Source organism: Xanthomonas arboricola (assembly GCF_002940665.1).
GTDB lineage: Bacteria > Pseudomonadota > Gammaproteobacteria > Xanthomonadales > Xanthomonadaceae > Xanthomonas > Xanthomonas arboricola_B.
Window position 1 is genome coordinate 456,222 of record NZ_MIGY01000002.1, and the last position, 55,239, is coordinate 511,460.

Here is a 55,239-nt window from a genome sequence, read left to right on the forward strand (position 1 = left end):
CAACAAAGGCGACCTCTACACCGCACGCCTGACGCTCGACGTGACGCCTGCGCTGCGCGCGCGCATCAAGATCGGCGCCTTCGGCCAGGGCGTGACCGTGGCCGAACTGCTGCGCGGCTTGCTGGAGCGGGAGTTTCCCGACAAGCGCCCGGAAAACCTGCCATGAATGCATTCGCCTTGCCTGCTGCTCATGCGGCGACGGCTGCACCGGCTGCTGCGCCGCCGCCTTCGCTTTCGACGCTCGCCGGCCAGGCTGGCAGCACGCCGCTGACTCGCGTATCGCTCGCCTACATCGAACCGCGATTCAAGCTCTACCTGCGCTTCGGCGAGCCGGCGCGCACGCTGCGGCTCGACCGCTGGCGGCGCTGCGCGGTGTTCCTGCCGCGTGCAATGTTCTGCCGCGTGCGCTGGGAAGCAAACAACTACGGCACTATCCGCTGGCAACTCATGGTGATGCAAGCCGCGACGCCGCTGGACGACATGCAGCGCATCCCCGGCGTGCGGCCGGGCGCACGCCTGCTGCTGCACGCCGAAGGCGAAAACGCGGTGCGTGCCGTGCTGGAACGCATCGACGGCATCGAAGGGCAAGGCATCGCCGCCATCGACGTGTCGCCCGCATACTGGCGCACGCTGGGCAACCGTCTGGCGGCCCGCCTGGCGCTGCCCGAATACACCGCCGAGCGGCACGCCGCCTGGCTGGCCGGAAGGGCGCTGCCATGACGACCCAATTCAACACCCCATGCACGCACGAAGTCGCGCCGCATCCTCGCTCGCGCCTGCGCGTTCGCATCGTGCTGGCGGGCTTCGCTGCCGTCGGCCTCGCTGCGCTGGCCTGGGCGGCTTTCGTGTCGCCGCTGCCGCGTCTGACCTACAACCCGTCCGACAGCGTGGCGGTCGGCTGGTATCGCATCGAACCGTTCGACCCGCGCACCGCCTCGCTGCCACGTCCGTTGTCCGTGGACAGCATCGTGCTGGTGCCGCTGCCCGACAGGGCCGCCATGCTGGCTGCGCAGCGCGGCTACCTGCCGACCCGCGTTCCGCTGCTCAAACGTGTGGGCGCAGTCGCGCCGCAACACGTTTGCATCGTCGCCGGGCAGGTACGCATCGACGGCGTGCCTGCGGCCGCCGCGTTGCCTGCCGACCGGCTGGGCCGGCCGCTGCCATCCTTGCAGCTTTGCCGCCGCCTCGAACCGGGCGAGCTGTTCCTGTTGAGCGTGACCAATCCGGCGTCGTTCGACAGCCGCTATTTCGGCCCGGTCAGCGCATCCGCCGTGATCGGCGTCGCGCACCCGGTCTGGCTGGAGACTGGCCCATGATGGCCACCGATTCGCTGCACGTTGCCGTGCATCTCATCGTGCCATCGGGCATGCCGTTCCGGCTGCTGCGACCGTGTCGTCGCGCGTGCAGCGCGGGCGCATTCGCACCGCGCCTCGCGCAACATCCGGCGCAGCCGTCCAACGTGCAGGCGTCTTGCCTCGAACGCGCCTGGCCTGCGGCCATTGGCGCGTTCGCCGGTGGGCTGGCTACGGGTGCAGCAGCGCTACCGGGACGCCGATGCCCGGAGCGGGAGCGAAGGGCAAAGGCGGAAGGCAAGACAAAAGGACGCGGCACCGTGCCGTGTCGAAAGCCTGTCTGCACATGGGGGTGGCGCAGCACGGAGCGGCTTCGCCGCCGTGCCGCGTGGGGCGCGTGGCCCGCGCCAAGGCTGGCATGTCCGCGTGCTTCGCACGACAGGACACGCTATAGCTTGCAGGGAGCGCAACCATGACCGACCGCGGCGACGACGATTTCCGCGTGCGCCCCAGCGCTCCGAAGAACCGGGGCAAGGGTCAGGGCCAGAGCTTCGTTTCCAAGGTGCTCAGGCAGGCTGGCAAGGCCAGCGGCGGCAAGTCCTCGATGCACCATTCCGCCGCGTCCGGCGGCCAAGGCCAGCGCGTCGGACAGCGGCCCGGCTCACGGCTTGGGCGCGGCCATACGGCGGCGCGTTTCGCCGGGGCGAAGCTGACCTCCATGTCGCGGCGCGTGACCATCAAGACGCTGCTGGTCAATCAGCTCAACGCCAGCCCGCAGTCGCTCGCCAAGCACCTGCGCTATATCGAGCGCGATGGCGCCGGCCGCGATGGCGAACCGGGCCGGGCCTACGGGCCGCAGACCGACGAAGCCGACCTTGATGCCTTCAAGGAGCGGGCCGCCGACGACCGCCACCATTTCCGCTTCATCGTCTCCCCGGAGGACGGCGCCGAGCTGGACGACCTGCGCACCTACACCCGGCATCTGGTGAACAGGATGGAAGCCGACCTGGGCACGCGGCTGGATTGGGTGGCTGTCGATCACTGGAACACCGACAATCCGCACACTCACCTGATCGTGCGCGGGCGCGACGACACCGGCAAAGACCTCATCATCGCGGGCGACTACATCGCCCAGGGCCTCCGCCACCGGGCGGCCGAACTGGCGACGGAATGGCTGGGGCCGCGCACCGAACTGGAGATCCAGCAGACCTTGCAGCGCGAGGTGGAGCAAGAGCGGTGGACGAGCCTGGATCGCACCCTGCAACGCGAGGCCGGCGAGGATGGCCGGGTGCAGATCGAGCACTTCAATGAACCCCGGTTGCAACGCCAGCGCCTGCTGCTGATCGGCCGCCTGCAACGCTTGCAGCGCCTGGGGCTGGCCGACGAGACGCAGCCCGGCAACTGGGCCGTCCATGTGGACGCGGAGAAGACCTTGCGCGCCCTGGGCGAGCGTGGCGACATTATCCGAACGATGCAGCGTGCCATGAGCGGCCAGCCGCGCGAGTTGGCGGTGTTCGAGCCGGGCGAGGTCGGCCGCACCATCGTCGGCCGCGTCGCTGCCAAGGGGCTGGCCGACGAACTGCATGACCGCGGCTATCTGGTCATCGACGGCGTGGACGGCAAGGCACACTACGTCGCGTTGAACGCCCGCGACGAGCTGGCGAACTATCCCACCGGAGCCGTGGTGGAAGTACGCGGTTCCGCCGAGGTGCGCGCGGCCGACAAGAACATCGCCGCGCTGGCGAGCGATGGCCTGTACCGCACCGATCACCACCTGGCGATCGAGCAGGGCCGGGCCAAGGCTGGCCGCGACCCGCAGGAAGTTGTCGCGGCCCATATTCGCCGGCTGGAAGCCCTGCGCCGGGCCGGCATCGTGGAGCGCGTGGCCGAAGGGCTATGGAAGGTGCCGGACGACCTGGCCGAACGCGGCCGCCAGTACGACGCGCAGCACCTTGGTGGCGTGGCCGTGGAACTGAAATCGCACCTGCCCATTGAGCGGCAGGCCCGCGTCATCGGCGCGACTTGGCTGGATCAGCAGTTGATCGGCGGCGGCAAGGGGCTGGGCGACCTGGGCTTTGGCGGCGAGGTCAAGAACACCCTGCAACAGCGCGCCAACTTCCTGGCCGAACAGGGGCTGGCCGAGCGGCGCGGGCAGCGCGTGATCCTCGCCCGCAACCTGCTGGCGACGCTGCGCGGGCGCGATCTGGCGAAGGCCGCACAGGACATTGCCGCCGAAACTGGCGTGGAGCATCGACCAGTGGCCGACGGGCAGCGTGTGGCCGGCATCTACCGGCGCAGCGTCATGCTTGCCAGCGGTCGCTACGCGATGCTCGATGACGGCATGGGATTCAGCCTGGTGCCGTGGCGGCCGGTGATCGAACAGCGGCTGGGGCAGCAGCTCGCCGCGACAGTGCGCGGCAGCGGGGTGTCGTGGGAGATTGGGCGACAGCGCAGGCTTGGTATTTAACGTCCCAGACACTTGTATAGCTGGCATTCGTTATGTCTGAACCGCAAAGTACACCACCATTTTCAAGTGCCGGTGCTCATCGACAACCAGCGTCTCATGACGAAAGTTCCGTTGCTCGCCCCTGGTGTCCACAACTGAACCGATACCACGCATCGCAATCCCGCTGTCCGGCACTTCCCACCCGCGACGAAAGCTGGGAGACAACACGTTCAAATCTTCGATCAAGGCCAGCATTGCCGGGTCTTCCGGTGCAATGGCAACGTCATAGCGGAACTGCGCCAGCAGCTTGGGCGCGTCCTTGTGCCAGTCGGTCAGCCGTCGCCGCATATCGGGGTCGGCAAATGTCATCCGCAGCAGGTTGCGGTCTTCTCGCTGCCTGTGAGCGAAGCCGAACACCCCATCCGCTGCTGCATTCCAGGCCACTACGTCCCAACGCAGGTTCTGTACGTAGGCTGGCCTGGGCAAGTCATCCAGCAATTGCTGGATGTCCGCTGTCACCGAATCCCATTGATGTGCTTCCGGCGGCGGAGGGCGTCTGTGCGCCAGCAAGAACAAATGGCTGCATTCGGCATCGTCGAGTTTGAGGGCATAAGCCACGCTCAACAGGAATTTCTCAGACACCTGGATATCGCGCCCCTGCTCGAACCACGTGTACCAAGTCAGGCCTACGCCGGCCAGGGCCGCCACTTCTTCCCTGCGCAGGCCAGGCGTGCGGCGCCGTTCGGTGGCAGGCAAGCCGACATCGCCCGGCGTCAGCTTCTTCCGATGGCGGGTCAGGAACTCCGACAGTTCGCTTCGAGTACGGCTAAGGCTTCGATCCTGCATGGCTGTTGCTACTAGTAATAGGATAATTACTTAAATTGTCATGTGATGATATTGCCTGGAAGATGTGGTTTTCGCAATCCAGATGGCGCGAGGCCACATTCATGACACATCGGGAGTCTGTCCCCATCGCAGTGCCCGGCGAGCACACACCCGAGCGTGCTGGCGCCCGTGCCTGGGCGGGGCTTGCCCTCTTGTCCCTACCCACCGTTCTGTTGGGGATGGATTTGACGCTGCTGCACCTGACCTTGCCAGCGCTCGCGCTCGATTTGCAGCCGACCAGCACGCAGGCGCTCTGGATCATGGATGCCTATGGCTTCCTGATCGCGGGCTTCCTTATCACGATGGGCACGCTGGGCGACCGCATCGGCCGTCGCAAGTTGCTGCTGATCGGCGCGGTCGCTTTTGCCGCTGCCTCGATGGTCGTGGCCTTTTCGACGAGCGCCAACATGCTGATCGCGGCGCGGGCTGCCCTCGGCGTGGCAGGTGCCACGCTGATGCCCTCGACGTTGGCGCTTATCAGCAATTTGTTTGCCGTTCCGCGTCAGCGCGCACTTGCCATAGGTCTTTATGTGGCGATGTGGGGGATTGGTTATGCATTAGGGCCAGTCGTGGGTGGCCTGATGATGGAGTGGTTTTGGTGGGGGGCCGGGTTCCTTATCGCGGTGCCTGTCGTAATCGTCTTGCTGATACTCGCCCCGTTTCTGTTGCCCGAATACCGCGCGCCAAACGGCGGAAGGCTGGACCTGTTCAGCGTCGCGCTCTCGCTCGCCGCCATGCTGCCCTTCGTCTATGGCATCAAGCAGATCGCGGGATCAGGTATCGCTCTTGATGCCGTTATCGCCATCTTGGCTGGAATGCTGTTTGGCTGGATGTTTGTCAGGCGGCAACGTCGGTTGGCCGATCCGCTTCTCGATTTGAGCTTGTTTGCTGATCGGGCCTTCTCGGTAGCACTGATCGTGCTGCTGTTTGGCTTGGTGGCGGTCGGCGGCACCATGTTGCTGGTTACTCAGTATCTACAGTTGGTGGCAGGTTACACACCTTTGGTCGCAGGCCTGTGGATGGGCTTGGCGGCGCTGGCGATGATTGTCGGCGGCACCGGCGCGTCGCTAGTCGCTCGGGTGATACGACCCGGCTACGTGGTCGCCGGTTCGCTGGCGCTGTCGGTAGTGGGCTACCTGATGCTGACGCAACTGGGGCATGGCACCGCCGGCGTGGCGTTGGCGGTCGCTGCTCTGGCGCTAGCCTTCTTAGGCAATGGCACCATCACCGCCGTGGGAACCGACTTGGTGATCGCGGCCGCTCCAGCAGAGAAGGCAGGCTCTGCTTCTGCGATGACGGAGGTGATGCAGGACTTGGGGGTTTCGCTGGGCATCGTTCTGCTAGGGAGCATCGCCAGTGCGATCTATCACCGCGCTATAGCCGGTCATTTACCGGATGACCTTGACGCCACGGCGCGCGAGGCCGTCAGCGACAGCTTGTGGGCGGCGTCTTCCATCACATCGGAGTTGTCGGTGGGATTGATAGAACAAGCGCAGACCGCGTTCATCACAGGACTTCAAGGTGCAGCAGTCTTCAGCGCGGTGATCGTTAGCGGGCTCGCTGTGCTTTCCGCTGTGACGTTGCGCCATGTGGGCACAAATGCCCGCAAGGTCTGACATGGGTCGTCAAGAATGAAAAGCGTTGCTGCTCTTTTATTTTCGCTGTCGTTCAATCTATCGGGCGGCACCTTTGCCAGCCATCAAGAGGCAAACATGCGCGTCTACATTGTTCACGGATACAGCGCCTCACCATACCGTCACTGGTTCCCGTGGCTCAAGCAGGAACTGGAGAAGCAGGGAGTGGTGGTTTCCATAGTCACGCTGCCTTCACCCGATTCGCCTCGACCAGACGACTGGCAACGTGCGCTGGAAGTTCAGATTGAGTCGATGGATGAGAACACGTACTTCGTCGCCCATAGTCTCGGCGGCATTGCATTGTTGAAGTATCTGGAGACAGCAGGGGGTGCTTCGGTAATCGGCGGATATGTACTGGTGTCCGGCTTCAACGATGGTCTTCCCATCCTTCCGCAATTGGACGACTTCGCCAAACCTGACATCGACTACGAGAAAATCTCCAGAATCTCAGGCCATCGCCTCGTTATTGCGGCGGCAGACGACACGATCGTTCCGCACGCCTTGAGCGAGAGGATGGCGCGGTCGTTGGATGCCAAATTCATTTCAGTGCAGCACGGGGGGCATTTCCTGGATAGCGATGGATTCACCGAGTTTCCGCTGGTTCTCGATGAACTCCGGCAGATTTTTGGGTCCGGCCGATGAGATGGGGCGAATTGAATTACCGTTCCTCCGATGGCCGATACGTTCTCATGTAAGGAGAGGTAGCACCGTGGAACTGCGCCATCTCCGCTGCTTCCTGGCCGTCGCCGAAGAACTTCACTTCGCCCGCGCAGCAGAGAAACTGCACATCGAGCAGTCGCCGCTGTCACGCGCCATCAAGGAACTTGAGGATGAACTTGGCGTGGTGCTGTTCGCCCGCACCACACGCAGCACCCGCCTGACGCGAGCAGGCAAGCTGTTTCTGGATCATGTGCCGCGCGTCTTCGCCGCCTTGCAGCAGGCGCGCGACAGCGTGAAGGCGGCGGCCAACGGCTTCCACGGCCAGTTGCGTATCGCCTTGTCTGACGGCATCACGCCATCACGCCTACCAGCGCTGCTCGCGCTCTGCCGACAGGAGGAGCCGGAAGTCGAAATCCGCCTGACCGAAGTGCCGCTTGCGCAGCAGATCAAGGGCCTGCACGACGATCTATACGACGTGGGCTTTGCCCGCGCCGATGACGCCGGCGATGGCATCGTCGCCTTGCCCGTCTGGAACGATCCGCTGATGGTGGCCGTGCCCGCACGGCATCCCTTGCTGGCACACAAGCGCATCCCGCTCGAAGAACTGCTGCGCTATCCGCTGGTGCTGTGCGATCAGCAGGCGTGCGAAGGTCATGCGCGGCAGGTCGAGCGCGTGCTGCGCCGCGTGGACATGGAGCCTCTGGTGGCCGAGCGGGTGGCGTCCTGCGATTTGATGATGGCGCTGGTTTCGGCCGGCTTCGCCCTGGGCCTGACCGGCGCTGCGCACATCTCGGCCAGCCGAGAACAAGGCGTCGTCGCGCGGCCGTTGGTCGGCCGCTCGCCGATGCTCACGACCTACTTGCTGCGCCTGGATGGCGAACCCTCGGAAACGCTGGCCCGTTTCATCGGGCGCGTACAGGCCATCGAATCCCCCGAAGATGCCCGGCCAGTGCCAGGACATTTACCTGCCCTCCCAGAGGAGCCCACGCCATGAAGAAGGCGATCCCATTTTTGCTGGTCGTGGTGCTGACCGCCTGCGGCCCAGCCGAAACGCCAAAGACGAAAAGCGTGCCAACCGTGGAAGAATTGGCATCCGACCCTGTGCGCCTGAAAGAACTGCGCCAGCAATGCAATACCGATCGCGCCACGCTGGGCGACATGCTGTGCAACCGCGTGGCCGAGGCTACACGCAAACGGTTCTATGGCGATGGCAATACTCCCTACACGCCGCCGGAGAATCAGCCCAAGTTCTGACCGTGGGCGAATGGCCTTCCTGCTGATGGTTCAAGCCAAATCCTGCGCGACCCGTTCGGCCAGGAAATCGAGCAGCACCCTGACCCTTGCCGGCACATGGCGGCCGGGGCCGACGAACACCGCATGGATGTCTTCCACGGCGCCGCAGTTGTGGCTTTCCAGCAAGGGCACCAGCCGGCTGGCGGCAAGATCGGCTCCGACGTGGTAACGCGCCAGCCGGGCGACACCGACCCCGGCCAGCGCCATCTGGCGCATGCTCTCGCCATCGCCCAGGCGCAGGTCGCCCGACGGTGCGATGGCGATGTGCGCGCCATCACCGTTGATGAAAGGCCAAGCATCCACATGCCGGGCGTAGTTGAAGCCAAGGCGCCGGTGCTGGTGCAGGTCTTCGGGCCGTTCGGGAGTGCCGGCGCGCCGCAGATAGTCCGGCGAGGCGACCACCACCAGGCCGCTGGCGCCGAGCCGGCGCTGGGTCAGGCGCGAATCGGGCAGCGGCCCGGTGCGGATCGCCACGTCGCTGCGATCGTCCAGCAGATCGACCACGATGTCGCTCAGCGTCACGTCCAGTTGAACGTCCGGGTAGCGTTCCAGAAATTCCGACAGGCGCGGCAGCAGGTAATGGACGCCGAAGGCCACATGGCTGTTGATCCGCACGCGCCCGCGCGGCGATCCCACCTGTGCGGCCTCGTGCTCGGCGCAGTCGATGTCGTCGAGGATGCGCAGGCAGCGTTCCTGGAAGGCGCTGCCTTCGGGCGTGAGTTGCAGCTTGCGTGTGGTGCGATGCAGCAGCTTTGTCCCCAGGCGCGTTTCCAGCCGATTGATGAGCTTGCTGACGGCCGAGGCCGTCATACCCAACGGCTCGGCGGCGGCGGTGAAGCCTTCGGCGGCGACCACCGCGATGAACACTTCCATCTCGAAAGCTCGATTGATGTTCTGGCGGGACATTCAATGAATCCATTTCAATGGTGAATTGAATTAACGCATCTATTTCATCATAGTCATTCCATCTACGCTCGGAAAGGTCGATCAATCAGACCTACTCGGAGCGTTTTCATGCAGGCTGTTTCCAAGCAACGCAGCACCTTGCCGGCCTTGCTGTCCATGATGGTCGGTGGCTTCGCCATCGGCACCACCGAGTACGCGAGCGTCGGCGTGTTGCCGCAGATCGCCGACGATTTCGGCGTCAACCTGGCGCGGGCCGGGCTGGTCGTCAGCGGCTATGCGCTGGGCGTCAGCTTCGGATCGCCGATCCTCGCGGCGCTGACGGGAAACCTGTCGCGCAAGACACTGATGCTGTCGGTCATGGCCTTGTTCGTCCTGGCCAATGCCGCCGCCGCGTTGAGCGCCAGCTACGAATTCCTCATCGTCGCGCGTATCGTCTCCGCCTTGCCGCATGGCATCTTCTTCGGCGTCGGCGCGGCAATCGCCGCGAGCCTCGTGGGGGAAGACCGGCGTGCCTCGGCGGTGGCGATCGTGTTCGGCGGCCTGACGATCGCGGTCGCGGCCGGCGTGCCGATCGCAACCGTCATCGGCCAGCGCCTGGGCTGGCCGATGGCCTACTGGTTCGTCGCGGCCATCGGCCTGGTGTCGCTGCTGGCGATGGCGGCCACCTTGCCGCGCAAGATCGACATCGCGCCGGCCGGCAGCCTCATCGAACAGGTCAAGGTGCTGGGCAGCGGACGCCTGCTGATCGCGTTCGGCATGAACTTCTGCGCCTGGGGCGGCACCTTCATCGCCTTCGCCTATCTGCCCAGCATCCTGGCCGACATCACCGGCTTCGGCCCGAACGGCGTGGCGTGGATGCTGGCCCTCTATGGTGTCTCGGTGATCGTTGGCAATTTCCTTGGCGGGCGCGTCTCCGACAAGAAGGTTGTGCCGGCGCTGGCGCTGATGCTCGGCGCGCAGGCGGCGGTACTGCTGATCTTCACCTTCACCGCGTCGTCCATGTTGGGCTCGATCCTGACACTCGGCGTGCTCGGTGCACTCATGTTCTGCAATGTGCCGGGGCTGGCCCTGTACGTCGTGCAGCTCGCCCAGCGCCATCGGCCCGGCAACGTGGACATCGCTTCCACCATCAATGTGTCGGCCGCCAACGCCGGCATCGCGCTTGGCGCCTTCATCGGCGGGCTGGTGGCGGAGTCCCGCCTGGGCTTGGGTGCGACGCCGTGGGTCGGCGCCCTCATGGTGGGCATCGGCCTGCTGCTGACCTTGTGGAGCGGCTGGCTCGACAGGCGGCCGGTGCCGGTCGCAGCGGTGTTGGCCGACGGCGCCCAAGGACATTGAAAAATGTCAGGCCGCATCCCACGGCGCATCCCGCCAGCGTTCCAGCAGGAAATCGCTGAACGCCGTCAGCCGGCGCGGCACGGGTTCGCGCCGCGCGCGCACGATGCTGATCTTCGAGGGCGTGGCTTCCCATTCGGGCAGTACGCGCACCAGCCGTCCATCGCGCAGTTCCTCGTGAATGTCCCAGGTCTCGCGCAGCGAGACGCCCAGCCCGGCCAGGCACCAGGCATGCAGCACGTCGCCGCTGTCGCTGCACAGCGTGCCGCCGACCGCGACAGGCTTCTCCCGCCGCTCCTTGCGCAGCGGCCAGGTGCTTTGCAGCAGCCCTGGATAGCTGTGGGCCTGGGGATCGCCTGGATGCTGTGGCAGATGCGGCATCCCGCATTCCTCGGCGCAAGGCTTCATGGGTAGGTGAACGATGGAGCTTCGGCATCTGCGCTGCTTCCTGGCCGTAGCCGAAGAGCTTCACTTCGCCCGTGCCGCGGAACGACTGCACATCGAGCAGTCGCCGCTGTCGCGTGCCATCAAGGAACTGGAAGAAGAACTGGGCGTGGTGCTATTCGCCCGTACTACGCGCAGTACACGGCTGACTCGCGCAGGCGCACTTTTTCTGGAGCATGTTCCGCGCGTCTTCGCCGCCTTGCAGCAAGCTCGCGAAAGCGTGAAGGCGGCTGCCAATGGCTTCCACGGCCAGTTGCGCGTCGCGCTGTCAGACGGCATCACGCCGTCTCGTCTGCCGTCGCTGCTGGCGCTGTGCCGCCAGGAGGAACCCGAGGTCGAGATCCGCCTGTTCGAGGTGCCGCTTTCGCAGCAAATCAAAGGGCTGCTTGACGACCTGTACGACGTAGGCTTCGCACAGTCCGATGAGGTTGGCGACGGCATCGTGGCAGCGGCGGTTTGGAGCGATCCGCTGATGGTGGCCGTGCCGGCACGGCATGACTTGCTCAAGCACAAGCGGATTCCTCTGGAAGAAGTGCTGCGCTTCCCGCTGGTGTTGGGCGACCCGCAGGCATGCGAAGGCCACGTACGGCAAATCGAGCGCGTGCTGCGTCGCGTGGACATGGAGCCGCTGGTGGTCGAACGGGTGGCTTCATTCGATCTCATGATGACGCTGGTATCCGCTGGTTTCGCCCTGGGGCTGGCGGGTGCAGCACACATCGCAGCCAGCCGCGAGCCTGGAGTCGTGGCACGGCCTTTGGCAGGCCGCTCGCCCGTGCTGACGACTTATCTGCTGCGCCCGGCGGGAGAGCCTTTGGAAACGGTCACTCGCTTCATAGACCGCGTCCAGGCCATCGAATCTCCAAAAACTACTAGGCCATCGCCAAGCTATCCCCTCGATCCCCCGGAGGAACCCAAACCATGAAAAGGAGCCTCCTGTTTCTGCTAGCGGCGGTGCTGACGGCCTGTGGCCAGTCCGAAACACCTCAACAGGCGAACCTGCCGACTGTCGAAGAACTGGCATCCAACCCCAAGCGGCTTAAAGAGCTGCGCCAGCAATGCAGAGTCGAGCGCGCGAAGCTGGGTGACGAGCTATGCAACCGAGTAGCCGAGGCCACACGCAAGCGGTTCTATAACGATGGCACGGTGCCCTATACGCCGCCGGAGAATCCGCCCAAGTTCTGATCGTAGGCGCTTCGCCACGAAACTTCCGACTTCTTGCTCGACACGCCGCAACGCGCCATCGCTTGCGGCGTTTTTTCTGCCTGCGCCCCTGCGCGAAATCTTGCTTTTTACTCGACCTTTCTTCCGATAACGGTCTTTGACCGGCACCGACCCGGCACTGATCCTCGCGCTATGCGGCACGTCCTTGTGCCGCGTGTGAGCGAGGAATCAGCGCAGGAGAAATCGGAGGCCAGTCATGCAAGGTCAGGGTGTGCTGTTCGGGCAGATCGCCGCTGTTTTCAGCATCGTGATCGCCGGCGTATGGAGTGCAACGCAATGGACGGCGGCAGCCCTCGGACATCAAGTACGCCTTGGCTCGCCCTGGTTCGACTTCTTTGGCACGCCGGTCTATCACCCCTGGCGGCTGTTTGAATGGTGGTTCTTCTTCGATGCCTACGCGCCGCATGTCTTCGACATAGGTGGTGCGATTGCGGGCGGCAGCGGCCTTCTGGCCGTGGTGGTCGCCATCGCCATGTCGGTCTGGCGCTCGCGGCAGGCCAAGCTGGTCACGACCTACGGCTCGGCGCGCTGGGCTGATACAGCCGATATTCGCAAGGCTGGACTGACCCAGCCGGCCGGGGTCTTCCTCGGCCTGCATCGCGACCAGTACCTGCGCCACGAAGGCCCGGAACACGTCTTGACCTTTGCGCCCACCCGCAGCGGCAAAGGCGTCGGCTTGGTCGTGCCGACCTTATTGAGCTGGCCTGCATCCGTCGTCGTCCACGACATCAAAGGAGAAAACTGGACACTCACCGCAGGCTGGCGCTCGCGGTTCAGCCATTGCCTGCTGTTCAACCCCACCGATGCGAAGTCGGCGGCCTACAACCCGCTGCTGGAAGTTCGGCGCGGCGCGCATGAAGTGCGCGACGTGCAGAACGTGGCGGACATTCTGGTCGATCCCGATGGCGCGCTTGAACGCAGGAACCATTGGGAAAAGACCAGTCACGCGCTGCTGGTCGGCGCCATCCTGCATGTGCTCTACGCCGGCACCGACAAAACTTTGCGCGGGGTGGCGAATTTCCTGTCCGATCCAGCGTGCCCGTTCGAGCTGACGCTGCACCGGATGATGACGACGAAGCACCTGGGCGATGCGCCGCATCCCGTCGTCGCATCCGCCGCGCGCGAAGTGCTCAACAAGTCGGACAACGAACGCTCCGGCGTGTTGAGCACCGCCATGTCGTTCCTCGGCCTGTACCGCGATCCCACGGTGGCCGAGGTCACGTCACGTTGCGACTGGCGCATCGCCGACCTGATTTCTGCCGAGCATCCCGTATCGCTGTACCTGGTGGTGCCGCCCTCTGACATCAGCCGCACCAAGCCACTGATCCGGCTGATCCTCAACCAGCTCGGGCGGCGACTCACGGAATCGCTCGATGGCTCCGATGGTATCGAGCGCCGCCACAAGCTGCTGCTGATGCTCGACGAGTTCCCCGCGCTCGGTCGCCTCGACTTTTTCGAGACGGCGCTGGCGTTCATGGCCGGCTACGGCATCCGCAGCTTCCTCATCGCGCAGTCGCTCAATCAGATCGACAAAGCGTATGGGCAGAACCATTCCATCCTCGACAACTGCCACGTTCGCGTGACGTTTGCGACGAACGACGAACGCACAGCCAAACGCATTTCCGAAACGCTCGGCACCGCCACCGAACTGCGCGCGCAGCGCAACTACGCCGGACACAGATTGGCCCCTTGGCTCGGGCACCTGATGGTGTCGCGGCAGGAAACCGCGCGTCCGCTGCTCACCCCTGGCGAGGTGATGCAGCTTCCGCCCGACGAGTCGGTGGTGATGGTGTCCAGCCTGCCGCCGATCAAGGCGAAGAAGCTGCGCTATTACGCCGACGCCAACTTCCAGCAGCGCGTGTTGTCGCCGCCTGCGCTCGCAGCCGGGCGCTATGCCGATGCGCCGCCGGCCCGACCCGACGATTGGAGCGGCCTGGCGATTCCCGCCGTGCCCGCCGCACCGGCCACGGCATCCGCCGATGACCTTGGCGGCGCCGACGACGGCGGCCCGCGCCGTCAGCCCGAACTCTCCGAAACCGTCGCCTACGACCCCCAGCCGGACGCGCACGCGACCGACCTGGCGCTGCTCGATGACGACGACCTGCCGCTGCCGCTTCCCGGCCAGCTCGACCCCGCGATGCAGCGCACGGCCCGGCTGGCATCGCTGAACCCCAACGACGGAATCGACCTATGAGCCAATACCGACTCAACCTGTTCATCCAGCCCGAGCACGCCAAGCGTCTGGACGAACTGGCCGCCAAGAAGGGCGTGTCCAAGTCGTCCATCGTCGCGGCGGCGCTCGCATCGTGGCTGTCGCCCGATGCCGGCGACCAGCGCGAGGCGGCCATCGCCAAGCGGCTGGATCGCCTGTCGCGGCAGGCCGAACGTCTGGAGCGCGACCAGAACATCCAGATCGAAACGCTGGCGCTGTTCGTCCGCTACTTCTTGACTGTCAGCACCCCGGTGCCCGAGGCGCATCAGGACGCCGCCCGTGCCCAGGGCAAGGCGCGTTTCGAGCAGTTCATCGAACAACTCGGCAGGCACCTGCTGCGCGGCCGAAGTCTGGTGCGCGACGTGGTGGAGGAACTGCATCCCGACCCGATGCGGATGGATGACGCGGCGGCGCTGGCCGAAGCCCAGGAGCGTGCCTCATGAGCGCCGTTCCGCAGATCCCGCCCGAGCCTCGTTCGTCCGCCGCGACCTCGCTCGATCGCCGCATCCAGATGCTGCGTACCGCAATGGGGCCGGTGATCGCCACCGCGCTCGAAGACCCGGACGTGGTGGAAGTCATGCTCAACCCCGACCGCACACTATGGGTCGATCGGCTGTCGTCGGGCCGTGCGCCGTTGGGCGTGGAGCTGCCCGAAGCCGATGGCGAACGCATCATCCGGCTGGTCGCGGCCCACGTCGGCGCGGAAGTGCATCGCGGCCAGCCGCTGCTGACCGCCGAGCTGCCGGAGACGGGCGAACGCTTCGAGGGCATCTTGCCGCCTGCCGCGCCCGGCCCGGCGTTCGCGCTGCGCAAGCGCGCCGTGAACATCATCGGCCTGGATCAGTATGTGGCCGACGGCATCCTCACCGCTGGGCAAGCGGACTTCCTTCGCCGCGCCGTGCGCGAGCGGCAGAACATCCTGATCGCCGGCGGCACCAGCACCGGCAAGACCACGCTGGCGAACGCGCTACTGGCCGAGATCGCCGCGACCGGCGACCGCGTGCTGGTGCTCGAAGACACCATCGAGCTGCAATGCGCGGCCCGCGATCATGTGCCGCTGCGCACCCGTGCCGGCGTGGTGTCCATGACCGAGCTGGTGCGCGCCACGATGCGCCTGCGCCCCGACCGCGTGATCGTCGGCGAAGTGCGCGGCGGCGAAGCTCTCGACCTCATCAAAGTGTGGGGAACGGGGCATCCGGGCGGCATCGCCACGATCCACGCCGGTTCCGCGCTGGGCGCGCTGCTGCGCCTCGAACAACTGATTCTCGAAGTCGCGGTGAACCCACCGCGGGCGCTGATCGCCGAAGCGGTCAACGTCGTCATCCACATCGCCGGTCGTGGCCGCAAGCGCCACGTCGAAAGCATTGCCCGCCTCAATGGCTTCGACGCCGCCGGCTACCGCCTGGCGGACGCGATGGAAACGCCGTTTCCCGCGCTGTCGCCGCCTTCCTCCCCGTCCCCTGACCACCCTGGAGAACTGCCATGACGCAGATGAACGCTGTTGCTTTCCGTTTTTCCGTGAATCCGGCCTCAATCCTTGCGCGCCTGCGGCGCTTGGCCGCGCCGGCACACCACGGCCTGCTGCTGGCCGCCGTCATGCTGGTGACGGCCGGCACGGCGAAGGCCGCCGGTTCCTCGATGCCGTGGGAAGGCCCGCTGCAATCCATCCTCGATTCCATCCAGGGGCCGGTCGCGCGCATCGTCGCGGTCATCATCATCATCGCCACGGGCCTGGCGCTGGCCTTCGGCGACACGTCGGGGGGCTTTCGCAAGCTCATCCAGATCGTGTTCGGGTTGAGCATCGCGTTCGCCGCGTCCTCGTTCTTCCTGTCGTTCTTCAGCTTCTCCGGCGGGGCAGTCGTATGAGTACGGCCAGCGACCTTCCGGGCTTCGAGGTGCCGCTGCACCGCTCGCTGACCGAACCGATCCTCATGGGCGGTGCGCCGCGCACGGTCGCCATTGCCAACGGCACGCTCGCCGCTGCCGTCGGGCTGGGCCTGCAACTGTGGGTTCCGGGGCTGGTGCTCTGGCTCGTCGGCCATTCGCTCGCCGTGTGGGGCGCGCGCGTCGATCCGCAGTTCATGCAGGTCTTCGCCCGGCACATCAAGCACAAGCCGCTGCTGGATGTGTAGGGGGATGCCGCGATGCTGAACCTTGCCGAATACCGCCAGCGCCCGGCCTTGCTCGCGGACTGGCTGCCGTGGGCCGGGCTGGTCGCGCCGGGCGTCGTCTTGAACAAGGACGGCAGTTTCCAGCGCACGGCCCGATTCCGTGGCCCCGATCTGGACAGCGCCACGCAAGGCGAGCTGATCGCCGCGTCGGCGCGGCTCAACAACGCGTTGCGCCGGCTGGGTTCTGGCTGGGCCTTGTTCATCGAGGCAGAGCGCCAATCCGCCGCCGACTATCCGCATTCCGACTTCCCCGAACCGTTGTCCTGGCTCGTCGATGAAGAACGTCGCGCCGCGTTCGAGGAATCGGGCCATCACTTCGAGAGCGCCTATCACCTGACGGTGGCTTTCCTGCCGCCGGAGGAATCCCGCGCCCGCGCCGCGAAGCTGCTCTACGAGAACTCGCCCGGCGATGGCGTGGATTGGGACGGCCGCCTCGATGCCTTCGTGGCGGAAACCGATCGCGTGTTCGACCTGCTCGACGGCGTGATGCCGGAGATCGCATGGCTGGACGACAGCCAGACGCTGACCTACCTGCATGCGACCGTCTCGACGCGGCGCTACCGCATCGGCGTTCCCGAAGTGCCTTTCCATCTGGACGCGCTGCTGGCCGATTCCGCGCTGGTCGGTGGCCTGGCGCCCACGCTGGGCGACCAACACCTGCGCGTGGTGTCGGTGCGTGGCTTTCCGACCTCGACCTGGCCGGGCCTGCTGGACGACCTCAACCGCCTGGGCTTTGCCTATCGCTGGAGCACGCGCTTCCTGTGCATGGACAAAGCCGAGGCGGAAAAGGAACTGGGCCGCCTGCGCCGCCAGTGGTTTGCGAAACGGAAGAACGTCGTCGCGCTGCTGCGCGAAACGATCTTCCAGCAGGAAAGCCCGCTGGTCGATACAGACGCCAGCAACAAGGCAGCCGACGCCGATGCCGCCTTGCAGGAACTGGGTAGCGATCAAGTGGCCTTCGGCTACCTGACGGCCACCGTCACCGTGATGGACACGGATGCCGGCGCAGCCGACGAGAAGCTGCGCATGGTGGAGCGCGTCATCCAGGGCCGGGGCTTCGTGACCATTCCCGAAACCCTCAACGCCATCGATGCGTGGCTGTCGTCCATTCCGGGCAATGCCTACGCGAACGTGCGCCAGCCCATCGTCTCGACGCTGAACCTGGCGCACATGATGCCGCTGTCGGCGGTATGGGCCGGGCCGGAGAAGAACGGCCACCTCGACGGCCCGCCGCTGATCGTCACCCGCACCGATGGCGCGACGCCATTCCGGCTGTCGCTGCACATCGGCGACGTGGGCCATACCCTTGTCGCGGGGCCGACCGGCATGGGCAAGTCCGTCCTGCTCGCCAAGCTGGTCTTGCAGTTCCGGCGTTATCGGGGATCAAGGATCTTCGCCTTCGACATGGGGCGCTCGATGCGGGCCACGGTGCTGGGCCTGGGCGGCGAGCACTACGACCTCGGCACCGATGGCGCGATTGCCTTCCAGCCGCTCGCGCGCATCGACCATGAGGGCTACCGCACCTGGGCGGCCGAATGGGTGGAAGGCCGGCTGTTACACGAAGGCGTGACCGTCGGCCCGGACGAGAAGGCGGCCATTTGGTCGGCGCTCGGCAGCCTCGCCGGTGCGCCGGTCGAACAGCGCACGATGACCGGGCTTTCGGTGCTGCTGCAATCGAACGCGCTGCGGCAGGCGCTGTCGCCGTATGTGCTGGGCGGTGCCCACGGCAAGCTGCTGGATGCGGACGCCGACCGCCTCGGATTCGGCGACGTGCAAGGCTTCGAGATGGAAGAACTGATGCACAGCCCTGCCGCCGTGCAAGCGGTGCTGCGCTACCTGTTCGCCCGCTTCGATGAGCGTTTCGACGGTGCGCCGACGCTGCTGATACTCGATGAGGCGTGGCTGTTCCTCGATGAGCCGTCCTTTGCGGCCCGCATCCGCCAATGGCTCAAGACGCTCAGGAAAAAGAACGTCAGCGTCATCTTTGCCACGCAGTCGCTGGCCGACATCAAGGATTCGAGCATCGCGCCGGCCATCATCGAAAGCTGCGCGAGCAGGATTTTCTTACCTAACCCGCAGGCCACCGAGCCGCAGATTCGCACGATCTACGAGGGCTTCGGCCTCAACAGCCGGCAAATCGAAATCGTCGCCACCGCGCAGCCCAAGCGCGACTACTACTACCAATCCCGTCTCGGCAATCGCCTGTTCGACCTCGACCTGGGGCCAGCCGCGCTCGCGTTCGCGGGCGCATCCACACCGCAAGACCAACGCGACATCGACCGCGTGCTGACGCAGGCCGGCGCTCCCGGCTTCGCCGGCGCGTGGCTGCGCCATCGCGGCCTTGATTGGGCCGCCGACCTGCTGCCGTCCGCACCGGCGGCCGCTTCGTTCCTCAACGCCCAACCACTGGAGGTTTCGCCATGAAGACCAAGCCCCGTTTGCTGTCCGCCTCGCTCGCTGCCGTGCTGTCTGTCTCGCTGATGCTCACACAGCCTGCAGCGGCCATCACCGTGTTCGATCCGTCGAACTTCGTGCAGAACACGCTGACCGCCGTTCGCACGCTGGAGCAGATCAACAACCAGATCAACCAGCTCCAGAACGAAGCACAGATGCTGATGAACCAGGCGCGCAATTTGGCGGCGCTGGACTTCAACGTCGTCAACCGCTTGCGCTCGACGCTCGCCACCACCGAACGCCTGATCGCCGAGGCGCAGGGGCTGGCCTACGACGTGACGAGCATGGATCGGGAGTTCGCGCGTCTGTATCCCGAGCAGTACGCCGCCACCGTCAGCGGCGACCGCATGGCGCAGGACGCCCGCGAACGCTGGCAGAACAGCTTGAACGGCCTGCACACCGCCATGCGGATGCAAGCCCAGGTGTCGCAGAACCTGACCCAAGACGAAAGCGCGCTCGCCGATCTGGTCAGCCAGAGCCAGTCCGCCACAGGCGCGCTGCAAGCGATGCAGGCGACGAACCAGCTCCTTGCATTGCAGGCCAAGCAGTCCATCCAGGCACAGCAGCTCCAGATCACGCAAGACCGTGCGGCCTCGCTGGAACTGGCGCGACAGGCGGCGGCCACCGAGCGCGCCCGCGAAGTACGGCGGCGCTTCCTCGGCACCGGCACGCCGTACACGCCGCAGACCGTCAATTTCTACAACAACTGACTGGAGGCGGCCATGCGATGCGTTCCTGTCCTGCTGGCCGTGCTGCTGACCGCTTGCGGCCAGCAGCCGGCCGAAGACCTGGCCGCCACCTTGGCCGCTGATCCCGCGCGGCTCAAGACGCTGCGCGCGCAATGCGCGGCAGACCGGCAGGCCGTGGGCGAGGACGCCTGCCGCGCTGCTGCCGAAGCCTTCAGGCGGCGCTTCTTCGCCGGACAGACCGAGCCAGACGAATACCGGACGCTGGCCGACCTGCCGCCGATTCCGCCGAGCTTCGATGAACCCGCCGATGGCGGCCAAACGCCGGCCTCGCCTGCATACGAGGACGCGCCATGAACGACGTGACCATCATCGACCGCTTCCTCGACACGTTCTCGCGCTACATCGACTCCGGTTTCGGGTTACTGCAAGGCGAAGTGGCGTTCCTGACCGCCACGCTCATCGTCATCGACATGACCATCGCCGGCCTGTATTGGGCCATGAGCCACGCCACTGGCCAGGGCGAAGACGTGATCGCCAAGCTGCTGCGCAAGGTGCTCTACGTCGGTGCCTTCGCCTACATCATCGGCAACTTCAATTGGCTGGCCGGCATCGTGTTCCGCTCGTTCGCCGGCCTGGGCCTGACGGCCACCGGCTCGGCCATCACGATGGACAACTTCCTGCAACCGGGGCGGCTGGCGAAGACCGGCATCGACGCGGGTGCGCCGATTCTGGAGCAGATCGGGGACATGGCCGGGTTTCCCGAGGTGTTCGTGAACATCGACCCCATCGTGGTGATGTTCCTCGCCTGGCTCACCGTCATCCTGTGTTTCTTCGTGCTGGCGGTGCAGCTTTTCATCACGCTGATCGAGTTCAAGCTGACCACGCTCGCCGGTTTCGTCTTGATCCCGTTTGCGCTCTGGAACAAGACCTCGTTTCTCGCCGAAAAGGTGCTCGGCAACGTGGTGTCGTCAGGCATCAAGGTACTGGTGCTGGCCGTCATCGTCGGCATCGGGTCGGGCCTGTTCGCCGAGTTCCAGACCGTACCGGATGAACCGTCCATCGACCATGCCCTGGTCGTGATGCTGGCCTCGCTTTCGCTGCTGGCCCTGGGCATCTTCGGGCCGGGCATCGCCACGGGCCTTGTGTCCGGTGCGCCGCAGCTTGGCGCGGGTGCGATGGCCGGTGCGGCTGTCGGCGCTGTTGGCACAGGCGTTGCCATTGGTGCCGCCGCGACTGGCGTGGGCGGTGCGGTCATGGCCGGGGCGCGCATGGCGCCGGCTGCCGCCAAGCTGGCTGGCAGCGGTGCGCGTGCTGCTGCCTCAACGGCCGGCAGCGCCCGGTCGGCGTTCCAGGCCGGCTCCGCCGCTGCCGGCGGCGGGGCCAAGGGCGCGGCGGCTGGTCTTGGCAACATCGCCAAGACCGGCGCACAGGCCGCTGGCCAGAAGGCCGCCGCCGGGGCGCGCTCGCTCAAGGACCGCACAACAGCCGCTTTCCGCGCCGACGGCGCGGCACCGGCCTCGGGCAGCGGTGCGACCGCGGCCAGCGGTGGCACTGCGCAAGGGAATACAGCCGAAGGCAATGCCCCGGCCGCTACCCAACCGGCCTGGGCCAAGCGCCTGCACCGTCGCCAGCAGATCACCCACGCCGCGACCACCACCGCCCACACGCTGCGCGGTGGCGATGGTGGCGGCTCGGGGCAAGGCCCGAGCCTGCGCGATTCCGATTCATAGGAGAAACGACCATGCGATTCAAGCGACCGCAGGTGCGCTATGCCGATACGCCGCAGCCTGCCACCCCATACCAATCCGCCGCGCAGGTGTGGGACGAGCGTATCGGCTCGGCCCGCGTGCAGGCGAAGAACTGGCGGCTGATGGCCTTCGGCTGCCTGGTGCTGGCGCTGCTGATGGCTGGCGGCTTGGTCTGGCGCTCGGCGCAATCCATCGTCACGCCCTACGTGGTGGAAGTGGACAACGCCGGCCAGGTACGCGCCGTGGGCGAAGCGGCCACGCCGTACCGGCCCAACGATGCGCAGACGGCGCACCACATCGCGCGCTTCATCACGCTGGTTCGATCGCTGTCCATCGACCCCATCGTGGTGCGGCAGAACTGGCTGGACGCCTACGACTACACCACAGACAGGGGCGCGGCTGTGCTCAACGACTACGCCCGCAGCAATGACCCGTTCGCCCGTATTGGCCGCGAGTCGGTGACGGTGCAGATCAGCAGCGTCGTCCGCGCCAGCGACACGTCGTTCAACGTGCGCTGGACGGAACGCCGCTACGTCAACGGCGCCGCCGCCGGGCTGGAGCGGTGGACGGCCGTGGTGTCCATCGTGCAGCAGACCCCTCGCACCGAAGAACGCCTGCGCCGCAACCCGCTGGGCATCTACGTCAACGGCCTGTCGTGGAGCCGCGATCTGGATTCTTCCGAAGGAGCCAAGCCATGAACCTGCCTTTCCGCTTTTACGCTTTGCCGTTGTTGCTTTTTGCCCTGTCGGGCTGCGCCACGCAGGGCAAGCCGCCGCCGACCATCTCGCTCGATGAGCCCGTGCAGGCCCAGCCGTTGCCTGAACCGCCCAAGCCGGTCGAAGTGGTGGAGGTGCCAACGGTGCTGCCGATGCCGGCGCAGTTGAAACCGCTGCCCGAGGTGGACGAAGCGCCGCCGGCGCCGGAGCCGACCGACGAAACCGTGCGCGTATCGAAGGCCAATGCCGAGGCGCGCATTGCGCCCACGCGCGAGGGCTACGTCAACGCGATTCAAGTCTGGCCGTACACCGACGGCGCGCTGTATCAGGTCTATGCCGCGCCGGGGCGCGTCACAGTGGTGTCGCTCCAGCCCGGCGAAGAACTGGTGACGGTCGCCGCCGGCGATACCGTGCGCTGGATCGTTGGCGACACGTCCAGCGGCAGCGGCGATGAGCTGCGCATCAATGTGCTGGTCAAGCCGATCCGTTCCGGGTTGAAGACGAACCTGGTCATCACCACCAGCCGCCGGACGTACCTGCTGGAACTCACTTCGACCGAACGCGCCTGGATGGCATCGGTGTCCTGGGATTACCCGAGAGATCGGATGCTGGCCTTGCAGCGCCAGGCGCAGGCCGCGCAGGCGACCGCGCCGGTCGATACCGGCCTATCGCTTGAGCGCATCCGCTTCCGCTACGCGATCAGCGGCAGCAATCCGCCGTGGAAGCCGCTGCGCGCTTTCGACGACGGCGAGAAGGTCTATATCCAGTTCCCGCCGGGCATCGCCCAAGGCGAGCTGCCGCCGCTGTTCGTCATCGGCGCACAGGGCGACGGGCAGCTGGTGAACTACCGCTTCCGCTCGCCGTACTACATCGTCGATCGGTTGTTCGGTGCGGCTGAACTGCGCTTGGGCGGGGACGGTGGCGACGTGGTGCGTATCGAGCGCACGGATGGCACGCGGAGGAACTGACCATGAGCCAGGACGACACTCCCGACGTTGCCGTGCCGCAGGCGGGCAAGGTCGAACCCGAAGCGGTGGCGCTGCGCGCCCAGCCGCGTCCGGTCACACGGCTGAACCGGCGCACGCTGGCCATCCTTGCCGGCGGCCTGTCGGTCGCCGTGCTCGGCGCGCTGATGTGGTCGTTGCAACCGCAGCGGCGCGCGGCCAACGAGCAGACCGAGCTTTACAACGTGGATCGCGTTTCACGCTCCGAAGGACTCGACCAGCTTCCGGCCGACTATTCCAAGCTGCCGCCGACCTTGCCCCCCGACGTGCCCGAGCTGGGGCCGCCGCTGCCGGGCGACCTTGGGCCGGCCATCGTGAATTCGCAGCAGCCGGCCGTGGCCGCCTACGCCACACCCGGTCATGACCCGGCCGAGGCGGAACGCCTGGCCCGATTGAAGGAGGCCGAGGAAGCGGCTGCATCGTCGGTATTCTTTCGCACCGGCACCCAGCAAGCCGCGCCCGTGGCGCAGTCGCAGGTGGCCGCCGCGCCGGGCTTCGCCGCCAATGCGGCCTTCGACCCGATGGCGGCCGGGCCGGCTTCGACGGCGGCCCAGCCTGCCGACCCGACGGCCGTGCAGAACAGGCAAGACCAGAAGGAGGCGTTCCAGCAAGCCGGAACCACGGAAACCCGTAATTCCGGCAACCTGCAAATGCCCGCATCGCCGTATCAGGTGATGGCCGGAACGGTGGTCGCCGGGGCGCTGGTCACGGGCATCAAGTCAGACTTGCCCGGCGACGTGATCGCCACAGTGACGGAGCCGGTCTATGACACGGCCACCGGGCGCTTCCTGCTGATTCCGCAAGGTTCGCGCATCCTCGGCCGCTACAACAGCCAGGTCAGCTACGGGCAGAGCCGCGTTCAAGTCGTCTGGAACCGGATCATCCTGCCCGACACGTCATCGCTCACGCTCGACAACCTGGCCGGCACTGACCCGGCCGGCTATGCCGGCCTTGAGGATGGTGTCGATTGGCATTGGGATCGCATCTTCGCCGGTACGGTGCTGACCACGCTGCTGGGCGTCGGCGCCGAGCTGGCCGCGCCGGAGAACCGGCAAGACGGCGATCGCATCATCATCGCCGGGCGCGACAGCGCGCAGGACAGCATCAATCAGGTCGGCCAGGAGATGACCCGGCGCAACCTCAACATCCAGCCCACCTTGACCGAGCGGCCGGGCCTGCCGGTTCGCATCATCGTCAATCGGGATCTGGTGCTGCGGCCGTACCAGCCGCTGTTCTTCAATCGGGGGACTTCACGATGAGCACGACCAAGAAGCTGCGGCTCGGGCCGCTGCCCAAGACCGAGAACGTCAAGCTGACTTTTGCCTGCCCGGCCAGCTTGAAAGCTGACCTCGACCGCTACGCCGCGCTGCACGCGCAGGCGTATGGCGAGACTGTCGATGCCGTGACGCTGATCCCGCACATGTTGGAGGCGTTCATCGCGGGGGATCGGGGATTCAGGCGAGGCAGGGGAGACGACACCCGACCGTCTTCCCGCGCGGCTATGCAGAAAGGGTGAGAGTTTGGATAAGTTTTCATTGTCGTATCCAGACTACGATTGGTGGTGCTATATCAAATTGACTTGCGCTTAGAAAAGTTGTAAAAATCGTAGTATGGCTACGACTACTACAAGCAAGCTAAATGCGCTCTACACCCGGCTGGCACCGGGGGCGCCGCTGACCTCGGAGGATTTGGCGGCGCTGGGCATCTCCGCCGATTTGGCCGTCCACTACGTCCGCGCAGGATGGCTCACACGCTTGGCGCGCGGTGTCTATGGCCGTCCGAACGACACTTTGGCCTTGCATCCCAGCCTGCTGCTGTTGCAGCGCAGGGTCGAGGGGTTGCACGTTGGCGGCAAGTCGGCCCTGGACTGGTACGGCGTGCGCCAGTACGTGTCGCAGCAGCCGGTGCTGCACCTGTATGGCTGGACGGCAGCCCGTCTGCCGGAATGGTTCACCGAATGCTTCCCGGCCGAGTACCACCGCAAGCGCCTGTTCGACGAGCAGCCGGACGCCTTGCTGCACGTCGGCCCGTTCGAGAAGCGCAGCGGCGCGCCGCAGGTGTCGGCGCCGGAGCGTGCATTGCTGGAGCTGTTGAGCGAAGTCGGTGTGCGCCAGCCCTTGCAGGAGGCTGGCGAACTCGTCGAAAGTGCCTACAACCTGCGCGTTGATGTGCTGCATGAACTGCTGCAACGCTGTACGAGCGTCAAGACCGTGCGGCTATGCCTGCAACTCGGCCGCGAGAGTTCGCTGCCCTGGGCAGCCAAGCTCGACCCGGCCACGCTGCCAACGGGCAGCGACCGGCCCTGGGTGTCCCGATCGGCTGAAGGCCTGCTGGTGCTCAAGCCATGAACCAGATCTATCTCGATACCGCGCGCCTGCTGACGCAGGTGGCGCCGCTGGTGTTTGTGGACGACACCTTCGCATTGAAGGGCGGTACGGCGATCAATCTGTTCGTGCGCGACATGCCGCGCTTGTCGGTCGATCTCGATCTGGTCTTTCCCGATCACACGCTGCCGCGTGACGAGGCGCTAACGCACATCAACGCGGCCGTCCGCCAGGCCGCTGAGCGCTTGAAGAAGCGAGGATTCCAGACGCATGCGCCGGCGGCAGCAGCAGGGGAGACCAAGTTGCTGGTGCGGCGCGGCTCGATCCAGGTCAAGATCGAAGTCAACTTCGTTATGCGCGGCACGGTGCAGCCGGTGCGCCGCGCTTCGCTCACGCCCGCCGGCCGCGACGTGTTGATGGCCGATCTGGACATCCCGGTGGTGTCGCTCGAGGACGTGTACGGCGGCAAGCTGGTGGCGGCGCTGGATCGGCAGCACCCGCGCGACCTGTTCGACGTGATGCAGCTCTTTGCGCACGAGGGCATCACGCCTGGCATCCGGCGCGCTTTCGTGGTCTACCTGTCCAGCAGCAACCGGCCGATCCATGAAGTGCTGTTCCCTCCGCTGAGGGACATCCGGCACGACTACGCGCACAACTTCCAAGGCATGACGGCCGAGCCCGTGCCACTCGATGCGCTGCTCGCCGCGCGAGAATGCATGATGCGCGAAATCCAGCAGGGCTTGGACGGCAACGAGCGGCGCTTCCTGCTGTCGCTGGTTGCCGGCACGCCGGAATGGTCGTTGCTGGGCATCGCGCACCTCGAACAGCTGCCGGGCATCCGCTGGAAGTTGCATAACCTGGCGCAGTTACAGAAGACCGATGCGAAGAAGTTCGCGGAGCAGGGCGAACTACTGGCGGCCCGGTTGGCTGCCATCTCGCCGCGCGGAAGTACGGCACCGCCCTCAGGAACGTATAGTAGTACTTGAGCAGCAATGGGTATTGAGCAACAGGTACCCCTTCAGGTCGCTCAATCGCTCGTCAAATTGGCATTTCGGATTTATGCACGCCTGCAGATCTTTGAGGAAGGTGGTCGCGTCGAGCTGACTTAACAAGGATCGCGCCGCTTCCGCTTGTCGTCAAGGCTATACAGTGGCATCGATCCTATAAGCTTGCCGGGATTAGCGAGTTGCTTCTTCCGCTCTTCGATGCCGATTGCGAAGGATACGTAGAACAGTGCGGATCGTGCCATCTGCATGACTCGGATCGTTTTGGCTTCAAGTTCGTCGCTGCCGATAGCGATGCCAAAGCCGGAGTTATTCTTCCCGTTGATCATGAACGGCTTGGCCCAGCCTTCGCTTACACGCAGATAAGTATGCTCAAGCGCATTGCGGATGCCATGGAGTTCACGAGCATCGGCTGCGGTGGTCTGCTTGATCTGGTCGTCGAACAGTTCCTTCGACAACCAAAACAAGCCACGCAGTGGGAGATTTTCGCGCTTCTCGAATTGTGGCAGCAGGCGTGCTTTGTTCTCAACCATCCAGACGTTCTTGAAGCTAATTCTGTCTGGTATCTTGCCCAAGTTCCAGTAACGATTAACGAGAAAGGCGACTTTGTCGAGCAAGGAATAGGCGATGCGGAAGGCCGTGCGGACCCGTTCGCTCGCTAAAGAATAGAGTGGATAGTCGAGCGTGTCGGTGAGCGCGACTCCGCGATCGGAGAAGTGAACCTTTGTGCTGCTTATCCCCTCGAACAGCATGAAGCGCGCTGAGACGTACTCCTGTTTCATCTGACTGAAGAAACCAACGATTGGCGGAGGAAGATGTCCGTCGGGACGGTCGTTCAGGCCTTCGGTCAGGGGCGGAAGCATCAGGTCGTCGGTGGCGGCCGTGAGATGTACCCCAAGATCGTTCAACGGGCACAAAAAAAGACGGTGTTCAAGGCACCAGCGACGATAGGCACGATCGATCTTCGACCGGCCTTCGTCGCCACGATCGAGGTTCTGCATTGCTCGGACTGCGTCGATATTGACGGCGCCAGCGAGCTCTGTCGCCAGATTGGCGAAATAGGCAAGTGCTGCTTGCGGATCCAGGGAGTCATGGAATGCGTCCTCAGCCATCGTCGAACGAAGACTATCGAAGGCATGCAAAGCTAGAATCGCGCGCTCGCGGTCAGCGACCGTCATGCCGGCATAGCCTTTGAGCCCACAGCCACGGTTGCCCCGTGCCATCGCGAAGCCGGGGATGATTTTCAGAGCAGCATCCCACACGGCGATCGCATCGATTGTGCGACCAACCATATTGAGTAGGTTAGCTTGGTTAGTGAGGATCTGGCACCGACGGACCTTGTCGAGGCTCGCAAAGCCGGCATGGTTTGAGGCACGTGACAGCGCAAGCAATTCCGCCTGCCGCTCGGGTGCCTCCCACGACCAGGATCGTCGGACGTTTGCTATATGCGACAGTGCCGCCCAAGAATTGGCTCTGAAATACTCGACCAGTGCGCCATCTGTATCGATGAGTTCACGATTGGATAATTCGTCGAGTAAATAAAGCGCGCGTTTGGCTCCACGCTCTAAGGAAGCGTCGAAGGCATCGTCGATCAACTGGCCAATGTGTGCGAGTGCCTCGGCATCGCTCATTTTCGTGATGCTGCGCTCGCACTGCCTTTTTAGGTCGTCGAAGCTAGGATTGATGGACATCACCTTCAGCATTCTATCAACGGATGGGGTGAGCCCGCACTTAGGGCGATAGCACGACCCGGAACTTCGCCTGGGTAGTCTTGAGTAGATAGAGCTCGGTCGTTGCCAGCAGTCGCAAAGCATCATCGGTGATGGAGGTAACCGAGCCGCCTGGCTGGACAAGCATCATCTCGAACTCGAGTCTCGCACGGCGCGACTTTTCTTTAAAGTAGGAAAGATCTTTGATGTTACCTTTCAGAAAACGATTGTGGCCTTCGCGAACCCAAGTTTCCTGTCGCCTTTTTAGGTCATGATAAAGCGTCGGCAGGCCAGCATGCTTTACTGCGATGCTCTTCTGTGCTTGTCCGCAGACAATGTAGAAGTTCCGAATATCTTGCGATACTCGCGCCTCATGCGCGCCCTTGCAGTGGACGAGGCATAACCGGATCGTATTGTCGTCCAAGTCTTTCAGACACACGAGGTCAGCGGCCTCGCCGTGGCCATCGTCGTTGAAGATGACGTCAAACTCTTCTTTTAGCTGTTCATATGTTCGAAACTGAATAGTATTTTGGTTGCCAACCTTATGCATTGACTCCTTGTTAAGTTCGATGCCGTCCCAGTTCCAAGCTTCGAGCTTGTCACGCTGGTAAAGCCCCGCATCGAGATTCACAGGAATGTGGTAGCAGTTGTACGAATAAGTTCCGTCAGAATAGCGAACGATGAAGGGATCCTTCTGGAGGTATTCCTCTAGTGTCACAGCCGGAAGAGTGCCGTGCTGGAACGTGATGGCCGGGCCGGAAATATGGTCGTGTCGATACCCTCCTGGAATCTCATCGCTGATGACGAGAGCATATTCGGACGTCGCCTCGTCACTTTCGATACGGAAGACAATTTCTCCGTTGGCGCCAACATCACCGAGATTTAGATCAACAGCGAATACAGGAATTTTTGATGAACCAAAGATGACGAATTGCCGATCGTTGAAGCGCATTTGCGCCTGCTCACCCCATTGGGCGGATATCGGCCATGCGGAGTGTGGCTTGGCGAGTTTTTCCGGACGAAGGAAGTCACGGACGATATTGCTCTCGCTTTCAACTTCGGACGAAACCTTGGCCCACGTGGCGGCTGTCCACTCGATCCAGTCGGATATCGAGCCGGATTTTTGCTGCCAGACCTTGCCACGACGCTGGGTTCCTCCCCATAGGACGCGCTCTCCATTCTCGTATCCAAGGCAGGCAAGGTTGTTGAGCGAGGATTCGGCCTTTTCGATGCTGGCGAGTCCCTCCGTCACGTTAGGGCCGAAATACGAGGTGAAGCTGATCGCACCGATACGCGATGAACCAAGGCTTTTCACCAGCGGCAATTCGACATTGTTGAGAATGTTGAAGATGGGCGTACCAGAGACTAGCGTCGTGTCTTCATTCGTGACCGCCTTGGCGAGTTTCTCAGATCGCAACGCATCGTAGTCACTTGCAAATAGGCAAAGCGCTCCAGCAGCTTTATCCCACTTTAGAATCATGAGGTCATAGATAGTGTCGTACACATTTTGGTAGTTGCCCCATGTCACATCGCTAGAGCGGCACACCACGGCGACCAAGACGTTGTCTTGCTCACTGAACGCGTACCAATTCTCGGAGTTTTTCGGAAGTACTGACTTAAAGGCCAGAGGGGTCCAATCCGTGCATTTCGTTCGAAAAAGCTGCGCTGAAAGTGCTGGCCGGAGGTTCCAAAGAGAAAGGTTCGCATGGAGATTACCAGTCTCTTTGAGGGCAAGTACGACATCTTGTAGTCGTAGCTCTTGCGCAATTCTTTCCTCACTCAGGCGCTTAATGAGCCGATCCCAGTCAGCTCCTTCTGCGTAGAGGTCGGCAAGTTTCGCTTCGGTATCGGGGTCGGCAATGTTGGCTATGACCGATGCTTCGCCGATCTTGTCGGCGGGGCCTTTTCGGGTGAAGCGACCGATGAACTGAAGTGTCACAGCCAGTGACTTATGCGTATCGTGAAGAGCCGCGACCTTGAGATACGGGAGATCGAATCCCTCGCCCAGCATGTCGACGCAGATGACAATCCGAGATCCAGCGTAGCCTCGATCGAAGAGCTTTGTTATAGCCTCGCGATTGATCAGAGTGCGTCCGGGCCCAGAGTAAACGACTACCGGCTTCAGGTCCGGGGCGAGGCGCTGGTAGATGCGACCCACCGCTTCGGCTCGGTCTTTCGATGATGTTCGCGCCATCAAGAGGTGATCGAGATGCAGTTTGTCTCGGTCATGTCGAAGCGCGGCAATGGCTTCTTTGGCAATTGCGATGTCGTGGACTTCCTCGTCACCGTACTCTTCGATCGCTCTGAGATTGATAGCGCGGTAGTAGCCGGCGGCCTGGGCATCACCTAGCTTATAGTTGAAAATGATCTTGCCATCGACGCGTTTACCGTCGCGCCGGAAAGGAGTTGCGGTGAACTGGAGGATGCGCTTTGCGGCGAAGTGCTCTCGAACGCGTTGCCAAGTTTTGGCGGTGATATGGTGCGCCTCGTCAACAATGAGATCGGAGCAAGCGTCTGCGAGAAGGCGGATAATTTCGGAGCCCGATGCTTCTAAGACGTTCGGAAGAGCAATGATGACGTTTGAGTTCTGGATGATCGAGTCCAGTTCGTCCGTTGACTTGATGCCGGTGGTGACGATCGCGACACGCGGTTTTGCAAGATCACAGGTGATGACCTGAGCCTCAGGTAGAACACCGAGGCTGATGAACTTCCCGGCGATCTGACTCCGTAGCGCATCGCTGGGAACAAGAACCAGTGTACGTCCCAGCCGTCGATAGACGAGCGTTGCCAGCATGGTTTCTGTTTTGCCCGTTCCGGTAGGGAGAACGATCGTGGCTGGTTCAAAGGTGGAGCCAACTGCAAAGTGGGCAGAGATCGCGTGCAGCGCGCCTATCTGCGGGGTGCGCAGACCCGGAATGTCGTGCTCCTCGTCCTCGGTTCGAAAATCGAACCTGTTGATCCATGACTTCAAAACCTTTTCGGGTGTGTCGGCGTAGGTCGCCAATTCGCCTTGAGAGTCCCACTGAATTTCAAAACTATCGGGAAGGCTGTCCGGATTTTGGACACCTGGTGCCAGGACCACGGGTAGTGGCGTGTCTATTCGGCTTGCCCCTTTTCGGCGTAGGAGGATCTCTCGATACGGAGGATGGAGTTCCGTAGTAATTAGGTCATGCCCTTTAATCTGCGAGGGGGCAATACATGCTTTGGTGGAAGCACCAGCAAAGACGCGCTGAACAATGCGATTTCTGCCAATCTTCAAGCTGCGCTCTGGCAGCGCTGGTAAGTCAAGTGTGCCGCGCCAGACTACGAACAGACTCATGTGGAAGTCTCGCTAAGAATTGAATTTTTATATCTAGAGAGCGTTGTGTAGGTAACCAAGTTGCCATTTCACATAATTGTGAAAGCTCAGCCCTCTTGCTCGGAAACCAGTTTGGCTTCCGCCAACTCCTGCGCAATGTCGTTCCAACCGGCCTCACTGGCGTATTTGACCATTCGATCCACGGTGCGCGTCGGCGCTGCCCGGCGCAGCGAATCTGGAACATCCGCTGGACGCATCTTCCAAGGCCGCAGGACGTGACCGGTCTCGGCCGCACAACGACTCAGGAAGGCGGCGATGCGAAAACCTCCTTCGTCAACATCGCCCCAGTGCAACACCGAAGTTGAAACCGGGAGGTCGGAGAGCAGCCGGAGGTACATTGCCCGCCAGGCAGGGGAGGGCATCCCAGCGGTATAGAGACACAGCACGTCGGAGTCACAGTGCTGGCGCGCCCATACATGGAACGTGGTCTGGTTTTCGATGGTAAGAACTTGGCTGGGCATGGACCCGAGGCCAACTACCGTGGACGGGGGCAAGGCGCCATAGGGGCAGTCCAGCGGGAACGCGCCACGTTCCCGGCGAACCACGATGTTGCCGGCCAGACGCGCTGGCTGCGGCTCGCGGTAGAGGCCGAGTTCTTGCAGAACCTCGGCTTCGGGGCGCGCATCGTCCTCGACGTTGCCTGCCAGCAGAACGTCTAGGCAAGGCACCAGGGACTCGATGCGCTTGCTGTCTTTGAACAGGCGAGCGCTGGCGTCCCGCACGGGTGTTTCCGTGGCGCCGAGCGCTACCTGGGTCTGGCAGTAGGCGATGACGTCACAAGCCATGGCCCAGTTGGCGGCGACGTCAGGCCCAGTACCACGGACCTTCTTGAGCTTCTCCCAGTTGGACAGGATGTCGATCAAGACTGGGTGCTCGCAGAGACGCGCGGCGAGGACCTGTCTTGCCGACTGGACCCGCACTGCATGAGGCACTTTGCCCAAGATCGAGGCCAGCTTGACGACGTTGATCAGTTCGACGCGCTCGATGAGTCCTTGGGGGTCACGCTGAGGTCGCAGGACCGTGATGGCGCCCTCCGCTTGGGCGTAAGCCATCACCGCCTCGAAGTCCTCTTTGGCCTTTAGGCTGCGCAAATCACGGTACTCAGACAATGCAGATTCCGTCAGGGCAGGGCGCCGCACAGCGGTGCCGGCGTCATGCTTGTCGGCGGCCTTCAGCAGGCGCTCCAGCGCATTCCTGGCCAACTGATCCATCTCGACTTGGTCCTGGTGGCTCATGTTGCGACGCCCTCGGCCGAGCCGGCCTGTGTTTGATACTGCCTCCTGATCTCCGCTTCAATCAGTTCCGGATTGAATTCAGGCAGGTCTGCGCGGAACATCTCACGCATTTCTGGAGACACGTCGTGGCCCTCAAGTACTACCACGTTGCTCTCCGCGTCACGCATGATGTCGTAATACCGATCAAGGAATGCGGTCAGGCTACCCAAGGCGTCCCCCGTGCTGGCCATAAAGACTTGTAGGCCCAGTTCCTCGAAGTAGCGCATGGTGGCCACGATATTCCTTGGATCCATCTTGATGAAAGCCTCGTCGATGACCAACAGCCGGATGCCTGTGTCGTCACCGCGCTCCAGCCGATAGGCCGACGACAACGCAGCTCCTGCAATCACGTACAGCGGCGCACGATGCTCGCCACCCGAGCCGGACCCGACGCGCTTGCTGAGCCAGCCGATGTGCTTGGTTGTACCGGTGGAGGCTTCTTCGCGAAGCACCTCGATGTCGAAGTCGAAGAATTCGCGATAGTCGTCTAGTGGAGACTTCACTGCGGCAGCGCCAGCGACCGTCTTCTCGCGCATCAACTCCTCGAATTCCTTGGGCAACTCCCCGGCACCGCCGAGCAAGTCCTCGGTCGGACCGTACTGGGCGACGTCCTTGATGAACTTCAGCAGGACGGCGAATGCCGGCCGCACATGCGAGCGAAACTGGTAACGCTCGTTATTGGTGAACATCGGCGCCAGGCGCAATGCCTCGTTCATCCTGTTGATGGTGTCGCTCAACCACTCGAGGTGCTCGTGCAATGCAACTGCGACGTCGTTGCGGAAGGTGCTCTTGGCGGCGCTCAGGGCGTCTTCCATCCGGGCTTTGTTCTCGCGCAGGCCGGTCTCGTTCAGGACTACGACCCGCGCCTCCAGCCAGGCGCGGGCACTGCGCCAGTCGTCCTGGGTGCCAGCCGGCAGGAACTCGTTGTGCCTGACGAGGAAGGCCGACAGCTTCTGCATAGCGCTAGACCATTTCTGACGGGAGTCAGTCTCAGCGCGATTGCTGCGGTGTTTGCAGTCGGCGACGATCCCACTGAAAGACAGACCTTGACGCGTCAAGAGCCTTTCCCATTGGTCCGATGCGTACTCGGCGTCGTAACCGTCGACCGCGCGTGCCGCTTCAGCGATCCCCTTTTGGGTAACGGCCCAGTCCTGCTTCTTCTTGGTGTCCTCGTTTTTTTGCCGGCATTCGGTCTCTGCGGCGCCGACAGCCTGAGCTGCTTTAAGCTGCTGTTCGCGCAATGCGTTCACTGCTGCGTCTGCCTCTTTGGCAGCTTGCACTAGTTGTCGGTACTCCTCGGTATCCAAGGCTTGCAAGCGCCGCGTCAGATCCGCCTCGTCGCGGGCCTCCTTGGAAATTCGGTCAAAGGCCTCGAGGATATCCTGTACCTTGTCCTGCTCTCCGCCTACGAACGGGCTAAGGTTGTTCAAGAGCTGCTTCAGTTTGCCATACTGGTCCTTGAGTTCATCAACTTCTACTTGGAGCTGGCGGGCGCGTTCAGCGATAGAGGTGCGTGTGGCTGTAGAAGTCGGGCCGATCTTGAAGAGGGCGGGGTCTGCCGGTTTCTTACGCACCATCTCGCCGTCTGCTAACAACATGCCGTCCTTGGTCATCGCGAAGCGATGGGCGAAGCATTCGTCCTCGGTTTCCGCCCGCTGTGTGTCGCCGAACTTGGATCGCAGGTAGTTAACCGCCGCGCTGCTGTTGCCGCTGATCAACTCTGCCACGGCTCCGCGCCTGGGGCTGCCGCGGCTGGAGAACTTGCTGGGCATTACGACCTTCGCCTCGTACACCCCAGCTTGGCGCGACACGCGGAATGCCTTGCGCTCGTCTTTCTCGTCAACCAGCAGCGCTTGCATGTTCGACGTACCCAAATAGGACTCGATGGCAGGTTGCCAGTCTGGGGCATCGACGCGTACTAGATCGCACACCGGGGTCGCATCTACGCCGGCGTTAGCCAACGCGCGTTTGAGCGCCGCAGCCGGCCCCTCTAAAGGCGGCTTGCCTTTGGCGATGCGTGCCTGGTTATCTCGTACGCCGGCAAGCTCGTTCTCGGCCGCCAACTGTGCGCGACCGACGACCTGCATCTCCTCGAAAACCTCGTTGCTCAGCAGCTTTGCCGCGCGCAACGCTTTGCGAACCGTCGACTCCACTGCATCGCGATCGTCGGCCTTGTTGTTCGCTAGCAGCGCATGGATGCCCTTGAACGCCTGAGTAGTAGCTTCGGCACTTTCGGCGACAAGCTTGCCTGGGATCTGTGCGTCGATGGCCTTACCAATGGCTTTGATGCTCCGGTGCAGACCCATTCTTTGTTCGGTGAGCCGGTTCTGTATGCCGGAAAGGCTTTCACGTAGCAGCGCAGCGTCCGCGTGGGACGTGTGCTTGTCTCGGGCAGAGGCGCTATCGCGCGCGTGTTCCTCGGCAGCTTCGAGCTGGCGGTTCACTTCGTCCCGTCGGTCGTTGGCTGCTTCCAGTGCTGATGCCGCCCGGCTTTCAGCTTCCTCTGCGGCGGTCACCGCTTCGTTGGCGACCTCGAACTCGGCGGCTTGGGCCAAGGCAGCGAGTGAAACCGAGTGGACATTGCGTCGGTGTGCGTCGGCGAAATCCGTTTCGATTACCTCGGCCTCGTCGAGCTTGGCCTGTACGCTACGCACCAGAGCGGCCATCTCCTGGAAGGTGTGCAATACATCCTTGAAGCGTTTAATGTTGGTCGGCCGGGTCTCGAGCACCTGCTGGCGGACGATATCGTCGACGCTCTTGTCGAACTTCATGCGCAGCCCGAAGCGGAACGCTTGGCGATAAGCGTCCAAGCGCGGCGCACCGCGTGCGCCCCTAAGCCGGAACAGCATCGCGTTGACGAAGCGCTCAGAATCGTAGAAGAGCACTTCCTCGCCGTGAGCACGCTGCGAGAGCATCTGCCTGAAGCTCGCCCATGGCCGCGGCCGGTATTCGCCGTCGACGAGCTCCAGGTGGTCGTTGAGCGATAGGTCCACCGGTATGATGTAGCGACCTTGCACGTCGGACTTCTCACGGTCCGCGCTCACGTAGATGCTCACACCCGTAGAGACAATCTCCTTGGTCGTGGTGTCTTCCCAGACCAGGGTGATGTAGGTGTTGGCATTGTCGCGCACGCGTGCATCCGGCGAGTCGCCATACTGTCCCAGACAATAGCTACGGATATTGCGGCTGTTGTGGTTGGACTCGTCGGCCTGCGCATTAAAGGCGACACCTGCACTGCCACGGCTCTCGTTGGCCCCTAGCATGACGATCTGCACGGCATCTAAGAGAGAGGACTTGCCGCTGCCGTTCGCGCCAAAGATGCCGCAGTTCATGCCGACCTCGACGTCGCGCATCTCGTACAAGAAAAACTGAACCACTCGGATCCGGATCAGCTTCTTCATACGGCACCGCCTTCTTCCGTGATGGATGCAATGGCACGGTCCGCGTCGCCAACCTCGACGTCCGTGTTGTTGAAAAGGGCGATGCGCGCCAACGCCGCCTCTCCTAGAACCTCGGCGATACCGGGACGGATGATGACTACGTAAGGTTGATCCGCGCTCTGCCCGAACTGATTGCTGTCCTCGTCCGACACCCGGGCGAGGCCCCAGCGCCGCATCCACTGCATCAACGCGATGAGCTTGCCGCCGGAGGCCAACTCGCGACCACCCGTCGTCTGCTTGTACTTGACCTCCAGCGTGACCAGGTCGCAGACCACCTCGCCATTCTCGTCATGGTGCCCGGAGCGGGTTTCCTCGTCGAAGATCTTGCGCAGCACTAGTGCGAGCAGCGTCTGGTCCACGGTGACCGGCGACGTCCTGGCGTGTTTGGGAATCGCGCAGGCATAGCGCAGCTGAGTGTTGACACGCACGATGTAGCCCAGCGGTTCCAAGGCCCGCTTGAACTCGCGCTCGAAGTCGCGGATCAGCCCGTAGGCCACCTTACTGCCACGATCCGCGGCGTATAGGACTTGCTCGGTGACGAGCCGATTCGCTGCCGCCTCGAAATCATCCTCCGTTACCACATTCTTGGTGGCCTCAGCCGCATCCGTCCAGAAACTCATTGGCTTCCTCCCTTGACTGGCTTGGTTGTCCTTGCGATCGTGAAGGGCAGATGAGAGATGCCTTGGCTCTGGACCTCTTCGCCTTCCATCCGGACCGTGGTAAATCCGCTGCTCATCGCTCGTGCGTTGGCACGCAGCAGCTTGCTGGACGTCGCGTTTGCAGCGGCGATCGTGCATAAAACCTGCAGCGCTCGGACGGACTCAATGCTGTCTACTTGGAGGAAGGAGCTTGGCACCGCATCAGCCTCGCCAAGCTGCTGACGCACGAAGGTCGCGAGCTTTGGCAGCGACATAGTGCGCCGGTCCCGAGCCATCAAAGCCAGACGAGCCCTGGCTTCCTGCTCTGGGGACATGACTTGCTTGCGCAGTCCGCTAGGCGGCGGGCGCTTTGTCTCGACGCGGGGCGAGGCGAGGCGCTCACCGCCGATACAGTCACCGGGTGCAAACGGTACCAGCGCAGCCGCCTTGCTGCCGTGCTTTACGACGGCGTCGATGGCTTGGCCGATCAACTCGTCCAGGGGGCGGGCGGCCCGAAGCCGGTAGTCTAGGTAGGCCAGCGCCAGCTTGTTGGCGCGCCGGATTTCGTCGTCCAGCCGGTCTAGGTACTCGTCGATTCGGCGCAGATCCTCCACCTTCTGTATGTCGCGCTCGAACATGGCTTCGGCACGGGTAGGGTCGCGGCCGGCCTGCTTCTCTAGGTACCACTGGATCAGCCGAGCGCGCAGGTCTTGCGTCTGCTGGACATGGGCCACCAAGCGCAGGATCTCCTGGCGTCGGGCCAGGGGGTGCTCGCGCGTGCGTAGTTCCTTGTAGTCGCCGATGAACATGCGCTCGACGTAGTCATCGAAGAAGCGGCGTACGAACTCCCCGGTGGCGTCTACGCGGCCGATCTCCAACATCAGATCGCGCACATTGGTGCCGGCGATGCGGACATGCTCAAGTAGAGCGCGCGATTGCCGAGCCGCCTCCTGTAGCGAGGCGCCGTCCGTGCTCGTGTCCAGGAGCAGCTTCAGGTTGGCCTCGATGCTGCGGATCTTGCCGGAGACGAATTCCGGGCCTGTATGGGCGAACTCGACGAGGCGGTTCATGAAGTGGGCGACGGCGGGTGCCATCGTTACCATCTCGCGCACGCCGACCCGGTCCACGCGTATCCATCCCGATTCACGAAGGCGGTTGAAGACCATGATGGCCCGTATCGCCAGCGGGGTGGCTGGCGTCACGTCATCGCTCTCCGGCGTCCAGTCCTGATATTGGAGCTCTTCGGCGATATCGGCCGTGATTTCGCGCATCAGGAAGCCGGTGCTAGGCGGCAGAGGGGCTTCAGGTCCAAAGCGTTTGGCGTGCAGTACACACAGCAGCGACCAGTACTGGAAGCGGTTGGCCGAGGCCAGCGGCGCGAAAAGGCGGTCGGGCAAGCGTTTGAAGAGCGGCGGATAGCGCTCAGCCGCCTTTTCTTGGCGAATTTGGTCAGTCAGGTCATGAATAGCCATTGCCGACACTCCTCAGTGTTCTCAACTGCTAACTGGTAGTCAGGGGGAACCTGTCGATCCACGTCCGTCGCCGCCATGAGCTCCTGCACCATGTAGTTCAAGAGGGCGGCCCTGCAACTTTCAACGCGTGCTGAGGCCCCGTTGAAGTATTCGCTTCTAACGACCTGTTGCTGTGCGGCGCTGAGTCTGGGGTGCGCGATGAGCCTGACTCGAAGAACGGTGGACCAGGCATCGTCAGCGGCGATGTCCACCTCGCTGGATTCCGACAGCAACTGAACCTTGCTCATGCGCCCCAGCACAAAATCGCGAAAGGCCTGCCGCTGCAGGCAGTAACCTCGGGCATGCCATCGCCGGCCGGCCCTCAACAGGCTGTGTGGCTCGATGGTCCGCTCGTGCAGCTCCGGATTGCTCATGGAGCAGTAGAGGAATTTCACGCGCAGGCGATCGGTGATCGCCAGATTCAGTCGGGAGAAGGTGCGCGGTGAAGTACGGGCGAAATCCCAGGAGATGGAAAGCGGTCTGCCGGGCGTGTCCGGCGCATAGGGGACCAGCATGGCGCTAACGACGCTGCTTTGCGAAACCCTCTCAGCCCGTTCGGCATCCGAGTAGGCCTTGGAAGTGGCCAGGTTTGCCTTGAGTTTGCTGTCCCAGACCACCCAATCAGGAAAGGACTCCCGGAAGTCCCGCAGCCACTCGCTGGCCCGGACGGGGCTCAGATCATATTCGTCAATGAGCCGGCCACGGCTGACCCGGCCTTCCCAAAGAAGGATACGGCCCACTCTGGCATCTCTTTCCTGACGGCCCTCAATAGACATGACGATCTTCGCCTCGTGATGGTTGTCATGATGATATGGAAAAACATATGATATGTAAATCCGTATCATCATGTCGCAGCGAACAGCGACACCTGCCCCTATATGTGCTGAAGTGCCAGCCGACTTCCCGTAGGGCTTATCAGCGCTGGTCGCCGAATCCATCATGGGTGGCTTGACCAGGCCGCAAAAGCATCTGGCGGGAGGTGCCGTAAGCGGAGGAACCTAGGTCGTTCCCAGGCGGGTCAATGGCACGTTAAGATGCACCCTGATTGACGATAGGCTCGGAAGTGTCGTCGCCCCGCAAATCGCTCCATCTCCCGCGTCAGCGAAAGATGTGCGTTTCTGACGGTAAGAGCGACGGTAGAGGCCCATGTCGATCACTGAAAATCCCTTAAGCCACGCGGGTCTGCGTGGCTTGTTGATGATCGAGTGGGAGTGAGTTGAACGACAACGGCGCCGCAAGGCGCTGTTGATGCAGGAGTGGTGCATTTCGGTGACGTTGAACGAGCCGCACGCTTCCTGCAGTACCAGCGCCTCGCGTTCGCGCAGCGCGTCGGTTGGCGAACGGAGTTCAGCGGACATGGCCTCGCTCCTTGCATCGCGTCAATGCAGCGCGATATCCCACAGCAGCTTCAGGTTCAAGCCGACGATCACCGCCGCGATGACCCAGGCGATGCGCACCAGCCATGGCGGTGCCACCAGTGCACCCATCAAGTCGCGATCCGACACGAAGCGCACCAACGGGATTACCGCAAACGGCAACTGCATCGACAGCACCACCTGGCTCAGTACCAGCAGCCGCGCGGTACCGGCCTCGCCATACAGCCCGGTCACGATCACCACCGGCACGATCGCGATGCCGCGCGTCAGCAGACGGCGCAGCCACGGCGGCAGCCGCAGCTGCAGAAAGCCTTCCATCACGATCTGCCCGGCCAGCGTGGCAGTGACGGTGGAATTGATGCCGGAGGCCAGCAGCGCCACCGCAAACAACGTCGAGGCCAGGCCCACGCCCAGCATCGGTGCGAGCAGGGCATGGGCCTGTTCGATTTCCTGCACATCGGTGCGGCCCTGCGCATGGAACACTGCCGCCGCCAGGATCAGGATCGAGGCGTTGATGAACAGCGCGAACATCAACGCCGCGGTGCTGTCGGTCACCGCCCAGCGCAGTGCCGACCTGCGGCCCACATCGGTGCGGGCGTACGCACGTGTCTGCACGATCGACGAATGCAGGTACAGGTTATGCGGCATCACCGTCGCACCGATGATGCCGATCGCCAGATACAGCGCATGCGGGTCGGTGACCACCTGCGCACGCGGAATGAAGCCGCCCAGCACGGCTGCGATCGGCGGTGCCGCCAGCGCGATCTGGATGCCGAAGCACACGGAGATGATCAACAGCAGTGCGATTACGAACGCTTCCAGCGCGCGGAAGCCGCGGTTCATCAGCAACAGCACCAGCACCACATCCACCGCGGTGATGATGGCGCCCATGGTCAGCGGAATGCCGAACAACAGCTTCAATGCGATGGCGGTGCCGATCACTTCGGCCAGATCGCAGGCGATGATGGCCAGTTCGCAGATGCCCCACAGCGCCCGGTTCACCCCGCGCGGGTAACGTGCCTGGCAGGCCTGTGCCAGGTCCAGCCCGGTCGCGATGCCCAGCCGCGCCGACAGGCTCTGCAGCACGATCGCCATCAGGTTGGACAGCAGGATCACCGACAGCAGCAGATAGCCGAACTGCGAGCCGCCGGCCAGGTCCGTGGCCCAGTTGCCCGGGTCCATGTACCCGACCGACACCATGTAGCCCGGACCCAGAAACGCCAGCAGCCGGAACCACCAGGGGCCGCCCTTGGGCACGGCGATGCTGGCGTGGTGATCGCCCAGCCCGCCAATGGCCGCGGCCGGCGAGGGGAGGGGCGAGGCTGCGTGAGGATGGAAATCGACGGACATGCGGAAGCAGGCTGGCTGAGGTTCGTACCGATGATATAGCAACTGCTATGCTGTTGAGCATTGGCAATCTAAATCGTAATGATCGGCTGCGTGCTTCAAACTACGCATCCCGGCAGTCGCGCCGGACGTGATGACGAGGATGAGGGTGGGCAAGAGCGAAAAGCTGGAAGCAGCCGCGCCGGCGCTGATCGACGCACAGGTGCATATGGAGAGCTTCCGTCAAGTGCGCGAAGCGCGCCGCGCCGAGCTGGTCGAGGACTATGTGGAGCTGATCTCCGACCTGCTGGTCGACGGCGGCGAGGCGCGTCAGGTCGATATCGCCGCGCGGCTGGGCGTGGCGCAGCCGACCGTGGCCAAGATGCTCAAGCGGCTGGTGCGCGACGGCTGGGTGGTGCAGCGCCCGTACCGCGGGGTGTTCCTGACCCCGGCCGGCGAGGCGCTGGCGGCGTCCAGCCGGCAGCGCCATCAGATCGTCGAACGTTTCCTGCTCGCCCTGGGCATCGACGAGGCCACCGCGCGCCGCGACGCCGAAGGCATCGAGCACCATGTCAGCGAAGCCACCGTGGCGGCATTCGCCGCGTTCCTGGATCGCCAGGGCGGCAGCGCCGCGTGAGCATGCCGGTGGAGACCGCGGTCGACGCGGCGCAGGCGCTTATCGACCAACAGTGGATGCAACGCGCCCTGCAACTGGCCGAGCGTGCCGAACGCGACTTTGACGAGATCCCGGTCGGCGCGCTGCTGATCGATGCCGGAGGCACGGTGCTGGGCGAGGGCTGGAACTTCAATATCGCCAGCCACGATCCCAGCGCACATGCCGAGATCATGGCCATGCGTGAAGGCGGCCGCCGCCTGGCCAACCACCGGCTGCTCGGCTGCACGCTGTATGTCACGCTGGAGCCGTGCGCGATGTGCGCGATGGCGATGGTCCACGCACGCATCGCGCGGGTGGTGTTCGCCGCCAGCGACCCCAAGACCGGCGCCTGCGGCAGCGTGTTCGACCTGCCCGCCGATCCGCGCCACAACCACCGCGTGCAGGTCAGCGGTGGCGTACTGGCCGCCGAGGCGGGTCTGCGGCTGACCAATTACTTCAGGGCCAAGCGCGGCAAGCCACCCCTTGCGCCCTGAGCGGCGCGGCCGCGGTATGATGCGCGCCCTTCAGCATCCGGCCGGCGACGGCCCTCCACAGGACGGCGACATGGCAGACACCCTTGCAGGCAACGACCGACTGATCTGGATCGATCTGGAAATGACCGGCCTGGATACCGATCGCGATTCCATCATCGAGATCGCCACCATCGTGACCGATGCGCAGTTGAACGTGCTTGCCGAAGGGCCGGAACTGGCCATCGCCCACCCGCTGGCCACGCTGGAAGCCATGGACGAGTGGAACCGCAATCAACACCGCCGTTCGGGGCTGTGGCAGCGCGTGCTCGACAGCCAGGTCACCCACGCCCAGGCCGAAGCGCAGACGGTAGCCTTCCTGAGCGAGTGGATCCGCGCCGGCGCCTCGCCGATGTGCGGCAACTCGATCTGCCAGGACCGCCGCTTCCTGCACCGCCAGATGTCGCGCCTGGAGCGCTACTTCCACTACCGCAACCTGGACGTGTCCACCATCAAGGAGCTGGCACGGCGTTGGGCGCCGACGGTGGCCAGCGGTTTTGCCAAGAGCTCGGCCCACACCGCCTTGAGCGATGTGCGCGATTCGATCGACGAGCTGCGCCACTACCGTCAGTTCATGGGCGCGTTGGGCGGCGATTCCCAGGCCGACGTGCAGGGTTGAGTGCTGGTCGGTTACGGCGGCATTGCACGCCGTAGGCGTGTCGCCGGCGTCCAGTCGCGTACGAGGGCAAAGGCTGCATCAGGCAACGCTGGCCGCCGACCGCGCAGGCTAGACGCCGCTCGGTGGCAACGCATCCAAAAAAGGCCGCATCGTTCGATGCGGCCTTCTGCTTTTCCATCACGCCACTGAGTGCATCAGCGCGCCAGCGGCGGTCCCTTGCTCAAATCGCCATCGTCGGCGATGCCTTTCAGCAACAGATCCGAAATGGGCTTGCCGTCGGCATCGTGGTGATACACGTGCAGGTCGCGCTGCGGATACGGGATGTTGAGTCCGTTCTCGAGCAGCTGATTGCGGATCTGTTCCAGGGTGGTGCTCTTGGCTGCGCCGAAATTGCCGTTGGTCGCATAGGCAAACAACATCAGATCGACCGTGCTCTCGCCCAGATTGGTGACCTGCACAAACGGCGCCGGCGACTCCAGGATGTTGGGATTGTCCTTGGCAATCTGCAGCAGTAGTTGCTGGGCTTTCTTCAGGTCGTCTTCGTAGCCCACACCCACCGTCACTTCCAGGCGCCGGTTGGGCAGGGTGCTGTAGTTGACGATCGGTGAGGTGGTGATGGTGCTGTTGGGCAAGGTGATCATGCGCTCGTCGAACGAGCGGATCCGGGTCTGGAAGATCCGGATTTCATCCACGATGCCTTCCTGGCCGGCAATCACCACATGGTCGCCATCGCGCATCGGCCGCAGCACGATCAGCATCACGCCTGCAGCGATGTTGGACAGCGAATCCTTCAACGCCAGACCGACTGCCAGGCCGGCCGCACCCAGCACTGCGATCAGCGAGGTCGGCGGCACGCCGATCTTGCTCAACGCACTGACGAAGACCAGCACCAGCAACAACGCATACAACACGTTGCGCAGGAAGTTGGTCAGGGTGATCTCGACGCGGGCGCGTGTCAGCGCACGGTGCAGCCACTGGCTGAGTTGCTTGGCCAGCCACATGCCGACCACCAGGATCAGCAGGGCCAACCCCCAGTTGAGCGCGTATTGCGCCCACGGGATGTTGGCCCAGTTGAACGCCGGTTCCGTGGCCTTGGCCACCACCGGCCTTGCGGCGACTGCTCCCGCAGCCGCCGCCGACACCGCCCCCAACATGCCCATCAGCTCTCGCTCTTCAACTTGGCCAGACGCAGCCAGGTGTCGACCACGGTGTCAGGATTCAGCGACACCGACTCGATCCCTTCCTGCATCAGCCATTCGGCCAGTTCCGGATGATCCGAAGGACCCTGGCCACAGATACCTACATACTTGCCCTTGGCGCGCGCCGACTTGATCGCCATCGACAGCAGCTTCTTGACCGCCGGATTCCGCTCGTCGAACAGGTGCGCCACGATCGACGAATCGCGGTCCAGGCCCAGGGTCAGCTGGGTCAAATCGTTGGAGCCGATCGAGAAGCCGTCGAAGATCTCCAGGAATTCGTCGGCCAGCAGCGCATTGGACGGCAGTTCGCACATCATGATGATCTTCAGGCCGTTCTCGCCCTGCTTGAGTCCGTTCTGCTCCAGCACCTCGATCACCTTGCGACCTTCTTCCAGCGTGCGTACGAACGGGATCATCACCCAGAGGTTGTCCAGGCCCATCTCGTTGCGCACCTTCAGCACCGCCTTGCACTCCAGCGAGAAGGCCTTGGTGAAGGACGGATCGACATAGCGGCTGGCGCCGCGAAAGCCGATCATCGGGTTCTCTTCATGTGGCTCGTAACGCGAGCCGCCGATCAGGTTGGCGTACTCGTTGGACTTGAAGTCCGACAGGCGCACGATCACCGTATTCGGCGCCACCGAGGCGGTCAGCGTCGCGATGCCTTCGGCCAGGCGATTGACGTAGAAGCTCACCGGATCGCCGTAGCCGGCGGTCTTGGCGTCGATCTTCTTGCGGACGTCGGCGTCCTGTTTGTCGTATTCCAGCAACGCGTTGGGATGGATGCCGATATGCGCGGCGATGATCATTTCCAGACGCGCCAGGCCGATGCCGGCGTTGGGCAGCTGGCCGAAGTCGAACGCACGCTCCGGGTTGGCCACATTCATCATGATCTTGAGCGGGGCAGGCGGCATGTTGCCCAGGTCGGTGGTGGTGCGCTCGAATGGCAGCAGGCCATCGTAGATGAAGCCGGTGTCGCCTTCGGCGCAGCTTACCGTCACTTCCTGACCATCGCTGATCACATCGGTGGCATTGCCCGAGCCGACCACGGCCGGTACGCCGAGTTCGCGCGCGATGATCGCCGCGTGGCAGGTGCGGCCACCGCGATTGGTGACGATGGCCGAGGCGCGCTTCATTACCGGCTCCCAATCGGGATCGGTCATGTCGGCGATCAACACGTCGCCGGCCTGCACGCGATTCATGTCGTCCAGCGAGCGCACCACGCGTGCCACACCGCTGCCGATCTTGGCGCCCACCGCACGGCCTTCGACCAGGATCTTGGCGTCCTTGGCTTCCAGCGAGAACCGCTCGATCTGGGTGGCATGGCTGCGCGACTTCACGGTTTCCGGACGCGCCTGCACGATGAACAGCTTGCCGCTGACACCGTCCTTGGCCCACTCGATATCCATCGGGCGGCCGTAATGCTTTTCGATCACCAGCGCCTGCTTGGAAAGCTCTTGCACATCTTCGTCGCTGATCGAGAAGGTGCTGCGTAGTTCCACCGGGGTGTCCTCGGTGCGCACGCGTTCGCCGGGCACATCCGAGTACACCATGCGGATCGCCTTGCTGCCGAGCGAGCGGCGCAGGATCGCCGGCTTGCCTGCGGTCAGCGTGGGCTTGTAGACGTAGAACTCGTCCGGGTTGACCGCGCCCTGCACGACCATCTCCCCCAGGCCGAAGCTGGAAGTGACAAACACCACGTCGCGGAAGCCCGATTCGGTGTCCAGCGTGAACAGCACGCCGGCCGCACCGACGCCCGAGCGCACCATCAACTGCACGCCGGCCGACAGGAACACGTCTTCGTGCTTGAAGCCATGATGCACGCGGTAGGCGATCGCGCGGTCGTTGTAGAGGCTGGCGAACACTTCCTTGACCTTGTGCACGACATCGTCGGCACCGGTCACATTGAGGAAGGTTTCCTGCTGGCCGGCGAACGAGGCATCGGGTAGGTCTTCGGCGGTTGCGGAAGAACGCACCGCCACGGCCACCTCGCCCCCACCGTTTTCCGCGCACAGCTGCGCATACGCGGTGCGGATATCGCGGTCCAGTTCCGGATGCAGCGGCGCATCGATCACCCAGTCGCGGATCTCCTTGCCGGCCACGGTGAGGGCGGTGACATCTTCGACGTCCAGCGTTGCCAGCTTGTCGAAGATGCGCTTGGACAGATCGTTATGCGCGATGAAGTCCTTGAAAGCTTCGGCAGTGGTCGCATATCCACCGGGAACCGAGACGCCAAGTCCGGCCAGGTTGCCGATCATCTCGCCGAGCGAGGAATTCTTACCGCCTACGCGGGCCAGGTCGGCCAGGCGTAGCTCATGCAACCACAGGATATTCTCGTTCAAGCGCGATGCTCCGTATGGCCATCGCCCGAGCGGGCTGGATGGCCGCGTCCGTAGGAAGAAGCCGCTATGATGCAGTGCACAGCGGAATCTGCACAAGCATGAACCCGTAAGTTTTGGACACCAGTTCAAAGAGGTGGTCTTGATGTCAACAATTCGACCGGTGTTCTACGTCTCCGATGGAACCGGTATCACCGCTGAAACGATTGGGCATAGCCTGCTCACGCAGTTCAGCGGGTTCAACTTCGTGACTGACCGCATGTCGTTCATTGACGATGCAGAAAAAGCACGCGATGCGGCACTTCGGGTGCGCGCGGCAGGCGAGCGGTACCAGGTGCGCCCGGTGGTTGTCAATTCCTGCGTCGATCCCCAGTTGAGCATGATCCTCGCCGAAAGCGGCGCCTTGATGCTGGATGTGTTCGCGCCCTTCATCGAACCGTTGGAGCGCGAGCTCAACGCGCCGCGGCATTCGCGCGTAGGGCGTGCGCACGGCATGGTGGACTTCGAGACCTACCACCGCCGCATCAACGCAATGAATTTCGCGCTGAGCCACGATGACGGCATCGCACTCAGTTACGACGAGGCCGACGTGATCCTGGTGGCGGTATCGCGTGCCGGCAAGACGCCGACCTGCATCTACCTGGCCTTGCATTACGGCATCCGCGCCGCCAACTATCCGTTGACCGAGGAAGACCTGGAAAGCGAGCGTCTGCCGCCGCGCCTGCGAAATTACCGCAGCAAGTTGTTCGGCCTGACCATCGATCCTGAGCGGCTGCAGCAGATCCGCCAGGAGCGGCGCGCCAATTCGCGTTACAGCGCGGCAGAGACCTGCCGGCGCGAGGTGTCCACCGCCGAGCGCATGTTCCAGATGGAGCGCATTCCGACCCTGAGCACCACCAATACCTCGATCGAGGAAATTTCCAGCAAGGTGTTGTCCACCCTGGGGCTGCAGCGCGAGATGTTTTGAGGTGGGGATTGGTGTGGCGGGATTGGGGATTGCACACGCGCATGGCGCGTTCAGGATCCGGGTGGCCGTGAGGTCCTGCGGTCCGTTGGCAAGCTTCAGGCAAACAAAGCGGGCGGAGCAGTGCTCTGCCAAGGTAGGCCTGCCCATGGCTGGTCGTCAATGCTGCCCGTGTGGCAGCGCAGCGTGTAGGATCGGTTCATGGCGCAAGCACTGAGTAAACTCGAACGCATCCCCAAGTTGAGCCGGTTCGGCTGGCTGATGGGCTTGTACGCAGAGAACTTCCAGCACCTGACGCGGCTGTTCGCACCGGCCGACCTCGCTCCCGGCTCCTATGTGTCGTCGATCGGCGATGGCCTGGACCTGCGTCTGGACGTGATCGAATGTCACCGTTACACGGTCGAGCTGCGGCTGACCTACGACCTGTGCGACCCGGTGACCGGCGAGCCGGACCCGTCGGCCTATGTGCGCCTGTACCGCGATGCCCGCCAAGCCGAGACCACCCATTGCTACGTCGGCCGTCGCTGGCAGGACGTGATGGGCATGTTCCCGCCGCCGGCCGAACTGATCAGCCACCGCATGCGCATGAACACATTCCTGGGCAAGTGGTTGGACTATCTGGCCGAGCGCGGTCATGGCGTGGCCACCTTGCGTTTGGATACCGACAACGTCGCGCCACCGCGCCCCGGCTCGCACGCCGCCGTCGGCTGAGGCTGCGTCGCGTCGTTTGCGCGGCATCGGTCATACTGATGCGCTCGATTCTAGCGCGCCCGCCATGCCCTACACCCCCATCGTCGCCACGCTCGGTTACCTGTTGTCGCCCGACGGCACGCAGGTATTGATGATCCATCGCAATGCCCGCCCCGGCGATCAGCACCTGGGCAAGTACAACGGGCTCGGCGGCAAGGTGGAAGCGGACGAAGACGTGCTGGCCGGCATGCGCCGCGAGATTCGCGAAGAGGCCGGCGTGGAGTGTGGCGACATGCAACTGCGCGGCACCATCAGCTGGCCGGGCTTCGGCAAGCACGGCGAGGACTGGCTGGGCTTCGTGTTCCTGATCCGCAGCTTCAAAGGCGAGCCGCAGGCCTCCAACCCGGAAGGCACGCTGGAATGGGTGGCAATCGACCGCATGGACCAGGTGCCGATGTGGGAGGGCGACCGCAATTTCCTGCCTCTGGTCTTTGATGGCGACCCGCGTCCGTTTCATGGCGTGATGCCGTATCGCGACGGGCGCATGCAATCGTGGACGTATTCGCGCATCTGAGCGGGGATTGAGGGACTGCGCCGCCGCCCAGGCGAGCGGGGCTGTTGCTGCTGGCTGGCGCGATCACCGAAGTAGCAAACTTCCGCTTTGCCTCCCGTCGCTGATCGCGTTCGGTCTGCTGCCGGCAATGCGCACGCGGTCGGATTAGCCAGCGCAAGCGCAAGCCGGCGCTGCACGCTGTGGCGGCATGCCGGCTGCATTCTGCTTCGTGCATTTCTCCACACCCGCTGTGGATGAATCCTGCGCAAGTCTGTGGACAACTGCGCGCGCGCCTTACGGCGCAAGGCGGTCACGTCGGCTGGTGAAAATTTCGCCAGCCGTGCTTATTGCGCAGTCCAGCCGCCATCGATGGCGATCGCCTGCCCGGTGATGTTGCGCGCGGCATGCGAGATCAGGAACGCGACCGTGCCGGCGAGTTCGTCGTAGTCGATGAAGACGCCCTTGGGCATCGGCTTGAGCATCACATCGTGGATCACCGCCTCTTCGGCAATGCCGCGCGTGCGCGCCTGGTCGGCGATCTGGCGCTCCACCAGCGGAGTGCGCACATAGCTGGGGCATAGCGTGTTGGCGGTGATGTCGCAGTCGGCGGTTTCCAGTGCGATGACCTTGGCCAGGCCGACCAGGCCGTGCTTGGCGGCGACATACGCACTCTTGTAAGGGCTGGCGACCAGCGAGTGGATGCTGCCGATGTTGACGATGCGCCCATAGCCGGCCGCGCGCATGCCGGGCAGGACCGCACGGCTAAGCCGGGCGGCGCCGGTCAGCATCACGTCCACCAGCAAGGCCCAGCGCTGCATCGGGAAATCTTCCAGCGCGGCAACCTGCTGCAGCCCGGCGTTGTTGACCAGCACCTGCGGCGCACGCGTTGCCCGCACCAAGGCCTGCGCGATGCTGTGGTCATCGGTCACGTCCAGCGCCAGCGCTTCGGCCGAGCAACCGGCGTCGCGCAGGCTCTGCGCCGTGCGTTCGGCTGCCGCCAGGTCCATATCGCTGACAATCAGATGGTGGCCGTCGGCAGCCAGTTCGGTGGCGACGCCGGCGCCGATGCCACTGCCTGCGCCGGTGATCAGGATGCTGCGCTTCATGCCGTCCTCGTCGTCGATCGTGCCCGGCCGGAGCGGCCACGCTGATCGCCAGCCTAGCCGATAGCGCGAAACGGTCGCCTGCATGGCGTGCGCGCGTTACCCTTTGCGCCTCGATCACCTCAGGCTGCGCATGAAACGCCATTTCTCGATGCTGCGCGATTTCCAACTCGCGGACTGGTTCACCCTGGCCAACGCCTTCTGCGGCACCGGCGCGGTGTTTGCGTCGATGCGCTTCCTGCAGGAGGGCTATCGCGGCGACCTGCTGCTGGGCATGGCGCTGATCCCGCTGGCGTTCGTGTTCGATGCGCTGGACGGGCACGTGGCGCGCTGGCGCAAGGCGTCCTCGACCCTGGGCCGCGAGCTGGATTCGCTGGCCGATGTGATCTCGTTCGGGGTGGCGCCGGCAGCGCTGGGCTATGCCTGCGGCATGCGTGGCGGCTGGGACTGGCTGGTGCTGAGCTATTTCGTCTGCTGCGGCGTCAGCCGGCTGGCGCGCTACAACGTGACCGCCGAAGAGATCGCCGGCGCAGCCGACAAGGTGCCGTATTTCGAAGGCACCCCGATTCCCACCAGTCTGCTGCTGGTGATCCTGCTGGCGGTGGCCGCCAGCAGCGGCCATATCGGCCAGAACTTGTGGTGGGGGCAGTGGCAGCTCGGACCGTGGCAGTTTCATCCGTTGGTGCTGCTGTTTGCGGTGTCCGGCTCGCTGATGATCAGCAAGACGCTGCGCATCCCCAAACCCTGAGCGGTACAGCCGGGCACACGCGGTAGGATGGCTGGCGGACAGTCACGGGAAGGGGATCATGGCAACCAGCGGTTCGGACAACGGCAACTTCGAAGACAAGGCGCGCCAGTACTGGAGCGCCTGGGGAGATGCCTTGCGCCACGGCCAATCCGGCCACGCTGCGCAGCCTGGCGCCGTTCCCGGGACGGGGCCGGGCACCGAGCCACCGCAGGATTGGCGCAAGGCGATGGACTGGTGGTCGCAACTGCTGCCCACCCAGGCCGCACCGCAGGCGCAGGAGGCGATCGACCGCTTCCGTCATCAGGCCGGCGACTGGTTCGGCACCATGCAGCAGGTGGCCGCGCAGTTTGCCGGGCGCGACACTTCGGCCAACGAAGTCTCCGAGGCCTGGCGGCGTGCCGTGCAGGGGCAGGGTGAGCAGCTGATGCAGTGGACGCTGGGCTCGCTGCGTTGCGGCAGCCCGGGCGGCTTCGACCCGTGGCTGCAGGACGCCGCGCAGGCCTTGGCGAAGTGGCGGGAAGAAAACGCGCCGTGGCTGGACATGCCGGCGTTCGGCGTGAACCGCAATCACCAGGCCCGCCTGCAGACGCTGGCCCGTGCGCAGCAGGACTACCAGGTGCAGTCGCAGGCCTATGGCGAACAACTCAAGTCGGCCATCGAACAGGCGTTCGGGCGGTTTGCCTCCAAGCTGGGCGAGCACGAAAGCAGCGGTAGTCAGTTGACCAGTGCGCGTGCCTTGTTCGACCTGTGGATCGAGGCCGCCGAGGAGTCGTATGCCGATGTCGCCTTGTCCGATCAGTTTCGCGAGGTCTACGGCGGCTTCGCCAACGCGCATATGCGCTTGCGCGCCGCGCTGCAGGAAGAGGTGGAGCAGTTGAGCGAGCGTTTCGGGATGCCGACGCGTTCGGAGATGGACGCCGCGCACCGCCGCATTGCCGAGCTGGAGCGTGCGGTGCGGCGCATGCTGCGCGCCGCCACCAGCCCGTCCGGCAAGCCCGCGGCGGCGGCTGATCCGGTTGCGCCGGCTGCGCCGGCCACGGCCAGACGCGCGCCGGCCGCCAGGGCGGAGGCCGCGTCCAAGCCGCCAGCGGCGACCAAGTCGGCCAGGAAACCGTCAGCGAAAACCGCCCCAGCCAAGAACACAAAGGCGGCCAAAGGCGCCGCCTCCAGGCCATCCGCCGGCACATCCGCCGGCACGCCGGCCGCACGCAAGTCACGTGGAGCGCAGGCATGAAAGGCCCGTTGGGATTCAGCGCCGAAGACCTGATGCAGGAAACCTTGTCGATGCAGCGCAAGCTGCGCGAAGGGCTCAAGCTGCTGCCCGGCGTGGAAGACGTGGATTACGGCGTGACCGAGCGCGAGGAAATCTGGCGCGACGGCAAGGTGGTGCTGTACCGCTTTGTCGGCGAGCAGGCGCCGGTGGCCAGGACGCCGCTGCTGATCGTCTACGCGCTGGTCAACCGCCCCTACATGGTCGATCTGCAGGCCGACCGCTCGCTGGTCAAGGGCCTGCTGGGCCACGGCCAGGACGTCTACGTGCTGGATTGGGGCTACCCGGACCGTTCCGAGCGTTACCTCACGCTGGAGGACTATCTGCTGCGTTACATCGATGGCGCGGTGGATCACCTGCGCGCGCAGTCCGGGCTGGAGGCGGTCGATGTGCTCGGCATCTGCCAAGGCGGCACGTTTGCGCTGTGCTATGCGGCGCTGCAGCGGCCGAAGGTACGCAACCTGATCACCATGGTGACGCCGGTGGATTTCCACACCCCCGACAACATGCTCTCCAACTGGGCGCGCATGGTCGATGTGGATCTGTTCGTGGACACCATGGGCAACGTGCCGGCGGATCTGATGAACGCCAGTTACCTGATGCTCAAGCCGTTCCGGCTGAACCTGCAGAAGTACGTGGGCTTGCTCGACATCCTCGACGACAAGCAGGCACTGGAAGATTTCCTGCGCATGGAGAAGTGGATCTTTGATTCGCCCGATCTGGCCGGCGAGGCCTTCCGCGAGTTCGTCACCCAGTTCTATCAGCGCAATGGGCTGGTGAGCGGGCAGGTGCGCATCGGCGGGGAGGCGGTCGATCTGCGGGCGGTGGACATGCCGGTGCTCAACATCTACGCCGAACACGATCATCTGGTACCGCCCGACGCCTCGCGTGCATTGCGCGGTTTGGTCGGCAGCGACGACTACACCGAGCTGAGTTTCCGCGGCGGGCATATCGGCATCTATGTTTCCGGACGTGCGCAGCGCGAGGTGCCGGTGGCGATCCACTGCTGGTTGCAGGAGCGTGGCGGCAACGCGTAATGCGACTTCGCGTTGCGCTGCACCTGGGACAAGCAGCCGCAGCCATCACGACGCGCTGTCGCTGCGCTTTTTAGACTGGGCATCACGTTCGAAGGAGCCTTCCATGGCCACGACCACCGCATTGTCCCGTTCCCTCAACGATCGCATGATCGCCGGCGTTATCGGCGGCATCGCGCGCCGGTTCGGCTGGAGCTCCACGCTGTTACGGATCCTGTTCGTGATCGTGTCGATCGCTTCGGCCGCGTTTCCCGGCATCCTGGTCTATCTGATCCTGTGGCTGCTGATCCCCAACCAGGCCGATTGACGCCCGGCCGGCGCCGGTGGTCTGCCGTGCAGGTGCTGGGCGCGTTGTGGACGCTGCCCAACACCTTGCTCGGTCTTGCGATCGGTGCCACGGGAAGCTGCTTTGGCGCGCGTCCGCGCTGGTCCGGTGAGGAACTCGCCTTGGTGTTCCATGCCTGGCCATGGGGACCGGGCGGGGCGATGACGCTGGGCAACGTGATCCTGCTCAAGGGCGCCTCGCTCGATCTGCAATGCAGCACGTATGCGCATGCCGCCGGGCGTTGTCGGCACCCGCCGGTGCGCCTGGGCGACCACGAGCGTGCGCATGTCTACCAGTACATGCTGCTTGGCCCGCTGTTCTTGCCGGTGTATTTCCTGTGCGGCGGCATCCATGTACGCAACCCGCTGGAACGGGCCGCCGATGCGTATGCGATGCATGGCCACGGCTGGTGGCCGTGGGGACTTCAGCGTAATCGCGAAAAACCGAACAGTTCCGACAACGGGTGAGGCCTGCCTTCCAGTTGCGCGCGCAGCAGCCCCGCGCCGATCGCGCTGTAGGTGATGCCGTTGCCGCCGTAAGCCATCGCGAACGACACCCGCGGCCCATGTTCGGGATGTGGGCCGAAGAACGGTAGTCCATCGGCGGTTTCGGCGAAGGTGCCGCCCCAGGCGAATGCCGGACGCAGGCACATGTCCGGCATCGTCTGGTGGATCTTCTTCAGCAGCGTCTTCAGCTTGCTCGTGACACGTGCATCGCGACGTGCGGGGAGATCGATATTGTCGTCTTCGCCGCCAGCCACCACGCGTCCATCCGGCGTGCTGCGCAGGTAGAGATAGGGGCGCGCGGTTTCCCACATCATGGTGTGCTTGAGCGCGCCCATCTCGCCGTCGTGCAGGGGATCGGTCACGAATGCGTAGCTGCTGCGATTGCGTGCCACGCGCTGCGACAGCCACTGTTGGTTCCCGTAGCCTGCGGCCATGACGACATGCCGGGCGCGCAGCGCGACCCCGTCCCGGGTACGCAACTCGACATGCCGGTCGTGGGGTTTGAGGGTGGCGATCGTGGTGCGATCGTAGATGCGCGCACCGTATTGTTCGCCTTCTGCAAACAAGCGGTAGCACAGCCGATACGGGTCGACGCTGGCGGCCAGACGGCTGAGGATCGCGCCCTCGGAGCGCACGCCGTAGTTCTGCCACAACGGCGCGCGCCCGATCCATTCGACCGGAAGACCGTGGGCTTTTCGCATGTCCAGTTCGCCGCGCAGGTCGTCGAGATCCCGCGACCGGCTGGCGTAGTAGAGACTGTCCTGACGGCTGAAGTCGCAGCCGCCCAGCGTATTGCAAAGGCCTTGCAGGTCGAGGATGGCTTGCGCGCACGCGGCGTATGCCAGCGCGGCGGCCGGCATGCCGTATTGGTTGGCCAGCTCGATCATCGGCGTGTCGATTTCGTACTGCAGCAGGGCGGTGCTGGCCGAGGTGCTGCCCCAGCCGATCTCGCGTTGCTCGACCACCACCACCTCGTGCCCGTGCTTGAGCAGCTCGTGCGCGATCAGGGCGGCGGTGACACCGCCACCGACGATGGCCACCTCGCAATCGGTGTCCTGCTCCAGACGCGGATAGGCGCGCATCAAACCGTTGCGGATCGACCAGAACGGGTAGCCACTTTTGAGGTCCATGCGGTTTCGTAGGTGCGGGCGGAGCGCAATTGGACGGGCAGGCGGGGTGAAGCGGTCGTGCAGACCGGCGAGGGGATCCAGCCGTCACCAAACCGCAAACAGCCGGCGTTAACGTGCGTGGAAAGCTCCTCACGGCACGGTCGTTATGCTCGCGCCGCTAACGTAGTCACAGTTGTTAACGAGGGTGTGGGCATGTCGATCGTTCTGTACGTCGGTGGCAGCAAAGATGGCGACAAAGGCGTTGTGCCTTACGGGTTCAGCAAGTCGCGTGCGATGACCGACGCCGGCCCGGAGATCTATGTCGAGCGCATGGTGCCGTTGAAGGACGTCGGAAAGATCCGTGTGATGGCGTTGGAATCCCTGCACGAAAGCATCCTGGTCGAGCGCGCGGCGACCCATTACGCAGGTCGCGCCAGCTAAAGAGCGGCCACTCAGAGGGCTGCGCCTGTTGCCAGCTGGGCGTGCCAGGCATCCGGTACCGGATGTACCGTTCCTGGACTCAGATTC

Annotated in this window: 54 protein-coding genes (1 of these 54 cut by a window edge); 38 read left to right on the forward strand and 16 right to left on the reverse strand. The window is 63.9% G+C overall.

The features are described from left to right. From XarjCFBP7645_RS08890 to XarjCFBP7645_RS08910, 4 genes are all read left to right on the forward strand, one after another. Positions 1 to 166: the 3' portion of a chromosome partitioning protein ParB gene (locus XarjCFBP7645_RS08890; RefSeq protein WP_104537196.1), read on the forward strand. Its footprint begins 98 nt before the window's first position; the window shows 166 of its 264 coding nt (coding positions 99–264); its start codon lies beyond the left edge, outside the window; it ends in the stop codon at positions 164 to 166. Continuing rightward, complete coding sequence (locus XarjCFBP7645_RS08895; RefSeq protein ID WP_084304872.1) at positions 163 to 720, forward strand: DUF2840 domain-containing protein; 558 nt, start codon at positions 163 to 165, stop codon at positions 718 to 720. Before XarjCFBP7645_RS08890 ends, XarjCFBP7645_RS08895 begins: the two co-directional genes overlap by 4 nt. Next, complete coding sequence (locus XarjCFBP7645_RS08900; protein ID WP_104537197.1) at positions 717 to 1,316, forward strand: S26 family signal peptidase; 600 nt, start codon at positions 717 to 719, stop codon at positions 1,314 to 1,316. The genes XarjCFBP7645_RS08895 and XarjCFBP7645_RS08900 overlap by 4 nt, the downstream gene beginning before the upstream one ends. A 448-nt stretch (positions 1,317 to 1,764) precedes the next feature. Further along, positions 1,765 to 3,759, forward strand: coding sequence for a relaxase/mobilization nuclease domain-containing protein (locus XarjCFBP7645_RS08910; protein ID WP_104537199.1), 1,995 nt, complete (start codon positions 1,765 to 1,767; stop codon positions 3,757 to 3,759). A 30-nt stretch (positions 3,760 to 3,789) separates the two neighbouring features. Here the strand turns inward: XarjCFBP7645_RS08910 and XarjCFBP7645_RS08915 are convergent, their stop codons facing one another. Continuing rightward, positions 3,790 to 4,584, reverse strand: a complete 795-nt coding sequence (locus tag XarjCFBP7645_RS08915; protein ID WP_104537200.1) for a helix-turn-helix transcriptional regulator — start codon at positions 4,582 to 4,584, stop codon at positions 3,790 to 3,792. A gap of 101 nt (positions 4,585 to 4,685) precedes the next feature. Between XarjCFBP7645_RS08915 and XarjCFBP7645_RS08920 the strand changes: the two genes are divergently transcribed. From XarjCFBP7645_RS08920 to XarjCFBP7645_RS08935, 4 genes are all read left to right on the forward strand, one after another. Next, the gene (locus XarjCFBP7645_RS08920) at positions 4,686 to 6,239 is read left to right on the forward strand and encodes an MFS transporter (protein ID WP_104537201.1); all 1,554 of its coding nucleotides are present in this window, start codon (positions 4,686 to 4,688) and stop codon (positions 6,237 to 6,239) included. A gap of 15 nt (positions 6,240 to 6,254) precedes the next feature. After that, a complete protein-coding gene (locus tag XarjCFBP7645_RS08925; RefSeq protein WP_219842089.1) occupies positions 6,255 to 6,899 on the forward strand; it encodes an RBBP9/YdeN family alpha/beta hydrolase in 645 nt (214 codons plus the stop codon). A gap of 67 nt (positions 6,900 to 6,966) precedes the next feature. Further along, positions 6,967 to 7,911 carry a LysR family transcriptional regulator gene (locus XarjCFBP7645_RS08930; RefSeq protein ID WP_104537203.1) on the forward strand — a complete coding sequence of 315 codons (945 nt, stop codon included), beginning with the start codon at positions 6,967 to 6,969 and terminating at the stop codon, positions 7,909 to 7,911. Then, positions 7,908 to 8,171 carry an entry exclusion lipoprotein TrbK gene (locus tag XarjCFBP7645_RS08935; RefSeq protein WP_104537204.1) on the forward strand — a complete coding sequence of 88 codons (264 nt, stop codon included), beginning with the start codon at positions 7,908 to 7,910 and terminating at the stop codon, positions 8,169 to 8,171. Before XarjCFBP7645_RS08930 ends, XarjCFBP7645_RS08935 begins: the two co-directional genes overlap by 4 nt. Before the next feature lie 30 nt (positions 8,172 to 8,201). Here XarjCFBP7645_RS08935 and XarjCFBP7645_RS08940 read toward each other — a convergent pair whose 3' ends face one another. After that, positions 8,202 to 9,116: a LysR family transcriptional regulator gene (locus XarjCFBP7645_RS08940; protein WP_104537205.1), complete on the reverse strand. Its 915-nt coding sequence runs from the start codon at positions 9,114 to 9,116 to the stop codon at positions 8,202 to 8,204. Between the two features lie 138 nt (positions 9,117 to 9,254). Here XarjCFBP7645_RS08940 and XarjCFBP7645_RS08945 point away from each other — a divergent pair, with 138 nt between their 5' ends. Then, positions 9,255 to 10,454: an MFS transporter gene (locus tag XarjCFBP7645_RS08945; RefSeq protein WP_258079526.1), complete on the forward strand. Its 1,200-nt coding sequence runs from the start codon at positions 9,255 to 9,257 to the stop codon at positions 10,452 to 10,454. Positions 10,455 to 10,460: 6 nt separating this feature from the next. Here the strand turns inward: XarjCFBP7645_RS08945 and XarjCFBP7645_RS08950 are convergent, their stop codons facing one another. Next, positions 10,461 to 10,832: a LysR substrate-binding domain-containing protein gene (locus tag XarjCFBP7645_RS08950; RefSeq protein WP_219842091.1), complete on the reverse strand. Its 372-nt coding sequence runs from the start codon at positions 10,830 to 10,832 to the stop codon at positions 10,461 to 10,463. A 40-nt stretch (positions 10,833 to 10,872) separates the two neighbouring features. Here XarjCFBP7645_RS08950 and XarjCFBP7645_RS08955 point away from each other — a divergent pair, with 40 nt between their 5' ends. The 17 genes from XarjCFBP7645_RS08955 (at position 10,873) to XarjCFBP7645_RS09035 (ending at position 26,420) form a co-directional block, all read left to right on the forward strand. Beyond that, a complete protein-coding gene (locus tag XarjCFBP7645_RS08955; RefSeq protein WP_104537206.1) occupies positions 10,873 to 11,817 on the forward strand; it encodes a LysR family transcriptional regulator in 945 nt (314 codons plus the stop codon). Next, positions 11,814 to 12,077, forward strand: a complete 264-nt coding sequence (locus XarjCFBP7645_RS08960) for an EexN family lipoprotein (RefSeq protein WP_104537207.1) — start codon at positions 11,814 to 11,816, stop codon at positions 12,075 to 12,077. Before XarjCFBP7645_RS08955 ends, XarjCFBP7645_RS08960 begins: the two co-directional genes overlap by 4 nt. Positions 12,078 to 12,312: 235 nt before the next feature. After that, positions 12,313 to 14,310, forward strand: coding sequence for a conjugal transfer protein TraG (locus XarjCFBP7645_RS08965; RefSeq protein ID WP_104537208.1), 1,998 nt, complete (start codon positions 12,313 to 12,315; stop codon positions 14,308 to 14,310). Beyond that, positions 14,307 to 14,771 carry a ribbon-helix-helix protein, CopG family gene (locus tag XarjCFBP7645_RS08970; RefSeq protein WP_104537209.1) on the forward strand — a complete coding sequence of 155 codons (465 nt, stop codon included), beginning with the start codon at positions 14,307 to 14,309 and terminating at the stop codon, positions 14,769 to 14,771. The genes XarjCFBP7645_RS08965 and XarjCFBP7645_RS08970 overlap by 4 nt, the downstream gene beginning before the upstream one ends. 68 nt (positions 14,772 to 14,839) lie before the next feature. Further along, positions 14,840 to 15,814, forward strand: coding sequence for a P-type conjugative transfer ATPase TrbB (gene trbB, locus XarjCFBP7645_RS08975; protein WP_429001466.1), 975 nt, complete (start codon positions 14,840 to 14,842; stop codon positions 15,812 to 15,814). Next, a complete protein-coding gene (locus XarjCFBP7645_RS08980; protein ID WP_104537211.1) occupies positions 15,811 to 16,194 on the forward strand; it encodes a TrbC/VirB2 family protein in 384 nt (127 codons plus the stop codon). Before trbB ends, XarjCFBP7645_RS08980 begins: the two co-directional genes overlap by 4 nt. After that, entirely contained in the window at positions 16,191 to 16,460 is a 270-nt protein-coding gene (locus XarjCFBP7645_RS08985) for a VirB3 family type IV secretion system protein (RefSeq protein ID WP_104537212.1), read from the forward strand. The genes XarjCFBP7645_RS08980 and XarjCFBP7645_RS08985 overlap by 4 nt, the downstream gene beginning before the upstream one ends. A 12-nt stretch (positions 16,461 to 16,472) precedes the next feature. Beyond that, a complete protein-coding gene (trbE, locus tag XarjCFBP7645_RS08990; RefSeq protein WP_104537213.1) occupies positions 16,473 to 18,923 on the forward strand; it encodes a conjugal transfer protein TrbE in 2,451 nt (816 codons plus the stop codon). Beyond that, positions 18,920 to 19,663: a P-type conjugative transfer protein TrbJ gene (trbJ, locus tag XarjCFBP7645_RS08995; RefSeq protein ID WP_104537214.1), complete on the forward strand. Its 744-nt coding sequence runs from the start codon at positions 18,920 to 18,922 to the stop codon at positions 19,661 to 19,663. Before trbE ends, trbJ begins: the two co-directional genes overlap by 4 nt. A gap of 12 nt (positions 19,664 to 19,675) precedes the next feature. Next, entirely contained in the window at positions 19,676 to 19,996 is a 321-nt protein-coding gene (locus tag XarjCFBP7645_RS09000; RefSeq protein WP_104537215.1) for a hypothetical protein, read from the forward strand. Further along, positions 19,993 to 21,372: a P-type conjugative transfer protein TrbL gene (gene trbL, locus XarjCFBP7645_RS09005; RefSeq protein WP_104537216.1), complete on the forward strand. Its 1,380-nt coding sequence runs from the start codon at positions 19,993 to 19,995 to the stop codon at positions 21,370 to 21,372. Before XarjCFBP7645_RS09000 ends, trbL begins: the two co-directional genes overlap by 4 nt. Before the next feature lie 11 nt (positions 21,373 to 21,383). Next, on the forward strand, positions 21,384 to 22,088 hold the full coding sequence (trbF, locus tag XarjCFBP7645_RS09010; protein WP_104537217.1) for a conjugal transfer protein TrbF: 705 nt from the start codon (positions 21,384 to 21,386) through the stop codon (positions 22,086 to 22,088). After that, on the forward strand, positions 22,085 to 23,074 hold the full coding sequence (trbG, locus tag XarjCFBP7645_RS09015; RefSeq protein WP_104537218.1) for a P-type conjugative transfer protein TrbG: 990 nt from the start codon (positions 22,085 to 22,087) through the stop codon (positions 23,072 to 23,074). The genes trbF and trbG overlap by 4 nt, the downstream gene beginning before the upstream one ends. A 2-nt stretch (positions 23,075 to 23,076) precedes the next feature. Then, positions 23,077 to 24,369 (forward strand): TrbI/VirB10 family protein, encoded by a 1,293-nt coding sequence (locus XarjCFBP7645_RS09020; protein WP_104537219.1) that lies wholly within the window; start codon positions 23,077 to 23,079, stop codon positions 24,367 to 24,369. After that, the gene (locus tag XarjCFBP7645_RS09025; RefSeq protein ID WP_104537220.1) at positions 24,366 to 24,626 is read left to right on the forward strand and encodes a DUF2274 domain-containing protein; all 261 of its coding nucleotides are present in this window, start codon (positions 24,366 to 24,368) and stop codon (positions 24,624 to 24,626) included. The genes XarjCFBP7645_RS09020 and XarjCFBP7645_RS09025 overlap by 4 nt, the downstream gene beginning before the upstream one ends. A gap of 94 nt (positions 24,627 to 24,720) precedes the next feature. Beyond that, positions 24,721 to 25,458, forward strand: a complete 738-nt coding sequence (locus XarjCFBP7645_RS09030; RefSeq protein WP_104537221.1) for a type IV toxin-antitoxin system AbiEi family antitoxin — start codon at positions 24,721 to 24,723, stop codon at positions 25,456 to 25,458. After that, positions 25,455 to 26,420 (forward strand): nucleotidyl transferase AbiEii/AbiGii toxin family protein, encoded by a 966-nt coding sequence (locus XarjCFBP7645_RS09035; protein ID WP_104537222.1) that lies wholly within the window; start codon positions 25,455 to 25,457, stop codon positions 26,418 to 26,420. Before XarjCFBP7645_RS09030 ends, XarjCFBP7645_RS09035 begins: the two co-directional genes overlap by 4 nt. 119 nt (positions 26,421 to 26,539) lie before the next feature. Here the strand turns inward: XarjCFBP7645_RS09035 and XarjCFBP7645_RS09040 are convergent, their stop codons facing one another. The 9 genes from XarjCFBP7645_RS09040 to XarjCFBP7645_RS09070 form a co-directional block, all read right to left on the reverse strand. Beyond that, positions 26,540 to 28,129, reverse strand: coding sequence for an LA2681 family HEPN domain-containing protein (locus XarjCFBP7645_RS09040; RefSeq protein WP_219842092.1), 1,590 nt, complete (start codon positions 28,127 to 28,129; stop codon positions 26,540 to 26,542). 40 nt (positions 28,130 to 28,169) lie between these two features. Beyond that, complete coding sequence (locus tag XarjCFBP7645_RS09045) at positions 28,170 to 31,466, reverse strand: DEAD/DEAH box helicase (RefSeq protein ID WP_104537223.1); 3,297 nt, start codon at positions 31,464 to 31,466, stop codon at positions 28,170 to 28,172. Between the two features lie 86 nt (positions 31,467 to 31,552). After that, positions 31,553 to 32,740: a Wadjet anti-phage system protein JetD domain-containing protein gene (locus XarjCFBP7645_RS09050; protein ID WP_104537224.1), complete on the reverse strand. Its 1,188-nt coding sequence runs from the start codon at positions 32,738 to 32,740 to the stop codon at positions 31,553 to 31,555. Continuing rightward, positions 32,737 to 36,180, reverse strand: a complete 3,444-nt coding sequence (locus XarjCFBP7645_RS09055; RefSeq protein ID WP_104537225.1) for an SbcC/MukB-like Walker B domain-containing protein — start codon at positions 36,178 to 36,180, stop codon at positions 32,737 to 32,739. Before XarjCFBP7645_RS09055 ends, XarjCFBP7645_RS09050 begins: the two co-directional genes overlap by 4 nt. After that, positions 36,177 to 36,839 (reverse strand): DUF4194 domain-containing protein, encoded by a 663-nt coding sequence (locus XarjCFBP7645_RS09060; protein ID WP_181126266.1) that lies wholly within the window; start codon positions 36,837 to 36,839, stop codon positions 36,177 to 36,179. Before XarjCFBP7645_RS09060 ends, XarjCFBP7645_RS09055 begins: the two co-directional genes overlap by 4 nt. Further along, positions 36,836 to 38,329, reverse strand: a complete 1,494-nt coding sequence (locus tag XarjCFBP7645_RS21660; RefSeq protein ID WP_181126267.1) for a Wadjet anti-phage system protein JetA family protein — start codon at positions 38,327 to 38,329, stop codon at positions 36,836 to 36,838. Before XarjCFBP7645_RS21660 ends, XarjCFBP7645_RS09060 begins: the two co-directional genes overlap by 4 nt. Continuing rightward, the gene (locus XarjCFBP7645_RS09065) at positions 38,311 to 39,144 is read right to left on the reverse strand and encodes a WYL domain-containing protein (protein WP_181126268.1); all 834 of its coding nucleotides are present in this window, start codon (positions 39,142 to 39,144) and stop codon (positions 38,311 to 38,313) included. The genes XarjCFBP7645_RS21660 and XarjCFBP7645_RS09065 overlap by 19 nt, the downstream gene beginning before the upstream one ends. Positions 39,145 to 39,366: 222 nt before the next feature. Continuing rightward, the gene (locus XarjCFBP7645_RS21360) at positions 39,367 to 39,726 is read right to left on the reverse strand and encodes a hypothetical protein (RefSeq protein ID WP_146096306.1); all 360 of its coding nucleotides are present in this window, start codon (positions 39,724 to 39,726) and stop codon (positions 39,367 to 39,369) included. 21 nt (positions 39,727 to 39,747) lie between these two features. Then, entirely contained in the window at positions 39,748 to 41,094 is a 1,347-nt protein-coding gene (locus XarjCFBP7645_RS09070; RefSeq protein ID WP_104537228.1) for an Nramp family divalent metal transporter, read from the reverse strand. A 145-nt stretch (positions 41,095 to 41,239) separates the two neighbouring features. Between XarjCFBP7645_RS09070 and mntR the strand changes: the two genes are divergently transcribed. The 3 genes from mntR (at position 41,240) to orn (ending at position 42,874) form a co-directional block, all read left to right on the forward strand. Further along, on the forward strand, positions 41,240 to 41,707 hold the full coding sequence (mntR, locus tag XarjCFBP7645_RS09075; protein ID WP_024939187.1) for a manganese-binding transcriptional regulator MntR: 468 nt from the start codon (positions 41,240 to 41,242) through the stop codon (positions 41,705 to 41,707). 2 nt (positions 41,708 to 41,709) lie between these two features. Further along, on the forward strand, positions 41,710 to 42,219 hold the full coding sequence (tadA, locus tag XarjCFBP7645_RS09080) for a tRNA adenosine(34) deaminase TadA (protein WP_104537229.1): 510 nt from the start codon (positions 41,710 to 41,712) through the stop codon (positions 42,217 to 42,219). A 70-nt stretch (positions 42,220 to 42,289) separates the two neighbouring features. After that, positions 42,290 to 42,874: an oligoribonuclease gene (orn, locus tag XarjCFBP7645_RS09085; protein WP_104537879.1), complete on the forward strand. Its 585-nt coding sequence runs from the start codon at positions 42,290 to 42,292 to the stop codon at positions 42,872 to 42,874. Positions 42,875 to 43,068: 194 nt separating this feature from the next. On the opposite strand, the gene XarjCFBP7645_RS09090 is transcribed toward orn, so the two are convergent. Next, positions 43,069 to 44,034 carry a mechanosensitive ion channel family protein gene (locus XarjCFBP7645_RS09090; protein ID WP_104537230.1) on the reverse strand — a complete coding sequence of 322 codons (966 nt, stop codon included), beginning with the start codon at positions 44,032 to 44,034 and terminating at the stop codon, positions 43,069 to 43,071. Beyond that, a complete protein-coding gene (ppsA, locus tag XarjCFBP7645_RS09095) occupies positions 44,034 to 46,412 on the reverse strand; it encodes a phosphoenolpyruvate synthase (RefSeq protein ID WP_104537231.1) in 2,379 nt (792 codons plus the stop codon). The genes XarjCFBP7645_RS09090 and ppsA overlap by 1 nt, the downstream gene beginning before the upstream one ends. A gap of 142 nt (positions 46,413 to 46,554) precedes the next feature. Here ppsA and ppsR point away from each other — a divergent pair, with 142 nt between their 5' ends. From ppsR to XarjCFBP7645_RS09110, 3 genes are all read left to right on the forward strand, one after another. Next, complete coding sequence (gene ppsR / locus XarjCFBP7645_RS09100) at positions 46,555 to 47,376, forward strand: posphoenolpyruvate synthetase regulatory kinase/phosphorylase PpsR (protein ID WP_104537232.1); 822 nt, start codon at positions 46,555 to 46,557, stop codon at positions 47,374 to 47,376. 198 nt (positions 47,377 to 47,574) lie between these two features. Then, positions 47,575 to 48,084, forward strand: coding sequence for a DUF1249 domain-containing protein (locus XarjCFBP7645_RS09105; protein ID WP_104537233.1), 510 nt, complete (start codon positions 47,575 to 47,577; stop codon positions 48,082 to 48,084). A 64-nt stretch (positions 48,085 to 48,148) separates the two neighbouring features. After that, a complete protein-coding gene (locus tag XarjCFBP7645_RS09110) occupies positions 48,149 to 48,637 on the forward strand; it encodes an NUDIX hydrolase (RefSeq protein WP_104537234.1) in 489 nt (162 codons plus the stop codon). A gap of 323 nt (positions 48,638 to 48,960) precedes the next feature. On the opposite strand, the gene XarjCFBP7645_RS09115 is transcribed toward XarjCFBP7645_RS09110, so the two are convergent. Beyond that, positions 48,961 to 49,722 carry a 3-hydroxybutyrate dehydrogenase gene (locus tag XarjCFBP7645_RS09115; RefSeq protein ID WP_104537880.1) on the reverse strand — a complete coding sequence of 254 codons (762 nt, stop codon included), beginning with the start codon at positions 49,720 to 49,722 and terminating at the stop codon, positions 48,961 to 48,963. Between the two features lie 82 nt (positions 49,723 to 49,804). On the opposite strand from XarjCFBP7645_RS09115, the gene XarjCFBP7645_RS09120 reads away from it, so the two are divergent. From XarjCFBP7645_RS09120 to XarjCFBP7645_RS09140, 5 genes are all read left to right on the forward strand, one after another. Beyond that, entirely contained in the window at positions 49,805 to 50,467 is a 663-nt protein-coding gene (locus tag XarjCFBP7645_RS09120; protein WP_181126269.1) for a CDP-alcohol phosphatidyltransferase family protein, read from the forward strand. A gap of 55 nt (positions 50,468 to 50,522) precedes the next feature. Continuing rightward, complete coding sequence (gene phaE / locus XarjCFBP7645_RS09125) at positions 50,523 to 51,701, forward strand: class III poly(R)-hydroxyalkanoic acid synthase subunit PhaE (protein ID WP_104537235.1); 1,179 nt, start codon at positions 50,523 to 50,525, stop codon at positions 51,699 to 51,701. Next, the gene (locus tag XarjCFBP7645_RS09130) at positions 51,698 to 52,774 is read left to right on the forward strand and encodes a class III poly(R)-hydroxyalkanoic acid synthase subunit PhaC (RefSeq protein WP_104537236.1); all 1,077 of its coding nucleotides are present in this window, start codon (positions 51,698 to 51,700) and stop codon (positions 52,772 to 52,774) included. The genes phaE and XarjCFBP7645_RS09130 overlap by 4 nt, the downstream gene beginning before the upstream one ends. 103 nt (positions 52,775 to 52,877) lie before the next feature. Then, positions 52,878 to 53,078 carry a PspC domain-containing protein gene (locus XarjCFBP7645_RS09135; protein WP_104537237.1) on the forward strand — a complete coding sequence of 67 codons (201 nt, stop codon included), beginning with the start codon at positions 52,878 to 52,880 and terminating at the stop codon, positions 53,076 to 53,078. Beyond that, on the forward strand, positions 53,048 to 53,563 hold the full coding sequence (locus XarjCFBP7645_RS09140; protein ID WP_104537238.1) for a hypothetical protein: 516 nt from the start codon (positions 53,048 to 53,050) through the stop codon (positions 53,561 to 53,563). Before XarjCFBP7645_RS09135 ends, XarjCFBP7645_RS09140 begins: the two co-directional genes overlap by 31 nt. On the opposite strand, the gene XarjCFBP7645_RS09145 is transcribed toward XarjCFBP7645_RS09140, so the two are convergent. Next, positions 53,521 to 54,732: an NAD(P)/FAD-dependent oxidoreductase gene (locus tag XarjCFBP7645_RS09145; protein ID WP_104537239.1), complete on the reverse strand. Its 1,212-nt coding sequence runs from the start codon at positions 54,730 to 54,732 to the stop codon at positions 53,521 to 53,523. The two genes, XarjCFBP7645_RS09140 and XarjCFBP7645_RS09145, sit on opposite strands and share 43 nt — an antisense overlap. Positions 54,733 to 54,924: 192 nt before the next feature. On the opposite strand from XarjCFBP7645_RS09145, the gene XarjCFBP7645_RS09150 reads away from it, so the two are divergent. Next, a complete protein-coding gene (locus tag XarjCFBP7645_RS09150) occupies positions 54,925 to 55,152 on the forward strand; it encodes a hypothetical protein (RefSeq protein WP_016904406.1) in 228 nt (75 codons plus the stop codon). Positions 55,153 to 55,239: the final 87 nt, after the last annotated feature.

Bases quoted from the DNA above. Each gene is read 5' to 3' on its own strand.
- trbL (WP_104537216.1), top strand. From the start codon at position 19,993: ATGAACGACGTGACCATCATCGACCGCTTCCTCGACACGTTCTCGCGC.
- XarjCFBP7645_RS21360 (WP_146096306.1), bottom strand. From the start codon at position 39,726: ATGTCCGCTGAACTCCGTTCGCCAACCGACGCGCTGCGCGAACGCGAG.
- XarjCFBP7645_RS09065 (WP_181126268.1), bottom strand. From the start codon at position 39,144: ATGTCTATTGAGGGCCGTCAGGAAAGAGATGCCAGAGTGGGCCGTATC.
- XarjCFBP7645_RS09045 (WP_104537223.1), bottom strand. From the start codon at position 31,466: ATGAGTCTGTTCGTAGTCTGGCGCGGCACACTTGACTTACCAGCGCTG.
- XarjCFBP7645_RS08980 (WP_104537211.1), top strand. From the start codon at position 15,811: ATGACGCAGATGAACGCTGTTGCTTTCCGTTTTTCCGTGAATCCGGCC.
- XarjCFBP7645_RS08985 (WP_104537212.1), top strand. From the start codon at position 16,191: ATGAGTACGGCCAGCGACCTTCCGGGCTTCGAGGTGCCGCTGCACCGC.
- XarjCFBP7645_RS09025 (WP_104537220.1), top strand. From the start codon at position 24,366: ATGAGCACGACCAAGAAGCTGCGGCTCGGGCCGCTGCCCAAGACCGAG.
- XarjCFBP7645_RS08895 (WP_084304872.1), top strand. From the start codon at position 163: ATGAATGCATTCGCCTTGCCTGCTGCTCATGCGGCGACGGCTGCACCG.
- ppsR (WP_104537232.1), top strand. From the start codon at position 46,555: ATGTCAACAATTCGACCGGTGTTCTACGTCTCCGATGGAACCGGTATC.
- XarjCFBP7645_RS09055 (WP_104537225.1), bottom strand. From the start codon at position 36,180: ATGAAGAAGCTGATCCGGATCCGAGTGGTTCAGTTTTTCTTGTACGAG.
- trbE (WP_104537213.1), top strand. From the start codon at position 16,473: ATGCTGAACCTTGCCGAATACCGCCAGCGCCCGGCCTTGCTCGCGGAC.
- XarjCFBP7645_RS09040 (WP_219842092.1), bottom strand. From the start codon at position 28,129: ATGTCCATCAATCCTAGCTTCGACGACCTAAAAAGGCAGTGCGAGCGC.
- XarjCFBP7645_RS09135 (WP_104537237.1), top strand. From the start codon at position 52,878: ATGGCCACGACCACCGCATTGTCCCGTTCCCTCAACGATCGCATGATC.
- XarjCFBP7645_RS09060 (WP_181126266.1), bottom strand. From the start codon at position 36,839: ATGAGTTTCTGGACGGATGCGGCTGAGGCCACCAAGAATGTGGTAACG.
- XarjCFBP7645_RS08915 (WP_104537200.1), bottom strand. From the start codon at position 4,584: ATGCAGGATCGAAGCCTTAGCCGTACTCGAAGCGAACTGTCGGAGTTC.
- XarjCFBP7645_RS08965 (WP_104537208.1), top strand. From the start codon at position 12,313: ATGCAAGGTCAGGGTGTGCTGTTCGGGCAGATCGCCGCTGTTTTCAGC.
- XarjCFBP7645_RS21660 (WP_181126267.1), bottom strand. From the start codon at position 38,329: ATGGCTATTCATGACCTGACTGACCAAATTCGCCAAGAAAAGGCGGCT.
- XarjCFBP7645_RS09050 (WP_104537224.1), bottom strand. From the start codon at position 32,740: ATGAGCCACCAGGACCAAGTCGAGATGGATCAGTTGGCCAGGAATGCG.
- orn (WP_104537879.1), top strand. From the start codon at position 42,290: ATGGCAGACACCCTTGCAGGCAACGACCGACTGATCTGGATCGATCTG.
- XarjCFBP7645_RS08950 (WP_219842091.1), bottom strand. From the start codon at position 10,832: ATGCCGCATCTGCCACAGCATCCAGGCGATCCCCAGGCCCACAGCTAT.
- trbJ (WP_104537214.1), top strand. From the start codon at position 18,920: ATGAAGACCAAGCCCCGTTTGCTGTCCGCCTCGCTCGCTGCCGTGCTG.
- XarjCFBP7645_RS09035 (WP_104537222.1), top strand. From the start codon at position 25,455: ATGAACCAGATCTATCTCGATACCGCGCGCCTGCTGACGCAGGTGGCG.
- XarjCFBP7645_RS09000 (WP_104537215.1), top strand. From the start codon at position 19,676: ATGCGATGCGTTCCTGTCCTGCTGGCCGTGCTGCTGACCGCTTGCGGC.
- XarjCFBP7645_RS08940 (WP_104537205.1), bottom strand. From the start codon at position 9,116: ATGTCCCGCCAGAACATCAATCGAGCTTTCGAGATGGAAGTGTTCATC.
- XarjCFBP7645_RS09070 (WP_104537228.1), bottom strand. From the start codon at position 41,094: ATGTCCGTCGATTTCCATCCTCACGCAGCCTCGCCCCTCCCCTCGCCG.
- XarjCFBP7645_RS09110 (WP_104537234.1), top strand. From the start codon at position 48,149: ATGCCCTACACCCCCATCGTCGCCACGCTCGGTTACCTGTTGTCGCCC.
- trbB (WP_429001466.1), top strand. From the start codon at position 14,840: ATGCTGCGTACCGCAATGGGGCCGGTGATCGCCACCGCGCTCGAAGAC.
- XarjCFBP7645_RS09020 (WP_104537219.1), top strand. From the start codon at position 23,077: ATGAGCCAGGACGACACTCCCGACGTTGCCGTGCCGCAGGCGGGCAAG.
- XarjCFBP7645_RS09145 (WP_104537239.1), bottom strand. From the start codon at position 54,732: ATGGACCTCAAAAGTGGCTACCCGTTCTGGTCGATCCGCAACGGTTTG.
- XarjCFBP7645_RS09150 (WP_016904406.1), top strand. From the start codon at position 54,925: ATGTCGATCGTTCTGTACGTCGGTGGCAGCAAAGATGGCGACAAAGGC.
- XarjCFBP7645_RS09115 (WP_104537880.1), bottom strand. From the start codon at position 49,722: ATGAAGCGCAGCATCCTGATCACCGGCGCAGGCAGTGGCATCGGCGCC.
- XarjCFBP7645_RS08955 (WP_104537206.1), top strand. From the start codon at position 10,873: ATGGAGCTTCGGCATCTGCGCTGCTTCCTGGCCGTAGCCGAAGAGCTT.
- XarjCFBP7645_RS09120 (WP_181126269.1), top strand. From the start codon at position 49,805: ATGGCGTGCGCGCGTTACCCTTTGCGCCTCGATCACCTCAGGCTGCGC.
- XarjCFBP7645_RS08910 (WP_104537199.1), top strand. From the start codon at position 1,765: ATGACCGACCGCGGCGACGACGATTTCCGCGTGCGCCCCAGCGCTCCG.
- tadA (WP_104537229.1), top strand. From the start codon at position 41,710: ATGCCGGTGGAGACCGCGGTCGACGCGGCGCAGGCGCTTATCGACCAA.
- XarjCFBP7645_RS08970 (WP_104537209.1), top strand. From the start codon at position 14,307: ATGAGCCAATACCGACTCAACCTGTTCATCCAGCCCGAGCACGCCAAG.
- XarjCFBP7645_RS08925 (WP_219842089.1), top strand. From the start codon at position 6,255: ATGAAAAGCGTTGCTGCTCTTTTATTTTCGCTGTCGTTCAATCTATCG.
- XarjCFBP7645_RS08900 (WP_104537197.1), top strand. From the start codon at position 717: ATGACGACCCAATTCAACACCCCATGCACGCACGAAGTCGCGCCGCAT.
- XarjCFBP7645_RS08960 (WP_104537207.1), top strand. From the start codon at position 11,814: ATGAAAAGGAGCCTCCTGTTTCTGCTAGCGGCGGTGCTGACGGCCTGT.
- trbF (WP_104537217.1), top strand. From the start codon at position 21,384: ATGCGATTCAAGCGACCGCAGGTGCGCTATGCCGATACGCCGCAGCCT.
- XarjCFBP7645_RS09105 (WP_104537233.1), top strand. From the start codon at position 47,575: ATGGCGCAAGCACTGAGTAAACTCGAACGCATCCCCAAGTTGAGCCGG.
- XarjCFBP7645_RS09090 (WP_104537230.1), bottom strand. From the start codon at position 44,034: ATGGGCATGTTGGGGGCGGTGTCGGCGGCGGCTGCGGGAGCAGTCGCC.
- XarjCFBP7645_RS09130 (WP_104537236.1), top strand. From the start codon at position 51,698: ATGAAAGGCCCGTTGGGATTCAGCGCCGAAGACCTGATGCAGGAAACC.
- XarjCFBP7645_RS09030 (WP_104537221.1), top strand. From the start codon at position 24,721: ATGGCTACGACTACTACAAGCAAGCTAAATGCGCTCTACACCCGGCTG.
- XarjCFBP7645_RS08935 (WP_104537204.1), top strand. From the start codon at position 7,908: ATGAAGAAGGCGATCCCATTTTTGCTGGTCGTGGTGCTGACCGCCTGC.
- trbG (WP_104537218.1), top strand. From the start codon at position 22,085: ATGAACCTGCCTTTCCGCTTTTACGCTTTGCCGTTGTTGCTTTTTGCC.
- XarjCFBP7645_RS08920 (WP_104537201.1), top strand. From the start codon at position 4,686: ATGACACATCGGGAGTCTGTCCCCATCGCAGTGCCCGGCGAGCACACA.